At 57.9% G+C, this 54,786-nt stretch carries 58 protein-coding genes and 4 pseudogenes (2 of these 62 running past the window's edge); 32 read left to right on the top strand and 30 right to left on the bottom strand.

Annotation, left to right across the window (positions count from 1 at the left end; all coding sequences use genetic code 11):
* A protein-coding gene (dcm, locus tag AC0ZWN_RS10830) for a DNA (cytosine-5-)-methyltransferase (RefSeq protein WP_476335020.1) crosses the window boundary here: on the bottom strand, positions 1–1,347 show its 5' portion. 90 nt of this gene lie to the left of the window's left edge; 1,347 of the gene's 1,437 nt are visible here — the first part of the coding sequence; the start codon lies at positions 1,345–1,347; its stop codon lies off the left edge, out of view.
* A 572-nt stretch (positions 1,348–1,919) separates the two neighbouring features.
* Between dcm and AC0ZWN_RS10825 the strand changes: the two genes are divergently transcribed.
* Positions 1,920–2,429, top strand: a complete 510-nt coding sequence (locus AC0ZWN_RS10825) for a BRO-N domain-containing protein (protein ID WP_476335019.1) — start codon at positions 1,920–1,922, stop codon at positions 2,427–2,429.
* 273 nt (positions 2,430–2,702) lie between these two features.
* Entirely contained in the window at positions 2,703–3,689 is a 987-nt protein-coding gene (locus AC0ZWN_RS10820) for a hypothetical protein (protein ID WP_116255039.1), read from the top strand.
* Positions 3,690–3,692: 3 nt separating this feature from the next.
* Here AC0ZWN_RS10820 and AC0ZWN_RS10815 read toward each other — a convergent pair whose 3' ends face one another.
* The 4 genes from AC0ZWN_RS10815 to AC0ZWN_RS10800 all read right to left on the bottom strand — a co-directional run bounded on the left by AC0ZWN_RS10815 (position 3,693) and on the right by AC0ZWN_RS10800 (position 6,973).
* Positions 3,693–4,883, bottom strand: coding sequence for a hypothetical protein (locus AC0ZWN_RS10815; protein WP_476335017.1), 1,191 nt, complete (start codon positions 4,881–4,883; stop codon positions 3,693–3,695).
* A gap of 86 nt (positions 4,884–4,969) precedes the next feature.
* Entirely contained in the window at positions 4,970–5,689 is a 720-nt protein-coding gene (locus AC0ZWN_RS10810) for a DUF6933 domain-containing protein (RefSeq protein WP_476335016.1), read from the bottom strand.
* Positions 5,690–5,721: 32 nt separating this feature from the next.
* Positions 5,722–6,084, bottom strand: a complete 363-nt coding sequence (locus tag AC0ZWN_RS10805) for a hypothetical protein (protein WP_476335015.1) — start codon at positions 6,082–6,084, stop codon at positions 5,722–5,724.
* 73 nt (positions 6,085–6,157) lie between these two features.
* Positions 6,158–6,973: a sulfite exporter TauE/SafE family protein gene (locus AC0ZWN_RS10800; protein WP_476335014.1), complete on the bottom strand. Its 816-nt coding sequence runs from the start codon at positions 6,971–6,973 to the stop codon at positions 6,158–6,160.
* 112 nt (positions 6,974–7,085) lie between these two features.
* Between AC0ZWN_RS10800 and AC0ZWN_RS10795 the strand changes: the two genes are divergently transcribed.
* From AC0ZWN_RS10795 to AC0ZWN_RS10780, 4 genes are all read left to right on the top strand, one after another.
* Entirely contained in the window at positions 7,086–7,853 is a 768-nt protein-coding gene (locus tag AC0ZWN_RS10795; protein WP_476335012.1) for an AraC family transcriptional regulator, read from the top strand.
* A 93-nt stretch (positions 7,854–7,946) separates the two neighbouring features.
* Positions 7,947–8,264, top strand: coding sequence for a helix-turn-helix domain-containing protein (locus AC0ZWN_RS10790; protein ID WP_476335011.1), 318 nt, complete (start codon positions 7,947–7,949; stop codon positions 8,262–8,264).
* A 42-nt stretch (positions 8,265–8,306) separates the two neighbouring features.
* Positions 8,307–8,675, top strand: a complete 369-nt coding sequence (locus AC0ZWN_RS10785) for a type II toxin-antitoxin system RelE/ParE family toxin (protein WP_476335010.1) — start codon at positions 8,307–8,309, stop codon at positions 8,673–8,675.
* Entirely contained in the window at positions 8,662–8,982 is a 321-nt protein-coding gene (locus tag AC0ZWN_RS10780; RefSeq protein ID WP_476335009.1) for a helix-turn-helix domain-containing protein, read from the top strand. The genes AC0ZWN_RS10785 and AC0ZWN_RS10780 overlap by 14 nt, the downstream gene beginning before the upstream one ends.
* Before the next feature lie 11 nt (positions 8,983–8,993).
* Here the strand turns inward: AC0ZWN_RS10780 and AC0ZWN_RS10775 are convergent, their stop codons facing one another.
* A complete protein-coding gene (locus AC0ZWN_RS10775) occupies positions 8,994–10,049 on the bottom strand; it encodes an MBL fold metallo-hydrolase (RefSeq protein WP_116255044.1) in 1,056 nt (351 codons plus the stop codon).
* 217 nt (positions 10,050–10,266) lie between these two features.
* Here AC0ZWN_RS10775 and AC0ZWN_RS10770 point away from each other — a divergent pair, with 217 nt between their 5' ends.
* From AC0ZWN_RS10770 to AC0ZWN_RS10750, 5 genes and pseudogenes are all read left to right on the top strand, one after another.
* Entirely contained in the window at positions 10,267–10,875 is a 609-nt protein-coding gene (locus AC0ZWN_RS10770) for a TetR/AcrR family transcriptional regulator (protein ID WP_476335008.1), read from the top strand.
* Positions 10,876–11,031: 156 nt separating this feature from the next.
* Complete coding sequence (locus tag AC0ZWN_RS10765; RefSeq protein WP_476335039.1) at positions 11,032–12,099, top strand: diguanylate cyclase; 1,068 nt, start codon at positions 11,032–11,034, stop codon at positions 12,097–12,099.
* A 190-nt stretch (positions 12,100–12,289) separates the two neighbouring features.
* Positions 12,290–13,063 (top strand): annotated as a pseudogene (locus tag AC0ZWN_RS10760) (PAS domain-containing protein); the annotation flags it as partial.
* 87 nt (positions 13,064–13,150) lie between these two features.
* Positions 13,151–13,609 carry a methyl-accepting chemotaxis protein gene (locus AC0ZWN_RS10755; protein ID WP_476335038.1) on the top strand — a complete coding sequence of 153 codons (459 nt, stop codon included), beginning with the start codon at positions 13,151–13,153 and terminating at the stop codon, positions 13,607–13,609.
* A 116-nt stretch (positions 13,610–13,725) separates the two neighbouring features.
* On the top strand, positions 13,726–14,259 hold the full coding sequence (locus tag AC0ZWN_RS10750) for a DUF1003 domain-containing protein (RefSeq protein WP_095048144.1): 534 nt from the start codon (positions 13,726–13,728) through the stop codon (positions 14,257–14,259).
* On the opposite strand, the gene AC0ZWN_RS10745 is transcribed toward AC0ZWN_RS10750, so the two are convergent.
* Entirely contained in the window at positions 14,260–15,201 is a 942-nt protein-coding gene (locus AC0ZWN_RS10745) for a LysR family transcriptional regulator (RefSeq protein ID WP_476335006.1), read from the bottom strand.
* A gap of 15 nt (positions 15,202–15,216) precedes the next feature.
* Between AC0ZWN_RS10745 and AC0ZWN_RS10740 the strand changes: the two genes are divergently transcribed.
* Both AC0ZWN_RS10740 and AC0ZWN_RS10735 read left to right on the top strand, forming a co-directional pair.
* Positions 15,217–15,921, top strand: a complete 705-nt coding sequence (locus AC0ZWN_RS10740) for a CTP synthase C-terminal region-related (seleno)protein (RefSeq protein ID WP_476335005.1) — start codon at positions 15,217–15,219, stop codon at positions 15,919–15,921.
* Complete coding sequence (locus tag AC0ZWN_RS10735; RefSeq protein WP_116255047.1) at positions 15,921–16,226, top strand: antibiotic biosynthesis monooxygenase family protein; 306 nt, start codon at positions 15,921–15,923, stop codon at positions 16,224–16,226. The genes AC0ZWN_RS10740 and AC0ZWN_RS10735 overlap by 1 nt, the downstream gene beginning before the upstream one ends.
* 125 nt (positions 16,227–16,351) lie before the next feature.
* Here the strand turns inward: AC0ZWN_RS10735 and AC0ZWN_RS10730 are convergent, their stop codons facing one another.
* Positions 16,352–16,678, bottom strand: coding sequence for a DUF2025 family protein (locus AC0ZWN_RS10730; protein ID WP_093430425.1), 327 nt, complete (start codon positions 16,676–16,678; stop codon positions 16,352–16,354).
* A 221-nt stretch (positions 16,679–16,899) separates the two neighbouring features.
* Here AC0ZWN_RS10730 and AC0ZWN_RS10725 point away from each other — a divergent pair, with 221 nt between their 5' ends.
* Together AC0ZWN_RS10725 and AC0ZWN_RS10720 are read left to right on the top strand one after the other, a co-directional pair.
* Positions 16,900–18,027 carry a glycerophosphodiester phosphodiesterase gene (locus tag AC0ZWN_RS10725; protein WP_460129893.1) on the top strand — a complete coding sequence of 376 codons (1,128 nt, stop codon included), beginning with the start codon at positions 16,900–16,902 and terminating at the stop codon, positions 18,025–18,027.
* A gap of 161 nt (positions 18,028–18,188) precedes the next feature.
* Positions 18,189–18,494 carry a PepSY domain-containing protein gene (locus AC0ZWN_RS10720; protein WP_476335004.1) on the top strand — a complete coding sequence of 102 codons (306 nt, stop codon included), beginning with the start codon at positions 18,189–18,191 and terminating at the stop codon, positions 18,492–18,494.
* A gap of 307 nt (positions 18,495–18,801) precedes the next feature.
* On the opposite strand, the gene AC0ZWN_RS10715 is transcribed toward AC0ZWN_RS10720, so the two are convergent.
* Positions 18,802–19,248 carry a hypothetical protein gene (locus AC0ZWN_RS10715; RefSeq protein WP_476335003.1) on the bottom strand — a complete coding sequence of 149 codons (447 nt, stop codon included), beginning with the start codon at positions 19,246–19,248 and terminating at the stop codon, positions 18,802–18,804.
* 110 nt (positions 19,249–19,358) lie between these two features.
* Positions 19,359–20,981 (bottom strand): methyl-accepting chemotaxis protein, encoded by a 1,623-nt coding sequence (locus AC0ZWN_RS10710; protein WP_476335002.1) that lies wholly within the window; start codon positions 20,979–20,981, stop codon positions 19,359–19,361.
* Positions 20,982–21,258: 277 nt separating this feature from the next.
* On the opposite strand from AC0ZWN_RS10710, the gene AC0ZWN_RS10705 reads away from it, so the two are divergent.
* Both AC0ZWN_RS10705 and AC0ZWN_RS10700 read left to right on the top strand, forming a co-directional pair.
* Positions 21,259–22,281, top strand: a complete 1,023-nt coding sequence (locus tag AC0ZWN_RS10705; RefSeq protein WP_099756971.1) for a transporter — start codon at positions 21,259–21,261, stop codon at positions 22,279–22,281.
* Between the two features lie 224 nt (positions 22,282–22,505).
* Positions 22,506–24,119 (top strand): inorganic phosphate transporter, encoded by a 1,614-nt coding sequence (locus AC0ZWN_RS10700; RefSeq protein WP_476335001.1) that lies wholly within the window; start codon positions 22,506–22,508, stop codon positions 24,117–24,119.
* 123 nt (positions 24,120–24,242) lie between these two features.
* Here the strand turns inward: AC0ZWN_RS10700 and AC0ZWN_RS10695 are convergent, their stop codons facing one another.
* Positions 24,243–25,139, bottom strand: a complete 897-nt coding sequence (locus tag AC0ZWN_RS10695; protein ID WP_476335000.1) for a LysR family transcriptional regulator — start codon at positions 25,137–25,139, stop codon at positions 24,243–24,245.
* A gap of 120 nt (positions 25,140–25,259) precedes the next feature.
* On the opposite strand from AC0ZWN_RS10695, the gene AC0ZWN_RS10690 reads away from it, so the two are divergent.
* Positions 25,260–26,018 carry an SDR family NAD(P)-dependent oxidoreductase gene (locus AC0ZWN_RS10690; protein WP_476334999.1) on the top strand — a complete coding sequence of 253 codons (759 nt, stop codon included), beginning with the start codon at positions 25,260–25,262 and terminating at the stop codon, positions 26,016–26,018.
* Positions 26,019–26,136: 118 nt separating this feature from the next.
* On the opposite strand, the gene AC0ZWN_RS10685 is transcribed toward AC0ZWN_RS10690, so the two are convergent.
* Positions 26,137–26,574, bottom strand: a complete 438-nt coding sequence (locus tag AC0ZWN_RS10685) for a multidrug/biocide efflux PACE transporter (RefSeq protein WP_186625354.1) — start codon at positions 26,572–26,574, stop codon at positions 26,137–26,139.
* Positions 26,575–26,663: 89 nt separating this feature from the next.
* Here AC0ZWN_RS10685 and AC0ZWN_RS10680 point away from each other — a divergent pair, with 89 nt between their 5' ends.
* Positions 26,664–27,518: a LysR family transcriptional regulator gene (locus AC0ZWN_RS10680; protein WP_476334998.1), complete on the top strand. Its 855-nt coding sequence runs from the start codon at positions 26,664–26,666 to the stop codon at positions 27,516–27,518.
* A gap of 359 nt (positions 27,519–27,877) precedes the next feature.
* Here AC0ZWN_RS10680 and AC0ZWN_RS10675 read toward each other — a convergent pair whose 3' ends face one another.
* Genes AC0ZWN_RS10675 through AC0ZWN_RS10665 form a run of 3 tightly spaced genes read right to left on the bottom strand, consistent with a single transcriptional unit; the run spans position 27,878 to position 29,922 of the window.
* On the bottom strand, positions 27,878–29,119 hold the full coding sequence (locus AC0ZWN_RS10675; protein ID WP_476334997.1) for an RNA polymerase sigma factor: 1,242 nt from the start codon (positions 29,117–29,119) through the stop codon (positions 27,878–27,880).
* The gene (locus AC0ZWN_RS10670) at positions 29,112–29,456 is read right to left on the bottom strand and encodes a YciI family protein (protein WP_008081988.1); all 345 of its coding nucleotides are present in this window, start codon (positions 29,454–29,456) and stop codon (positions 29,112–29,114) included. The genes AC0ZWN_RS10675 and AC0ZWN_RS10670 overlap by 8 nt, the downstream gene beginning before the upstream one ends.
* Positions 29,457–29,496: 40 nt before the next feature.
* Positions 29,497–29,922, bottom strand: coding sequence for a YybH family protein (locus tag AC0ZWN_RS10665; protein ID WP_476334996.1), 426 nt, complete (start codon positions 29,920–29,922; stop codon positions 29,497–29,499).
* A gap of 140 nt (positions 29,923–30,062) precedes the next feature.
* Between AC0ZWN_RS10665 and AC0ZWN_RS10660 the strand changes: the two genes are divergently transcribed.
* Positions 30,063–30,548, top strand: coding sequence for a GNAT family N-acetyltransferase (locus AC0ZWN_RS10660; protein ID WP_476334994.1), 486 nt, complete (start codon positions 30,063–30,065; stop codon positions 30,546–30,548).
* Between the two features lie 18 nt (positions 30,549–30,566).
* Positions 30,567–31,172, top strand: a complete 606-nt coding sequence (locus tag AC0ZWN_RS10655) for a pyridoxamine 5'-phosphate oxidase family protein (protein WP_220556878.1) — start codon at positions 30,567–30,569, stop codon at positions 31,170–31,172.
* 118 nt (positions 31,173–31,290) lie between these two features.
* Here AC0ZWN_RS10655 and AC0ZWN_RS10650 read toward each other — a convergent pair whose 3' ends face one another.
* From AC0ZWN_RS10650 to AC0ZWN_RS10640, 3 genes are all read right to left on the bottom strand, one after another.
* Positions 31,291–31,779, bottom strand: a complete 489-nt coding sequence (locus tag AC0ZWN_RS10650) for a GNAT family N-acetyltransferase (protein WP_476334993.1) — start codon at positions 31,777–31,779, stop codon at positions 31,291–31,293.
* A gap of 324 nt (positions 31,780–32,103) precedes the next feature.
* Positions 32,104–32,598 (bottom strand): GyrI-like domain-containing protein, encoded by a 495-nt coding sequence (locus tag AC0ZWN_RS10645; RefSeq protein WP_093430441.1) that lies wholly within the window; start codon positions 32,596–32,598, stop codon positions 32,104–32,106.
* A 68-nt stretch (positions 32,599–32,666) separates the two neighbouring features.
* Positions 32,667–33,329: a LysE family translocator gene (locus AC0ZWN_RS10640; protein WP_041479200.1), complete on the bottom strand. Its 663-nt coding sequence runs from the start codon at positions 33,327–33,329 to the stop codon at positions 32,667–32,669.
* A gap of 139 nt (positions 33,330–33,468) precedes the next feature.
* On the opposite strand from AC0ZWN_RS10640, the gene alaC reads away from it, so the two are divergent.
* On the top strand, positions 33,469–34,677 hold the full coding sequence (gene alaC / locus AC0ZWN_RS10635; protein ID WP_430947631.1) for an alanine transaminase: 1,209 nt from the start codon (positions 33,469–33,471) through the stop codon (positions 34,675–34,677).
* A gap of 96 nt (positions 34,678–34,773) precedes the next feature.
* On the opposite strand, the gene AC0ZWN_RS10630 is transcribed toward alaC, so the two are convergent.
* Together AC0ZWN_RS10630 and AC0ZWN_RS10625 are read right to left on the bottom strand one after the other, a co-directional pair.
* Positions 34,774–36,129: a GntP family permease gene (locus tag AC0ZWN_RS10630; protein WP_095048166.1), complete on the bottom strand. Its 1,356-nt coding sequence runs from the start codon at positions 36,127–36,129 to the stop codon at positions 34,774–34,776.
* 82 nt (positions 36,130–36,211) lie between these two features.
* Positions 36,212–36,745, bottom strand: coding sequence for a gluconokinase (locus AC0ZWN_RS10625; RefSeq protein WP_095048167.1), 534 nt, complete (start codon positions 36,743–36,745; stop codon positions 36,212–36,214).
* A gap of 216 nt (positions 36,746–36,961) precedes the next feature.
* Here AC0ZWN_RS10625 and gntR point away from each other — a divergent pair, with 216 nt between their 5' ends.
* Positions 36,962–37,993, top strand: coding sequence for an HTH-type transcriptional regulator GntR (gntR, locus tag AC0ZWN_RS10620; RefSeq protein WP_093430446.1), 1,032 nt, complete (start codon positions 36,962–36,964; stop codon positions 37,991–37,993).
* A gap of 78 nt (positions 37,994–38,071) precedes the next feature.
* On the opposite strand, the gene AC0ZWN_RS10615 is transcribed toward gntR, so the two are convergent.
* Positions 38,072–38,944, bottom strand: coding sequence for a LysR family transcriptional regulator (locus AC0ZWN_RS10615; protein ID WP_476334990.1), 873 nt, complete (start codon positions 38,942–38,944; stop codon positions 38,072–38,074).
* Between the two features lie 121 nt (positions 38,945–39,065).
* On the opposite strand from AC0ZWN_RS10615, the gene AC0ZWN_RS10610 reads away from it, so the two are divergent.
* The 4 genes from AC0ZWN_RS10610 to AC0ZWN_RS10595 all read left to right on the top strand — a co-directional run bounded on the left by AC0ZWN_RS10610 (position 39,066) and on the right by AC0ZWN_RS10595 (position 42,384).
* Positions 39,066–39,506, top strand: coding sequence for a PACE efflux transporter (locus tag AC0ZWN_RS10610; protein WP_034153370.1), 441 nt, complete (start codon positions 39,066–39,068; stop codon positions 39,504–39,506).
* 125 nt (positions 39,507–39,631) lie between these two features.
* Positions 39,632–41,056, top strand: a complete 1,425-nt coding sequence (locus AC0ZWN_RS10605) for an MFS transporter (protein WP_186625336.1) — start codon at positions 39,632–39,634, stop codon at positions 41,054–41,056.
* 154 nt (positions 41,057–41,210) lie between these two features.
* The gene (locus tag AC0ZWN_RS10600) at positions 41,211–41,756 is read left to right on the top strand and encodes a hypothetical protein (RefSeq protein WP_476334988.1); all 546 of its coding nucleotides are present in this window, start codon (positions 41,211–41,213) and stop codon (positions 41,754–41,756) included.
* Between the two features lie 199 nt (positions 41,757–41,955).
* Positions 41,956–42,384: a hypothetical protein gene (locus AC0ZWN_RS10595; protein ID WP_476334986.1), complete on the top strand. Its 429-nt coding sequence runs from the start codon at positions 41,956–41,958 to the stop codon at positions 42,382–42,384.
* Positions 42,385–42,450: 66 nt separating this feature from the next.
* Here the strand turns inward: AC0ZWN_RS10595 and AC0ZWN_RS10590 are convergent.
* The 3 pseudogenes from AC0ZWN_RS10590 to AC0ZWN_RS10580 all read right to left on the bottom strand — a co-directional run.
* Positions 42,451–42,876: pseudogene (locus AC0ZWN_RS10590) on the bottom strand (methyl-accepting chemotaxis protein); the annotation flags it as partial.
* 117 nt (positions 42,877–42,993) lie between these two features.
* Positions 42,994–43,770, bottom strand: a pseudogene (locus AC0ZWN_RS10585) (PAS domain-containing protein); the annotation flags it as partial.
* A gap of 547 nt (positions 43,771–44,317) precedes the next feature.
* Positions 44,318–44,508, bottom strand: a pseudogene (locus AC0ZWN_RS10580) (fatty acid desaturase); the annotation flags it as partial.
* A 325-nt stretch (positions 44,509–44,833) separates the two neighbouring features.
* On the opposite strand from AC0ZWN_RS10580, the gene AC0ZWN_RS10575 reads away from it, so the two are divergent.
* The gene (locus AC0ZWN_RS10575; protein WP_476334985.1) at positions 44,834–45,250 is read left to right on the top strand and encodes a GNAT family N-acetyltransferase; all 417 of its coding nucleotides are present in this window, start codon (positions 44,834–44,836) and stop codon (positions 45,248–45,250) included.
* Between the two features lie 120 nt (positions 45,251–45,370).
* Here the strand turns inward: AC0ZWN_RS10575 and def are convergent, their stop codons facing one another.
* The 3 genes from def to AC0ZWN_RS10560 form a co-directional block, all read right to left on the bottom strand.
* Positions 45,371–45,910, bottom strand: coding sequence for a peptide deformylase (gene def / locus AC0ZWN_RS10570; RefSeq protein ID WP_099756987.1), 540 nt, complete (start codon positions 45,908–45,910; stop codon positions 45,371–45,373).
* A 2-nt stretch (positions 45,911–45,912) separates the two neighbouring features.
* Positions 45,913–46,863: a YihY/virulence factor BrkB family protein gene (locus tag AC0ZWN_RS10565; protein ID WP_007917840.1), complete on the bottom strand. Its 951-nt coding sequence runs from the start codon at positions 46,861–46,863 to the stop codon at positions 45,913–45,915.
* Positions 46,864–47,027: 164 nt separating this feature from the next.
* A complete protein-coding gene (locus AC0ZWN_RS10560) occupies positions 47,028–47,219 on the bottom strand; it encodes a CsbD family protein (RefSeq protein WP_027612573.1) in 192 nt (63 codons plus the stop codon).
* Between the two features lie 197 nt (positions 47,220–47,416).
* On the opposite strand from AC0ZWN_RS10560, the gene AC0ZWN_RS10555 reads away from it, so the two are divergent.
* Positions 47,417–47,794, top strand: a complete 378-nt coding sequence (locus AC0ZWN_RS10555; protein ID WP_007917843.1) for a hypothetical protein — start codon at positions 47,417–47,419, stop codon at positions 47,792–47,794.
* A 442-nt stretch (positions 47,795–48,236) separates the two neighbouring features.
* Here the strand turns inward: AC0ZWN_RS10555 and fadD1 are convergent, their stop codons facing one another.
* Both fadD1 and fadD2 read right to left on the bottom strand, forming a co-directional pair.
* Complete coding sequence (gene fadD1 / locus AC0ZWN_RS10550) at positions 48,237–49,934, bottom strand: long-chain-fatty-acid--CoA ligase FadD1 (protein WP_476334984.1); 1,698 nt, start codon at positions 49,932–49,934, stop codon at positions 48,237–48,239.
* A gap of 348 nt (positions 49,935–50,282) precedes the next feature.
* The gene (fadD2, locus tag AC0ZWN_RS10545) at positions 50,283–51,971 is read right to left on the bottom strand and encodes a long-chain-fatty-acid--CoA ligase FadD2 (RefSeq protein WP_476334983.1); all 1,689 of its coding nucleotides are present in this window, start codon (positions 51,969–51,971) and stop codon (positions 50,283–50,285) included.
* 199 nt (positions 51,972–52,170) lie between these two features.
* Here fadD2 and AC0ZWN_RS10540 point away from each other — a divergent pair, with 199 nt between their 5' ends.
* A complete protein-coding gene (locus AC0ZWN_RS10540; RefSeq protein WP_476334982.1) occupies positions 52,171–53,115 on the top strand; it encodes a lysophospholipase in 945 nt (314 codons plus the stop codon).
* Positions 53,116–53,157: 42 nt separating this feature from the next.
* Positions 53,158–53,628, top strand: a complete 471-nt coding sequence (locus AC0ZWN_RS10535) for a MaoC family dehydratase (RefSeq protein WP_476334981.1) — start codon at positions 53,158–53,160, stop codon at positions 53,626–53,628.
* A 271-nt stretch (positions 53,629–53,899) separates the two neighbouring features.
* Here AC0ZWN_RS10535 and AC0ZWN_RS10530 read toward each other — a convergent pair whose 3' ends face one another.
* Entirely contained in the window at positions 53,900–54,367 is a 468-nt protein-coding gene (locus AC0ZWN_RS10530) for a ferritin-like domain-containing protein (protein ID WP_016983691.1), read from the bottom strand.
* Between the two features lie 204 nt (positions 54,368–54,571).
* On the opposite strand from AC0ZWN_RS10530, the gene AC0ZWN_RS10525 reads away from it, so the two are divergent.
* A protein-coding gene (locus tag AC0ZWN_RS10525; protein WP_003227425.1) for a DUF3820 family protein crosses the window boundary here: on the top strand, positions 54,572–54,786 show its 5' portion. It continues 22 nt past the right edge of the window; the window shows 215 of its 237 coding nt (coding positions 1–215); the start codon lies at positions 54,572–54,574; its stop codon lies beyond the right edge, outside the window.

Raw genomic sequence — 54,786 nt, 5'->3', positions numbered from 1 at the left:
CACAGCTTCAAAAACTGGCACCGCAACCGAATTTCCGAACTGACGATACGCTTGGGTATCAGAGACAGGAATCACAAATTTTCTTTCGCCTGGCTTGTCGAATCCCATGAGGCGCGAGCACTCATGGGGAGTCAGTCTGCGCGGACGATGAAGCTGATTTAGCTCGCCATTGAAGTCCAAGGTTTCCACAAACCCACGGTCAACCAGGATTTCCGAACCGTCTTTGTGATATCTCGCCGACAGGGTACGGGCCACGTCGTTTGGCCCGGTCAAACCAAAGCCAAAACCGTTGCCCTTCTCGCGATGCTTGGCAGCGTAGCGGTAGAGGTAATCCCAAAGCTTCGGGGTAAGGATGTATTTTTCATCCACATCCTTATCAAGCAGATCACCGAAGCTAGGTCGCTGCTTCGGTATGTGCTTGCTGATATCGCGCAGAGTGAATCCTTGGTGAACATTGAGATCACGGCGAAAGCCGACCAGCACGATTCGCTCACGATGCTGCGGCACAAAATGCTTGGCATCGATGACCTTGGGATCTGATCCCTTTGGCGCATTTACATCTGCAACCTCGTAGCCCAGTTCATCCAACGCTTCGCAGATGATCCGGAACGTATTGCCCTTGTCATGGCTTTTCAAGTTTTTTACGTTTTCAAGCAAGAATGCAGCCGGGCGTTTCGCGGCAATAATCCGCGCTACGTCGAAGAACAGAGTGCCTTGGGTCTCACATTCGAAACCGTGCTTACGCCCCAGAGAGTTCTTCTTGGAAACACCTGCAAGCGAGAACGGCTGGCATGGGAAACCTGCCAACAGGACGTCGTGATCAGGAATTTCGCGATCAATGTTCTTGTACGCTTCTTCGTCGCTGATTTCGGGCTTGTCCGAAAGCGTGACCGAGCGGATGTCGAGATTGAAGCGGTGACGAACCGGATCGCAGAAGTGGTTGGCCTTGTAGGTCTTGACCGCGTACTTGTTCCATTCGGATGTGAACAAGCACTCGCCACCGATGGCTTCAAACCCTTTCCTGATGCCGCCAATGCCGGCAAAGAGATCGATAAAGGTGAATGAAGGTTTGTGGTTCAAGCGCTTGGGTAGCAGATCCTTGAGACGAGTGAACTCAATATGGGAGAGCTTCGGCGAGGCCTTTCCCTTGATCCAGCGATTGATGGTTTCGCGGCACCAGTGGCTCGGGCTTACGTCGTTGAGAATTTCGGCCAGTTGCCCTTGGTCGTAGATCTCCAAGAGCTTGTGCAGCAGCGCCAGGTCAGTCACGGGATGAGTATCAGGCTCGTACGAACCCGAGGTTGTTTCGCTCAAGGATTCAAAAGACGGTGTTTCAAAAAGATTCATGAGCCCGAAATTCCTCTGGGTCAAAGCTGTGACGAATGGTCACCATTCTAGCCCGCAAAACTTCAAAGTAAATGAAATTTCCTGGATTCCGTGAGATGAGTCATGGCTACACGGATGTGGGAGCTGCGGGATTTGATGGCGATCAAACACTGGATATAAACACAGCATAATTTACTCCGCATCTTTGTCCAGGTTTCCTTTCGCCTCAGGACCAGTAGGAAAAGTCGCTGGTTGACGACCATCCCTGATGCCCCTACCCTCAGCTCCGAGCCTAAGAAACTCTAAAAACCAGAGCGGTTCTCCGCACCCGACAGTCATGCGGCTTTTTTTCGTCTGCGGTTTCTCTACGCCTGCGAAAATCCCGTTATGTCGGGAGTGGGCGAATACAAGACCCGAAAGGGGAATATGTCCGGCCCGTCTCTGGTGGGTTTCTTAGCTCCCGACACCCTAACGAATGCCCTAAGAAAGCAGCCAGAGGTAAATGGAAATGCCTAGATATCAAACCTTCATGATGAAGGTGAATCGCTGTACCCGACGTTCGAATCCCGTGCCTCTTGATCAGGAGGCATGCCATGTCTGAACCACTTCTTCCTACTCGTTTCACCCGAAACAAAACCCACCTGCACGCCCTTCTGGTTGAGAACCAAGCGTGGTTCTGTGTCCATGAGCTGGGCCGGTTGATGGGCAAACATCTTGATGAGCGCCAATTGCGTAAACTCGACGCTGATCAGCAGCAGATGATGCGCGTGGAGACCTATGGCGAAGCGGAGGACCACATGATGGTAAGTGAGTCCGGCGTGTATGCGCTGCTGATCTATCACTACTGTCCTGAGCATCGGCAGCTTCGTGAGTGGCTGACGCATCAGGTTGTGCCTGCTCTGCGTGATGCTCGTACGGCGCGATCGATTGAGCGTCCAACGTTGAGTGTTTTGAGCTGGCCGCAGATGTCGCTGAGTACGTTGCACTGGCAGGACGAGCCGTGGATTCGATTGCGGGATATGCCTTGTTTGTTGGCGGATGATCCGTTCAATCGGCAGGAATCCTGGTGGCGTAGGGCTTCGCGATTATTGCGTGGTTGCTGAGGGTTTCAAGATCCGCTGTTTGAGGTTCAAGCAGCGGATTTTTTGTGTCTCAAAATGGTTGGGGCTGCTCCGCCCCCAGCGGGTGCAAGCTACCTCGCCACAGGGTGACGCGTAGCCTGCAATGGCGGCGTGAGTATTGAATTCTGGTTGATGCCAAGAATCGCCAGCAGGCTGCCTCCCACAGATTCCGCATCATCCTGAAAACAATCAGTGCAACCCGCTCCACCTCCCGCTATTAATACCCCTCCCTCACTCAAGGATCCGAGCCCCACCATGAAATTCGATCTCGCCTACTGCCTCAGCCTCGACGACAAGTTGTCGATCTATGACGTTCGCGATCTCAATTTCGATGAGACGGTGGCGTTCGACTCGGCGAAGGAACACTTCCAGTGCCCCAACGATGCCTGTCGTTCAGCGTTCGAGGCTTCCAACGAATTGGGTACGTTCAACGCCAAGAATGTGAATTACGTGCGCACGCCGCACTTCAAGAATCTGCCCACTACGCAGCACGTCGCGGGTTGTCCGTATGTGAGTTTGAAGGCTTCAGCGTCTGGCGTTGAGACGGCGGATGGCGAGGTGGATGACGGGCGCGAGGAACACTTCCCATCAGAGTTGTTACTGACCCGGCGCGAGTATGTGCGCAAGCCTGTCGCGCCAGCGGGGGCGGCGGATGTGTTGCGCGATGATCCGGTGCGGGTGGCGGCGGAGAGTGGTAAAGAGTCGGCGGGGCGTGAGTCGGCGCCGGACAAGACCAGTGTGTTTGCGCATCCGGTGGAGTGTTTTGTTTCCAACTTCGCGGACAAGGAGTTGCTCAAGCGGATGCCGTTGAAGGTCGGTGAGCATACGGCGCCGTACAGTTCGTTCTTCAAAAAGATCGAGTATCTGACGGACAACAAGGGACTGATTTACTGGGGGCGGATCAAGAAGATCGAGGACTTCCACAGTGCCAGTTTTCGTATCGATTTCGAGGACAAGGTCTGGTTCAAGAAGCCCGAGGACAGTAAGAAGAAGCCGTACTCGGTCAGCGTTTATCTGAACAAGAAGCTGATCGACAACTACCGCAAGCGCAAGGCGTTTCTGGAGGAGATCAAGCACGCGGTGGATAGCGACAAGGCGTTGTTCTGTTTCTTCTATGGGGTGACGCCGGAGTTGAAGCAGGTGCCGGGCAAGAAGAACCCCGAAAAGCCTTTCGAGGTCTTCAATGCCAATATCGAGAACCTGGATCACTTCATTATTCGTGAAGCGCCGGGTCTGGAGTGACGGTTAGCCTTGGGGCAGTTGCAGATTGACGGCGCCGGGGTGTTGTTTGACGAGTGAGTACGGCAGGATCGACCAGTCGGGTCTATCGCAAGAGCGTTGCACGCGAGCGAAGTAGGCGCCGAGGTACAAGCCCTTCTCGGTGAAGTACCAAGGTGAAGTGCCCCAGATGCTCTCATCCTGGAAGTTGCAGTCGTCATCTCCCGTCGGTTTCTTCATTTCTGTGGGGTACAGGGCGGTGAATTGCTTGATTACCCAAGGTACCAACTCTTTGCTTACGTACTGATAGCGCGCGTTACTTTCGGCCTCGCTCAGCGGTTTGTCGCCCAGGCTGTCGCGCTCGGCATGCAAAATCGGCGTGCCCTTACCTACCCAAAAGACATCTTCGAGTGACAATGGGTGGCCGGTTTTTACATCGATGTTGAGAGGGGAATCGCCGAAGTCGGGATGCGCGCCGCCGCAGTAATAGCTGGTCGAGATGTTCAGGCTGACCACGGCTGGCGAGATCATTTTCGGTTCTGCCTGCTGCATGAACTCCACGTTTTCCCCGCCCTGTAATTGGCAGCCGTGATAGCTGATGACTTCATTCCAGAGGCGCCCGAGCAACTGCTGGTTAACCCGTTGCTGATCATCTTTCGATAATCCGGACTCCACGCTGAACAGCGAAATCTTTGTCTCAGGCTCCGTCCACCACTGCAGGTCATAGCCCATGAAGTTTTCTTTCTTCGCCGGTTTGAGCTTGAGTCCCTGCAGGCGCAAATACTCGTAAGGCTCGCCGTATGGCAGTGCGGCAATGAAAGGTAAAGTTGCTGAGGTGGGCGCGGGAAGTCTGGCCTCGGTGAGTTTCACCGGCAGCTTTTTGCCCTGCGGACTTTGCCATTCGCCCTGCCAGCCGCTGCCGGTTTCTTCCAGCTTTAAGGTCGGCAGCGGCTTGTCGTCACCGTAGCGGTTATTGCCTTCAACAAGGTTCAACGTGCTGTCTTGTAGCGAGCCGCTGAGGGCTAGGTCACGGTGATATTTCTCATAGAAATAGCGGCCGGTGACTTCGGCCTGCTGTGTGGTGTTGAGTTCAACAACAATCGCCGTCTTGCCCAATGTGCCGGTAAATACGCGCCGGCCATCTTCGGCATGGGCGGTGGAAATCAGTGTGAACAGCGCCGCGGTATATGGCGCCAGGCGCATCAGTCCCTTGAGCATGAATCAATCCTTGAAGGAGTCGGAGGTCGCGTCGGCACACAGGCGCCGGCGCTGAAAAATACGCTGCGGATTATGGCGGGGACGGTTTAACTATTCGAGTTTTCTTGCTCGTACTTTTTAAGCCAGGCTTCGTGCTCAAGGGCCGCAATTTCCCGAGCCATCTGTTGGCGACGTTCCTTGGCAGCATGAAGCTGGACGTCATCGAGAAAGCAGTAGTGACGCAGCCAGTGAAGCGCCATTTCCTCATCCGGAAAGTAGTAAGACTTGGCGCCCTTGCTGTTCCTGGGCGTGTCATTCATTTGCTCGTCAAAAACCATCGCAGTGATTTCATCCGGCGGCAAAGATCCCGTATGGGCGACCTTGTCCTGAAACATCCATGCAATCTCATCAATGTGTTTTTGCGCGCTGCGATGACTACGTCGATAGAACCGTTGATGCTCACAAGTCTGTTTCAGCCGCGCCAACATCAACTCTGGGTTAAGCCACTGCCCGAGGTCATGATGATGTGCGTTGATCACTATCCCCTTGACCCAACGATCCACGAATCGATCAACAAAGTCTTCTGTGTCAGCCTTTTTCGCATCAGCGAAAATCAGGCAATAGCGGGTTTGAACGTGAATGACCAGCAACACATGCTTGCGTTGTACCGTTATCGCGTGCACCAGCCACTGCTCATCAGCGCCGCTCGACTCATCATCTTCAATGATTGAGGAAGGCGGATTAGTGTCCACCGGCGTAATCTTTTTGCCTTTGTGAACACGGCTGAAAAACTTGCTGGCGGCTTCGGTGCAATTGAAGATCAACATTCTGATTCTCTGGAAAGTGCTGGGGAGAATGGTCAGTCATCATGAGCAATTTCATCGACCCACTCAATTTCATAATGCCGACGCTCAATATCAGAAAGTAACTTGCGCGCATCATCGCTCAAGATTGATAACTCCGCGTCAGTCAAAAGGTCATGCGAGACCATCAAGGTCAACTTCCATAGTGCGGAGGATCGAGTGAGGCCATCGAACATGCGGGCCATGTCGTGGTTCCGATCATTGATCAGTCCGTAGATCATGCCGTAGCGCGCATGCGCCGAAAGGGCTCCGTGCTGAGTGATGGTTCTGGTGTCGGCGATAACGCCTTGGCAAAACCGGTCGAGTGCGATTTTGCGCAGTTCCTTGAACTTCTTCCAGTCACTTTCAATGATCGACATGGTTTCTCTCCGCGCTTTTTTCTTGAGGCGTTCGAATTTTTCGTCTGGACTTCCAAAGATACAAAGCAGCCGTTCATTTCGTCCACATACTCAGCATCACCAAGACCAGCAAACCAATATAGACCCTGGCATGCACCCGATCCGGGATCCGCCCAATCCATGGCGCGGCCAAGCGTATCCCGATGAGTGAGCCAACCGTCAGCACCGCAAACGCGAGCAGATCCACATACCCGACAAACCACGTGCCCAGGTCAGCCTGACTGAACCCGGCCAGCGCCATGTACGTCAGCGTCCCGGCAACTGCCACCGGCAAACTCAACGGATTGGCCATGGACGTCGCTTGCGACATGCTCAGTCCACAGCGGCGCAACAGCGGCACGGTCATGACGCTGCCTCCTACACCGAGAAACGTCGCGATGGCGCCGATGCCTACACCACCTGCGGAAGTTTCCGTAGCGCCAAGTCGGCGTGGGATGACGTGTGGGTTCTGAGTGAGAAAGCCACGTCGCAGCAGGCAGTCGACGATGGTCACGCCGAGGTAGCCGATGAACGCATAGCGAATCACTTCGCCGCTGACCCACACCGCCGCTATTGCGCCAACGACCGCACCCACTCCGATGAACCCACCCAACGGCCACAGGTAATGGCGGATGAGATTGCCGGCGCGACGGTGTTTGTCGGTGGCGATCAGGGCGTTGACGATCATCACGCAGGTCGAGGTGGCGACGGCGATGTGCATTGCCGACTGGCTGATCGGGTCGTCGGCGCCGTGGCTGGCGGTGAGCAGGCGATACAGCAGCGGCACCACGACGAAGCCGCCGCCGAAGCCGAACAGGACGGCGGTGATGCCGGTCAGGCAGCCGAAGAGGGTCAGCAGTAAATAGAACATGACGAGGTTTCCGTGAAAGGAGAGCGATCGACGATAGAGCGGCATCGCTTGGCCTGCTTCAGCAAGTCAGCCAATAATGTTTGCGTTTACGCCAACCACCGGAAAACGCCTGATGCGCAATGTTTCGATCAATCTGCTGGATGACACGCCGCGCGCGGTGGTGGCGATCGGTACGGATTATTCCCACGGTCACTTGCTGCCTTTTCACACGCATCGTCGGGCGCAATTGTTGTACGGCGCGACCGGGGTGATGCAGGTCAGCACCCATGACGGCAACTGGGTGGTGCCGCCGCAGCGAGCGGTGTGGATTCCGCCGGGGGTGGCGCACGAGGTGCTGATGCTTGGGGTCAGCACGCGCAGCTTGTACATCGAGCCCGGTGCGGTGGATTTGGGGACGCGCTGTCAGGTGATCAGTGTGTCGCCGTTGATGCGGCATTTGCTGATGGAGGCCGTGGAGTTACCGCTGACCTATGACTTGGACGGACGCGATGGCGTGTTGATTGATCTGTTGCTGCACGAATTGACGCGCAGTGCGCCGCTGCCGTTGCACATTCCGCTGCCGCCTGACGGAAAACTCCTGTCTCTGTGTCAGAACTTTCTGCATCAGCCGTACGCCCACCAATCGCCACAGCAATGGGCCGACCAATTACACATAAGCTTGCGTACCTTCAACAGACTGTTTCGCCAACAAACCGGGCTGAGCTTCAGACAATGGCGGCAGCAGGCCTGCGTGGTCCTGGCGCTGGCACGTTTGGCTTCGGGCGAAGCGGTGACGCGCATCGCGCTGGACTTCGGTTATGAGAGCCCGGCGGCGTTCTCGACGATGTTCCGGCGGATCCTCGGGCAGGCACCGTCCGTCTGGTTGGAGGCGGCGAATTAGGGCAAATCAAAAAATGCGTTTGATCCCGGCCGAAAACAACTGTACAAAAACACAGTACATTTTCAATCAGCACTCTTGAGCCCGGAGCACACCATGGCCTCTCTTGCGATGAACCACATCCTCGAACGCATTGCCCTTTTCCAGTTCACCCCGACGCACTGCGTCCAGGCCCGAGCGATGCTGGGCTGGAGCGTGGAACAGCTATCGCGGGAGGCTGAGATTTCGGTTGAAGACATTCAACGCTTTGAAGCGCAGCAGGATGTAGCGGATACGGCGCGACTGGCGCTGGCTTACCGGTTCGAGGCGCAGGGGCTGGTGTTCTTTCCCGGGTTTGCGCCGGGGCGTAGTGCGAGTGTTCAGGGCGTGTCGTCGGAAGCGATGGGGCGTGGGGATTTTGCGATGGCTGATTGAAAAGGCAAGTTGATCTTTATTCCTAAATAGGTATATTTTCGCATGAGTGCAAGGAAGCCGCTCTTGTGGGTCTGCAGTAGCAAGAAAGATCTTAAGCAGATGCCCACAGACGTACAGGATGTTTTTGGTTATGCACTGGATTTGGCCCAGAGTGGTTTGAAGCATCCGGATGCAAAACCCCTGAAAGGGTTTGGAGGCGCAGGTGTACTGGAGCTGATCGAAAACTTCGACACCAACACCTACCGTGCCATCTATACGGTTCGTTTCGGCAGTGCCATTTATGTATTGCACTGCTTTCAAAAGAAGTCGACTACCGGAATCAAAACGGCTCAGTCCGACATTGATCTGATACGAAACCGTCTTCGAGCCGCTCAGGATCACGCGAAAGGATCAGAAAATGATAGAAATTGAAAAAGGTAGCGGGAACGTCTACCAAGACCTCGAACTGCCCAATTCCAGTGAAATGCAGGTTAAGTCGCAGCTCGCGGCGAAGATCGGCGAGATCATCAAGGCTCGCCATCTCACTCAGATTCAGGCGTCTGAAATCCTTGGATTATCCCAGCCAAAACTTTCCGAAATGCTGCGGGGAAAATTTCGAGGGATCAGTGAAGCCAAAATGATGGAATGTCTTTCACATCTTGGGCGAGACGTGCAGATCGTAGTGAAATCGGCCCCCCGATCACGGAAAGAAGGCCGAATTGAAGTGGTGTTTGCTTAACCTGAAACTTATTACGCGCTCTGCACCACCGCCTCACTCTCCCCTTCAACCGCCAACCACCACGCCTCCCCGCGTTGCGGTTGAGCGATATTGAACGCCTCCCCCATCTGCGGCGTGGTAATCGAAACACTGCGTTCCCACGCCAGTGCCAGAATCCGGTCGAACGGTTCGTGCCAGGCGTGCATCGCCAGGTCGAAGGTGCCGTTGTGGATCGGGAAGAGCCAGCGGCCCTTGAGGTCGATGTGCGCTTGCAAGGTTTCTTCCGGCTGCATGTGCACGTGTGGCCATTCGACGTTGTAGGCGCCGGTTTCCATCAGGGTCAGGTCGAACGGGCCGAACTGTTCGCCGATGCGCTTGAAGCCGTCGAAGTAGCCGCTGTCGCCGCTGAAGAAGATCCGCGTGTCGCCGTCGATCATCACCCAGGACGCCCACAGGGAGCTGTTGCCATCGAACAGGCCACGGCCGGAAAAATGCTGCGACGGTGTAGCAACGAAGCGGATGCCGGCAATCTCGGCGCCCTGCCACCAATCGTACTGGCGGACTTTGCTGGCATCGATGCCCCATTTGATCAGGGTGTCGCCGACGCCCAGTGGCGTGAGGAACAGGTTGGTCTTGGCGGCCAGTCTGAGCACGGCCTGGTAATCGAGGTGGTCGTAGTGGTTGTGCGACAGAATCACCGCTTCGATCGGCGGCAACTGGTCGATGCTGATCGGCGGCTGGTGGAAGCGTTTCGGCCCGGCCCACTGCACTGGTGATGCGCGCTCGGCGAAGACCGGGTCGGTGATGAAGAATTTGTCGCGCAGTTTCAGCAGCAAGGTCGAGTGACCGAGTCGATAGACACTGTGGTTGGGCGCCGCCAATAGCTCTTCCCGAGTCAACGCCTGCACCGGGATAGGCGCGGCGGGCCGGGTGTTGCGCGGTTTGTGGAAAATCATGTTCCACATGATCCGCAGCATTTTGCGCAGGCCTTCGCGTTGCACCGGCGCATGATTACGAAACAGGCCTTGAGCCTGTCGAGAGGCTTCAGGCGTGGATGTGTTATCCGGGATCAAAACTGGATTGGCCATGACTGAATGACTCCAGAAAAACCGCGCAATTCGCGGTTTCTCCACGGTTGGGACGATAAATGGCCAAAGCTGCACGCATAGGCCGAACTGTCTGTTTTTTAGGTTGCGAGGATTAACGCAACATTACACTGGGCGGTGTAGTTTCTAGGTTGCATCAAAGCGGATGACAAGTAAACTGCCAAGTGTAATTTCACCCTTTCACTGCCGAAGCGTACTTATGACAGCTCCACAACGCCTCACCGACCGTAAACGCGAAGCCATTATTCAGGCGGCGATTGCCGAATTCCGTGCCCACGGTTTCGAAGTCACCAGCATGGACAAGATTGCCGCCACCGCCGGTGTGTCGAAGCGTACGGTGTATAACCACTTCCCCAGCAAAGAAGAGCTGTTCGCCGAAATTCTCAACCAGTTGTGGGCACGAATCAGCGCAGAGCAATCCGTCGTCTATAACCGCGATCAGCCCTTGCGCGAGCAATTACGGCAGATGCTCCAGGCCAAAATGCAGTTGATGGCTGACGAGAATTTCCTGACCCTGGCCCGTGTGGCAATTGCCGCCACCATTCACTCGCCGGAGCGCGCGCAGAACATGGTCGAGCGCATGGGCAAGCGCGAGGAAGGTCTGACCGTGTGGATTCGCGCCGCGCAGGCTGACGGCCGACTGAAACCGGTCGATCCGGAATTCGCCGCACAGCAAGTACAAGGCTTGCTCAAGACCTTTGCTTTCTGGCCGCAGATGTCGATGGGCCGCGCCGCCCTCGATGTCGATATGCAGAACAGCGTCGCCGAATCGGCGTTGCAGATGTTTCTGGCCCACTATCAGCTCTAAATCGCCCCTCTCCTGCGCGAACCATCGACTAAATGGCTCGGAAGGACACTGATTATTCCCGTTGGAATAAATGACAATGTCCGACAATCGACCGACGAACGGTTAGCCTGAGAAAATACTGCAAAGTATTTCAGGATGAATTTCGCGCAGGGCATCATGGAAAACCAACGCGGCAAAGGCTTGTCATTCGCCAGACGTATTTATCTGCCCAGAGCCATCGGCTTGGGCGTGGGATTCTTCAGCGTCGCTGCGGCGTTGTATCCGCTGACCATGCCCGACTGGCTGTGGGCGCTGTTGTTGTTTAACGGTTTCGCCTGGCCGCACTTGGCTTACCAGATCTCCACGCGCTCGGCGTTCCCGTATCAGGCTGAACGCCGCAATTTGTTATACGACTCGATGTTCGGCGGTTTTTGGGCGGCGTGCTTTCAGTTCAACCCGCTGACCACCGTGACCATCCTGTCGATGATGACCATGAACAACGTTGCCGCCGGCGGCCAACGTCTGTTCGTGTTCGGCGCCCTCGCGCAAATCGCCGGTGTACTGCTGGGCTGGGCGATTTTCGGTGGCAAATTCAGCCTGACGATGACCCAAACGCAAGTCTGGGCCTGCCTGCCGATGCTCACCCTGTATCCGCTCGCGCTGGGCATGGTCTGTTATCACCTGGCGATCAAACTCTCCCAACACAAACGCGCACTAAGTGCCCTGAGCCGCACCGACAGCCTCACCGGCCTGCTCAATCACGGGGCCTGGAAAGACCTGCTGCACCTGAAATTTCAGCAATGCCGCCAACACAACACCCAAGCCACGCTGGCGTTGATCGACATCGACCGTTTCAAGGAGATCAACGACAGCTTCGGGCACATCGTCGGCGATGCGGTGCTGCGGCAATTGAGTCAGGAGCTCAAACGCCTGCTGGACCAGTACGAATTGGCCGGGCGCTACGGCGGTGACGAGTTCTGCGTGATCCTGCCGACACTGCCCCTGCACAAGGCCGAGGCCCTGATGGAGCAATTGCGCGAGGCATTGCAGCAGTACCGTCATCCGCAGGTGCCAGAGTTGCGAGTGGGCCTGAGTATCGGTTTGGCGCGCTATCAATACTTGTACAAGGATGCACTGGACTGGCTGGACGATGCCGACAAAGCGCTCTACATCGCTAAACACACGGGCCGCAACACCATCAGTGTGGCCTTGACCAGGACCGCGACAGACAACGCCGACGCCTAAAAAGTTATACAAAATTACAAATAATTACTTCCTTGTACAAGTTTATGAAGTTTTGTATAAGTAGCCATCTGCCAGCTAAGGAATACTGGTATTGAGCAGTCATTGCCGAATGCCGTCCGCGCATTCGGTCTGCCGGCGCGGAAATAGGGACTGAATCCTCGATCTTCCCCACTTCCTGAGTACTGCGAACATGTTCTTTAATCGCCACAAAGCCGTCGTCGACGATCTTCAGCGCACCCTCACCGAACAAACGGGCCTGCTCGATGCGATCAATCGCTCGATGGCGGTCATCGAGTTCGACCTCGATGGCGTGGTGCTGCGCGCCAACGACAACTTTCTCAAGACCATGGGTTACACCGCCGAACAAGCGATCGGCCAGCCCCATCGGCGTTTTTGCACGCCAGAATTCGGGCGCAGTGCTCAATACACTGATCTGTGGTCACGTCTGAAAAACGGCCAGTTTCAGTCCGGTACATTTGAACGGGTCGACGGCAAGGGCCAGCCGATCTGGCTGGAAGCCAGCTACAACCCGATCAAGGATGCTTCGGGACGGGTGGTGAAAGTGGTCAAGTACGCCATGGACGTGACCGCCAAGGTGCAGCAGGAAAGCGAAGCCAACGCCAAGTTGCAGGCGATCGACCGGGCAATGGCGGTCATCGAATTCAACCTCGACGGCAGTATTCTCACGGCCAATCAGAATTTTCTGACGCGCATGGGTTACACCCTCGCCGAACTGAAAGGCAAACATCACCGTTTGTTCTGCACGCCGGCACTGGTCAACAGCAGCGCCTATGAGGATTTCTGGCGGCGCTTGAATCAGGGCGAACTTTTCCAGGGGCAGTTCGAACGCGTGGATAAACGCGGGCAAACGGTGTGGCTGGAAGCCAACTACAACCCGGTCTACGACGCTGCCGGGCGCTTGTGCAAAGTGGTGAAGTTCGCCTCCGATGTCACCGCGCGCGTCGAGCAACACGAACAGGATGCACGCAGTGCCAGCGCGGCTTATCACATCTCGGTAGCGACGCGAAAAGTCGCCGAGCAAGGTACGCAGGTGATCCAGCAAGCCGCCAGCGAAATGCGCGAAATCGCCGAAGACATTGCCGAGTCTTCAACGCTGATTGCGCAACTGGGCGAACGCTCCGAGCAGATCACCGCCATCGTCAACACCATCCGCTCGATTGCCGACCAGACCAATCTGCTGGCGCTCAACGCTGCAATTGAAGCCGCCCGCGCCGGTGAACAGGGCCGCGGGTTTGCCGTGGTTGCGGACGAGGTGCGCCTGCTGGCGGGGCGTACCAGCGGCTCGACGGCGGAGATATCCACCATGATCGGTTTGATCCAGAGCGAAACCCGTCAGGCCATCAAGAGCATGGAAGGCACCCGGGGCCGTGCGGCTGAAGGCGTCGAATTGGCGAATCAGGCGGGGACGGTGATTCTACAGATTCGTGATGGTGCCAGTGAGGCGGTGGATGCGGTGAGCATGTTTGCCAATGAACGGGTGCCGGGGTAATCGATGCAGGGTCAGTAGACCGAGGCGCGACCTTCGCGAGCAAGCTCGCGAAGGGGCCGGCCGCCACAACGCAGGGCTTATAGTGACTACACGTCCCATGCCCTGCCGAGTGCACCATGACCACTGAAAAACCCGCATTGCCTGAAACAGCTCCCGTCGATCACCTGCGCTTCCACCGCCCCCACGCCCACCTCAACACCACCTTCGGCAACGACAAGTTTGCGCTGCGCGCCGAGGCATTCGCGCGGTTCTTCGGCACGCCGCTGTTTCTCGGTGCGCAAACCGTGATCGTCGCGGTGTGGATCGGCCTCAACGTGTCGGGCGTGACGCAATTCGACGTTTACCCGTTCATCCTGCTCAACCTCGCCTTCAGCCTCCAGGCCGCCTATGCCGCGCCGCTGATTCTGCTGGCACAAACCCGTCAGGCCGCCCGAGACAAGGCACAAGCCGATGCCGATGCGCTACACCGTGAAGCGCTGGCACAGGCCAATACCGAGCGGCAGGCCCAAGCGGCGAAGAACACCGCGCAACTGCTTGAGCTGCTGGAGCAGAACACCCGCCTCACCGAGATGACCAAAAACCTCACCGAACGCATCGCCAGTCTGACCAGCGAACTGCACGATCATATGCGCCAGAACCCGCAGCGCTGATCACGGCAAACGCAGTACCCGCCCGAGTTCATCGAACAACGTCACCACCGAGCGCAAGGCTCGGCAATCCGGGCGTGTCAGCAACCACAGCGCGGTGTCGTAACCGTGCAGCGGCTCGCTCATCGCCTGCACACCCTCGGTGATGAGGAAGTCCGGTAATGCCGCCACACCGAGGCCTGCGCGAACCAGTTCCGTGACTGACAACATGCTGTTGCAGCGATAGCCCGGGGTGACACCGGGTAGATGCTGACGACGCCAGGCGACAGTCGGATGATCGGGCAAAAAGTCATCCGGGGCGATCCAGGTCAACGCCGTCAGATCCGAAGCATCGACATTTTGCAGATAACGCAAACTGGCGCAGACGCGGTAGGAAATCGTCGCCAGTTGCCGTCCGACCAGATGCTCGGGCGGTGTCCGCGTCAGGCGCAGAGCAATGTCGGCATCACGGCGACTGAGGTTGGCGAAGTCGTTGGAGGTGCTCAGTTCGATGGTCAACGCCGGATAATTGGGCATGAACTGCGCCAGCGCCGGCAGCAGCAAACCCTGCAAAACCGAATCGGTGCAGGTCAGACGCACCGTGCCGCTGACCACTTCGCCGCCCTGCTCCACGCCGATACGTGCGGCTTCCAATGCCTGTTCGGCGCGTTCAGCTTGCTCGGCCAGCGTCTGCGCGAGGTTCGTCGGCAGGTAACCGGCACGGCTTTTTTCGAACAATTGCTGGCCGAGTGCGGCTTCGAGACGGCGCACGGCGCGGAATACCGTCGACACATCGACCTTCAACAGCTGCGAGGCGCGGGCCAGGGAGCCGCCACGCACCAAGGCCAGAATCAGGGCGAGGTCGGGGTAGTCGAGCTGATAGTGCGTGACTGCATTGATCACTTGGGCAAACGCCAATGTTGAGTGCGTGAACGCCAATCTATAGTGAGTGCCATCAATCAACAAGCGCAGGGAACCCCCATGGAAAACAGCGCCATCCGTATCGCCCTGATTGGCGATTACGACCCGCAAGTCACCGCCCACCAAGCCATTCCCGTCGCCCTCGGTCTGGTCGCCGAACACCTCAATCGCAACGTGCAATTCGAATGGCTGGCCACCGAGCAGATCCACGCCGATACGCCGCTCGAGCGGTTCGACGGCTTCTGGTGCGTACCGGCCAGCCCCTACAAAAGTGAAGACGGCGCACTGCGAGCGATCCGTTTTGCCCGCGAACAGCAGCGCCCTTTCCTCGGCACCTGCGGCGGTTTTCAGCATGCGGTGCTGGAGTTTTCCCGCAACGTGTTGGGCTGGGTGGATGCGGAACATGGTGAAACATCACCCGACTCAGAACGCGCGGTACTCACGCCGTTGACCTGTTCGCTGGTCGAAGCGGTGGACAGTATTCACTTGGTGCCAGGCTCGTTGATCGCCAAGGCGTACGAAACGTCTGAGATTCGTGAAGGTTATCGCTGCCGCTTCGGTGTTAATCCGCTGTTCGAACAGCAACTGTTGGGCGATCGGCTACAGGCGGTGGGGCATGATTCGTCAGGGGATTTACGCGCGATTGAACTCAAGGATCAGCGATTTTTTGTCGCGACGTTGTTTCAACCGGAGCGTGCCGCGCTCAAAGGGCAGATGCCACCGCTGGTGCGCGCGTTTGTTGAAGCTTGCATGGAGCCGCGTTGATGGCGTCCTGCTTTGCGGTGATTTTTACCTCGACCCGAACCGAGGGTGACAACGGCTATGCCGAGGCGGCTGAACGCATGGAATTGTTAGTGCGTGAACAGCCGGGATTTCTCGGGGTGGAGTCGGTTCGCGGCGTGGATGGCGTCGGGATTACGGTGTCGTATTGGCAGAGCGAAGCGGCGATTCTGGCGTGGCGACAGAACGCTGAGCATCGGCTGATTCAGGAGCGTGGGCGTTTGCAATGGTATTCGGCGTTTCATACGCGGGTGTGCCGGGTTGAGCGTGAGTATCGGTTCAGCCAGTAATTGCAGGGTCATACTTTCGGCCGCCTTCGCGAGCAGGCTCGCTCCCACAATGGATTTGTGATCGACGCAGATCCAATGTGGGAGCGAGCTTGCTCGCGAAGAGGCCCGCACTGTCACAGATAATCTCAGCCCCGAACCAGACTCCGCACCGCGACAATCTCCGGCACTTCAACCCTGCTCATATAAACGCGCAACGGCTCGGTAATGTTGATCCGCTCATCGATGTTCTGATCCAGCAACAACTGAATCAACTCGCGCTTAAGGGTCATGGTCTGCGCCGTCGCCGGTGCCCAGACGAATTCATTCACAGGAATAATGCCGTCATCCGCCACGTCCATGCCGAACGAATCTTCGCTGAAACGCACGATATATTGACCGGTCTTGCGGTTGAGGCCGACAAAACCCTTGAGATCGTCGGCAGCCTGGCAGATGAGTTGGGAGGTGATGCGCATGGTAAACCTCACGAAAAATGATCGATGGTTTACACGCAGGGCAACGGAGCGGCGCGCCCTCTGCCGGGACGTCTGCCGAGGGCAAGCGTACTGCAAACCGCGCCACAAAAGTGCAGGAAAAATCGCTTTTAATACGTTTATGTCGGTCCTGCGATAGCACGCAATCGATTCAGTTGTTAAAAGGTAGGTCTTTGAAAATGCCCTGCGAAAGGAACTCGAACATGCCCGCCACTTTCACCAAAAGCGCTCTGGTCCTGAGCCTGCTGCTCGGTCTTGGTCAGGCACACGCTGCCAGCCAAACCGACCCGAAAGCGATCGCTGCTGCCAACGGCATCCCGCACCCGGCCGTGATTGCTCACCGTGGCGCGTCCTTCGATGCACCGGAATCCACCGCAGCGTCCTACAAACTGGCCCGCGACCTCGGCGCCGATTACCTGGAAATGGACCTGCAGCGCAGCAAGGACGGCGTGCTGTTCGCCCTGCACGACAACAATCTGCAACGTACCACCGACGTCGCGACCAAGTTCCCGGATCGCAAGGACAGCCCGGCCAACGCCTTCACCATGGCCGAACTGAAAAGCCTCGACGCCGGCAGCTGGTACAACAAGGCCTACCCCGACCGCGCGCGCCCGACTTATGCCGGGCTGAAAATTCTCACCCTCGATGAAATCATCGACATCGCCCAGGCCAACCCGCAACACAAGCCGGGCCTGTACATCGAGACCAAAGAGCCGCAGCTGTTTCCCGGGATCGAGAAAGACCTCAAGGAAAAACTCCAGGATCGCGGCTGGCTGAGCCCGGCCGGTTCGAAGCTGGCGAAAAGCGCGCTGGGTGTGGGTCAGGGTAAAGGCAAGGTGATCCTGCAGACGTTCGAGAAGAACAGCCTTGCCCTGCTGGAAAAAGAAATGCCGCAAGTGCCGAAGATCCTCCTGCTGTGGGTCGGCGAAGGCAGCATCGAGCCGAAATCGAAAGTGACCTTTGCCGAGTCCGGCGAGAAAGACAAAAACGTTTTCTACGGCAAACAAGAGCCGAAGTCCGAAGCCGAATTCAAGCAATGGGTGGACTACGCCAAGTCGCAAGGTGCCATCGGTACCGGCCCGTCGGCGAAGTTGACCAAGGGCGGCGATCAGAGCTATTCGGATCTGGTGCAACCGTGGATGAACCAGTACACCCACGATCAGGGCATGCTGGTGCACGTCTACACCGTTGATGAGCCGGTGGACTTCGAGAAAGTCATGGCGGCCGGTGTCGACGGCATCTTCACCAACCGCGCCAGCGAATTGTTGAAGTTCTACAAACGCCCGGCGGCTGGCACGGTTGATCAGGTGTTGAAGAACAACGGTTTCTGATCTGAAATCCAGGCGCCTTCATCGCGGGCAAGCCACGCTCCCACAGGTTCTGTGCAGGTGCATGGCTTGCCCGTTTTGTTTGGGTGCAGGGTTTTAAGGGTGAGTTAAGTTGCGCTGGTTAACCTGAGGCCACTTAAACGAGTCACCCAAGGAATGAACCGATGAAAACTTTGACTGCCCTGTTTACCGCCGCTGCCCTGACCCTCTCTGCTGGCGTGGCCCTGGCTGATGTCCGCGTCGACCAGATCCCGCAACTGGTCAAGGAAGGCAAGATCAAGTCGCTGGAATCGATGAATGCCGAAGCGCTGAAACTGTATCCGGGTGCAACTATTACTGACACGGACCTGGATAACCACTTCAACGGTTATGAGTATGAAGTTGAATTGAAAACTGCTGATGGCAAAGAGTTCGATGTGGACTTTGATGCGACCACTGGCAAGGTGTTGAGCAACAAGCAAGACACTTGATTGAACGCACCACCAAAAGCCGCACGATTGAAAGATCGTGCGGCTTTTTTTGTGTTCGGCTTTTTTGATGTGTTGTCAGTGAAATTTTCTCCCCCTCACCCCAGCCCTCTCCCCCAAGGGGGCGAGGGGGGAAGGGAGCAGATCGGGGACTTTTCAATGCCTGAGTTCGACTCGCAATCTTGAAGCCGATCAGGAAAACAACAAGGACCTGAGTACGCCTCGAAATCTCAGGTCGGCGTAGCTCGCATAATCACCACGGTCAGTCCCCTCTCCCTCCGGGAGAGGGCTAGGGTGAGGGGAAAAGGCATCACACCGAGGTGCTGACCAACGAGCCCGAAGTGCTCGAGTCGGAGTCCTGCAACGCCTGCAACAATGAAGCTGTGGCGGTGGACAGGGAGGCCGAGGTGGCGGTGATCTGCGCTTGTGCGGCAGCTACTTCGGCGGTTTTGGCATCCGAACTTTCCTGCTTCGCCTGGGCCGCTTGCAGCGCTTGCTGCTCCTCCTGCAATTGCTTCTGCAACTCGGCAATCTGCTTGCGCAGTTCCTTCACCGAATCCGATTCTTCACTGCTGCTGGAGCTGCTGTCACCCGCCGGAGCGGCCCCATCACCGGCGGCGACTTTACCGCTATCGGCAGTCGCGCCCGTGCTGGCGGTTGCTGAGGTAGACGTGTCGTCACCAACGTCGCTAATCGACGTTTTGCTGGTGGGCGTGCTGAGGGTCTGATTGATCGAAACAGACGTGATGCTGACCATGGAAATACTCCAATGCCGGTTATAGATAACCGGTCATCGACCACGGCCGCCTCAATTTGAGATCGACTGTGTACCGACTCGGTATCCGAACCGGTACACGGTCGTTTGCGTCAGGCACTCAGACGCGCGGTGACTTCGTTCAGCTCCCCCGACAGACTGTGCAGGTTCTGACTCGCGCTTTCGGTGCGCTGCACGTTGTCGAGGTTGGTGCTGGCGATCGAGGTGATCTCGGTGAGGTTGCGCGAGATGTCCTCGGCCACCGAGGTCTGCTCTTCGGCGGCGGTAGCAATCTGGCGGTTCATGTCGCGGATCGCTTCCACCGCGTGGGTGATGCGCTCCAGCATCGCGCCGGCCTGGGTCACCTGCTCGACGCTTTCATCACTGCGCGTCTGGCCGCTGTCGATGGCTTGCGCCGCGTCCACCGCGCCGGTCTGCACGCTCTGGATGATCTGGTTGATCTCGATGATTGACTCGGCGGTGCGTTGTGCGAGGTTGCGTACTTCATCGGCGACCACGGCAAAACCACGCCCGGCCTCACCGGCGCGCGCCGCTTCGATGGCCGCGTTCAAGGCCAGCAGGTTGGTCTGTTCGGCGATGCCGCGAATCACTTCCAGCACTTTGCCGATGCGGCCGCTGTCGGCTTCCAGACGACGGATCACCGTGGCGGTATTGGCGATTTCGCCGCGCATCTGGGTGATCGAGTGGATGGTGCTCTGCATGACCTTTTCACCCTGCTGGGCGGACTGGTCGGCATCGTCGGCCGCACGCGCAGCATCAGCGGCGTGACGCGCCACTTCCTGGGCGGTGGCGGACATTTCGTTCATCGCCGTGGCCACTTGATCGGTGCGATTGAATTGTTCGTTGGTGCCGCCGGCCATGGTCGTGGCGATCGCATTCAACTCACCGCTGGCGCTGTCCAGATCGCTGGCGCTGCGTTGCAAACGGGTGAAGGTTTCGGCGAGGAAATCGCGCAAGGTGTTGGCGGCGGCGGCGAGGTTGCCCAGCTCATCCTGGCGGTCGCTGACCACGCGCTCGGCGAGTTTGCCGCGACTCAACTGGGTGACGTAATCGATCAGTTTGCGGATCGGCTCGACCAGGTTGCGGTTGACCAGCCACAGGCTCAACAAGCCGATCAGCAGACCCGACGCGAGCATCACCAGCAGCCCCAGCCACACGGTGCGATCAGCCTCGGCACTGATCAGCGCCGACTGCGCGGTACCTTGCTTGCGCAACTCGGCGACCAGCTCGCTCATCTGATCGCTGGCGGCGCGGTCGACACCTTTGACCGCGCTGTCGCCCGCCGTCGGATCACCACCGGCCGCTACGTAGGCATCGCGGCCCTTCTGGTAGGCAGCGCCGAGCAGACGATGTTCTTCACGCAGACGTTCGATGCGGGTTTTCAGCGCCGGCTCGATGCCTTTCTGGCCGGCCAGTTCGCCGAGGATGTTTTGCACATCGCGCTGACGGTCCTCGAACTGCCCCCAATATTTGCTCAGATCCGCCGGTTGCTTGCCGCGCAGCAGAACGTTTTTCCATTCCTGCACCTGCACCTTGAATTGCAGGTTGGCCTCGTCGATCAATTGCGAAGTGTGCAAGGGACCGGCGATCAACTGGCTGTAACTCTGCACGCCGTTGGAGAGGAAATGAAAACAGGCCAGGGCAATCAACAGCACCGCCAGCAGGCTGCCGCTCAGCAGGGCGAGAATTTGCGCTCTCAGGGATTTTTGCAGCATCGAAAGATACTCAGGACAAGGATGAGGCACGCCCGGTAAGGCGTGAAATTTTGCCGGACATCCCTGTCGGCACGCCTTGGCTCATGGCCAAGCGCGCGCAACGTAACCCAAGTGTGATCGGCACGCCAGAGCGCCTCTTGAAGAAAATCCGACCATCGGTAAGTCGCTGATTTGACGTCACTTTGCCGTCACATAAACGTCATGTGACATTGCGATGATGCGGCTCAGTGAACCTGCCATTTGCACAACCGACGCACCCTCCTCGCAGCGAGCCTTCATGAACCACAGCCTCGATATCAGCCATCGCGATCCCGATCTGTTTGGCCTGCTCTACGGCTTTCGTTTCCTGCCCGGCGAACGTGGCCGCGAAGTCGACTCGGCGACAGCGTTGCGCTGCTTGCAGGACGATAACGACACGGGCGAATTCCTTTGGCTGCACCTCAATCTGGCGCATGCGGCGTGCGAGCGCTGGATGAAAAGTCATCTGCAATTGCCCGAGGAGTTTTTCGAAGCGTTGCACGAAGGTTCGCGGTCGACGCGCATCGAGCATGTCGACTCGGCGTTGCTGGCGGTGGTCAACGATGTCGTGTTCAACCTCAGCAGCATGGTCTCCTCGGACGTGTCGACGCTGTGGGTCTGTGTGCGCAGCAAACTGATCGTCAGTGCGCGTCTGCAACCGCTGCACTCGGTGGATAAATTGCGCTCGTCGGTGAAGGCCGGCGAGCGTTTTCGTTCGCCCTCGGAATTGCTCGTGCATCTGCTGCGCGATCAGGGCGAAGTACTCACGCAAATCGTGCGCAAGACCAGCATGAGCGTCGATCAGGTCGAGGACGAATTGCTCTCCTCGCGGCTGTCGACCAACCGTGCCGAACTCGGCGCCAATCGCCGTGTGCTGGTGCGGCTGCAACGGCTGCTGGCGCTGGAGCCGGGTTCGCTGCTGCGTCTGCTCAACCGGCCGCCGCCCTGGTTGCAAAAGGAGGACGTCAAGGAGCTGCGCAAATCCACCGAGGAGTTTGCGCTGATCATCAACGACCTCACCGCCCTCGGCGAGCGGATCAAACTGTTGCAGGAAGAGATCGCCGCCAACCTCAACGAACAGAGCAACCGCACGCTGTTCACCCTGACCGTGGTGACGGTACTGGCGCTGCCGATCAACATCATTGCCGGTTTTTTCGGGATGAATGTGGGTGGGGTGCCGTTGTCGCAGGATCCGGAAGGGTTCTGGATTCTGGTTGCACTGGTGGCGACGTTTACCGTGATTGCCGGGCGGTGGGCGTTTCGCAAACGCGGGGATTACTGACGCCTGAACGCTCGTTCCCACGCTCTGCGTGGGAATGCATCAAGTGACGCTCTGCGTCACAGGGACGCGGAGCGTCCCGGGCGTCATTCCCACGCAGAGCGTGGGAACGAGCAGAAGACCGACGGTGGGGCTAATCAGCCAAACACTGACATGGCGCAGTTTCTCTGTAACATTCTGCAACGATCATGGGCGACATTCCTTCCCTCGCTCAGGATTGTCCTGCCATGGCTACTCCCTCCCTGACCGCCAGCCCCGCGTCCGCCCACAGTGGCAGGCCAGCCCTCGACAAGAAAACCGGCCCGTTTACCTACGTGATCTTTTTCGCCGTGTTGGCGCTGGGAATGCTGTTCACCGCTTACAGCCTGATGCACGACATGCACGAACTCGGCACGGTAGTCACCACGTGGACGCCGTTCCTGCTGCTCGGCGTGGCGCTGCTGATTGCCCTGGGTTTCGAGTTCGTCAACGGTTTCCACGACACCGCCAACGCCGTCGCGACGGTGATCTACACCCACTCGTTGCCGCCGAATGTCGCGGTGGTCTGGTCGGGGTTCTTCAACTTTCTCGGCGTGTTGCTTTCGAGCGGCGCGGTGGCGTTCGGCATCATCGCGTTGCTGCCGGTGGAGTTGATTCTGCAGGTCGGTTCGTCTGCCGGTTTCTCGATGATTTTCGCCCTGCTGATCGCGGCGATCCTGTGGAACCTCGGCACCTGGTGGCTGGGCTTGCCGGCGTCGTCTTCGCACACGCTGATCGGTTCGATCATCGGCGTCGGCGTGGCCAACGCCTTGATGCACGGCCGTGACGGCACCAGCGGTGTCGATTGGGCGCAGGCGACCAAGATCGGTTACGCCTTGCTGCTCTCGCCGCTGGTAGGTTTCGGTTGCGCGGCGCTGTTGCTGCTGGCGCTGCGTGCGTTCGTGAAGAATCGCGCGCTGTACAAGGCCCCTAAAGGCAACACCCCGCCGCCGTGGTGGATTCGCGGTTTGCTGATTCTGACCTGCACCGGCGTGTCCTTCGCCCACGGCTCCAATGACGGCCAGAAAGGCATGGGCCTGATCATGCTGATTCTGGTCGGCACATTGCCGATGGCCTACGCCTTGAACCGCACCATGCCCGAAGAACAATCGCTGCAGTTTGCCGCCGTGGCGCAAGTCACCCAGCAGGCGCTGGTGAAAAGTGCACCGCTGCCGACGCCCGCCGATCCGCGTGCGGTGCTCTCCGATTATGTGCGCAGCAAGGACGCCACGCCGCAACTGATCCCCGCCCTCGCCGCCCTCACTGGGCACATCGGTGAAGAAGTCAAAGGCTACGGCTCGCTGGCGAAAGTCCCGGCCGAAGCCATGGGTAACGTGCGTAACGACATGTACCTGGCCAGCGAAAGTATTCGCCTGATGGACAAGAACAAGGTCGGCAATTTCGATGCTGACACCAGCAGCAAACTGCAACTGTTCAAGCAGCAGATCGACAACGCCACACGGTTTATTCCGCTGTGGGTGAAGATCGCCGTGGCCATCGCGCTCGGGTTGGGCACCATGGTCGGCTGGAAGCGGATTGTGGTGACGGTCGGCGAGAAGATCGGCAAGACCCATCTGACCTATGCCCAGGGCGCCTCGGCGGAAACCGTGGCGATGTTGACCATTGGTGCGGCGGACATGTTTGGTTTGCCCGTTTCGACGACCCATGTGTTGTCTTCGGGGGTAGCCGGGACCATGGTCGCCAACGGTGGCGGGTTGCAGATGAGGACCATACGCAATCTGTTGATGGCGTGGGTGCTGACACTCCCCGCCGCCATTCTGCTGTCAGGCAGCCTCTACTGGCTGTTCACCCAGATCTTCTAATTCGCACAATTCTCCTTGTGGGAGCGAGCTTGCTCGCGAAAGCGGTGGATCAGTCAACTCTGAATTGACTGACACGCCGTCTTCGCGAGCAAGCTCGCTCCCACATTGGTTTAGTGTTCAGGTTTAGAGCGCAGAGCGGATCAGATCGCCCAGCCAATCCATAAACACCCGCACCCGCAACGGCAAATGCCGTTGCCGCGCATACAACAATGAAATCCCCATCGCCGGCGCGGTGAATTGCGGCAATACGGTCACCAGTTCGCCGTTATCCAGATGCGGTTGCATGCCGGTACGCGGCACCTGCGTCAGACCAAAACCGCCCAGGCACGCCGACTCGTAAGCGTCAGTGCTGTTGACCGTAATGCTGCCAGCCATCGGCAAGCGTTTAACCTGACCGCCCTCCTCATACACAAAACCTTCCGAACGCGAACCGAGCACGCCGACGTAATGCACCAGTCGATGCTGCGCCAGATCTTCCAGGGTTTGCGGCACGCCGTAACGCTCGAGGTAGGCGGGGCTGGCGCAGTTGACCATGGGGAAGTCACCGAGATGTCGCGCGACCACCGATTGATCCGGCTGCGCGCCAATCCTCACCACGCAATCGAAGCCTTCGCTAAGCAAGTCCACGCGGCGATCGGTGCTGCTGATTTCCAGCTCCAGGTTCGGATGACGCGCCATGAATTGCGGCAGGCGCGGCATGATCAGACGCCGCGCGAGAATGTTCGGCATGTCGATCCGAATGCGCCCGGTCAGCGACGCCTCGTCCTGGCGGAACAAGCCCTCGATCTCGTCCATGTGCGAGAGCAGGTCCTTGCTGCGCTCGTACAACACCAGACCGTCCTGCGTCGCCTGCACCTTGCGTGTGGTGCGTTGCAGCAGACGCGTGCCGAGCAGGGTTTCCAGCGCTTGCACATGTTCGGACACGGTCGAGCGCGGCAAGCCAAGGCTCTCGCCCGCGAGGGTAAAACTCGACAGTTCGCTGACCCGGACGAAGGTGCGCAGCAGTTCCAGTTTGTTCATAAGGCACCTATGGATTGTTCGGCTGAGCCGATTAGTGATTCCGTTTTCAACCTGTTTATCACCCCTTGGCGGACAAATAAACTGAGCCCATCACCACTCACCGCAATCGAGGAAGCCTCCATGAATCGCAAAATCGCATTGATCACCGGCGCCAGTCGCGGCTTGGGCAAAAACGCCGCCCTGCACCTCGCCGCTCAGGGCATCGACATCATCGGCACCTACAACAGCCGCGCCGATGAAGCCCAGGTGCTGGTAACCGAACTGCAAGCACTCGGCGCGAAAGCCGTGATGTTGCAACTGGACGTCGGCCGCAGCGAAAGCTTTGCCGATTTCGGTACACGTGTTGAGCAGGCGTTGCAGCAGACGTTTGACCGTCAGCGTTTTGATTTCCTGATCAACAATGCCGGGATCGGCGTGCATGCGTTGTTTGCCGAGACCACTCCGGAGCAGTTTGATTTGCTGATGAACATTCAGTTGAAAGGGCCATTCTTCCTGACCCAACAGTTGCTGCCGCTGATCAACGATGGCGGGCGGATCATCAATATTTCCAGCGGCCTGACCCGTTTCAGTCTGCCGGGTTACGGCGCCTATGCGGCGATGAAAGGGGCGATGGAAGTGCTGACCCGTTATCAGGCCAAAGAGCTGGGGGCCCGGCAGATCGGCGTGAACATTCTCGCCCCGGGCGCCATCGAAACTGACTTCGGCGGTGGCGCCGTAAGAGACAACTCGGCGCTGAATGCAATGGTCGCCAGCAACACCGCATTGGGCCGTGCCGGGCAGCCGGATGACATTGGCGGGGCATTGGCGTTGTTGCTGTCGCCGGGTGCGCAGTGGATCAATGGTCAGCGGGTCGAGGCATCCGGCGGCATGTTCCTCTAACCAACGCTGAAATACTTTCCCTGGTAGGAGCTGCCGAAGGCTGCGATCTTTTGATCTTGTCTTTAAAAACAAAATCAAAAGATCGCAGCCTTCGGCAGCTCATACAGGGGGATCGAGGTTAGTTCTGGCAAGCGTTACGGGTCATGAAGCGCTCACGTACCACGTCATAGCCCCAGTGATAAACGTAGGTGTACGGCAGGAAAAACAGCAACACGCCGATGTCGAGCAAAAACGCCTGCCACAGGCTGACCGACAGCCACCAGGCAATCAGCGGCACGCCCATCACGATCAAGCCGCCTTCGAACAGCAGCGCGTGCACCACACGTATCCAAGCGTTGTGCGCGACGTTCATGCGTTCCAGCATCCGGTCGAAGAAACGGTTGAACACCACGTTCCAGCCCAGCGCCAGCAACGCGATCAACACGGTCACCGCGCCCATTTCAAGCATCGGTTTTTGCATGATCCACGCCAGCAACGGGGTGCAGATCAGGATGGCCAGCAGTTCGAAACCAACGGCCTGGAAAATACGTTCAGTGATCGATTTGTGGGCAGTCATGGCCTGACTCCTTGAGTGAAGAGGGTTGCCATGATCTATGCTCGCATCGATACTTCATAACCAATAACCATCGATCAAGGCGATAGTTGATGATCTCGCAGGAAGTGCTGTTGGCGTTTGTCCAGGCGGCGACCCAAGGCTCGTTTTCGGCAGCGGCGCGCAAACTGGGGCGCAGTCAGTCGACCATCAGCGCGGCGGTGGCCAGCCTTGAGATCGATCTGGATCTGCAGTTGTTCGATCGCAGCAGCCGCAAACCGGCGCTGACCCCGGCCGGGCATGTGATGCTGCAACGCGCTGAGGCGATTCTGGCGGCCAGCAGTCGTCTGGAAATGACTGCGCGGCAGTTGTCCCAAGGCGTCGAGCCGAAGCTGACCGTGGCGATTTCCGACACTTATCAGTCGGACCGTTTTGAAGCGGCGCTGGTCGGGTTTGAGCAGCGTTATCCGGATCTGGAGCTGGAATGCCTGATCGCCGAATGCGATGACCTGATCGAGCTGGTGCAGCGCGGTCGTGCGCATCTGGCCTTCGCCGAGATGCAAGAGAGCTACCCACCGGACCTGGCGACCTCGACGGTGGCCGAGCGCACGGAAATCGCCCTGTTCGTCAATCGCGATCACGCGCTGGCCAAGCTTGATCACGTTGATCAACACGTCCTGGAACAACACCGTGAATTGCGCCTGGCGACCATCGTCAATCCTTACGACAGTCGCGGCAAAGGTCGGGTGTGGTCGGCGCCGAGTTATCTGATGTTGCTGGAAATGGCCGAGAAAGGTTTTGGCTGGGCGCCGTTGCCGCGTTGGCTGGCGCAGCGTTTTGGCAATGATTTGTTGGTGGAGTTGAAGGTGCGCGGCTGGCCTAAGCCGGTGTTTGTTGATGCGTTGTGGTCGCGGCTGTATCCGCCAGGGCCGGCGGGGAGCTGGTTGTTGAGCAAGATGCTGGAATAGCGGCGCGCCTAATCGCTAGCCGGCATGAAGCCAAAAGCCCCTCACCCCAGCCCTCTCCCGGGGGGAGAGGGGGCCGACCGAGGTGTCTGCGCTGTACATCGACCTGAGAGACCGCGTCGATTATGGATTCATTGGATATGAGCTCAAAAGCCCCTCACCCCAGCCCTCTCCCGGAGGGAGAGGGAGCCGACCGAGGTGTCTTGCGCTGTACATCGACCTGAGAGACCGCGTCGATTATGGATTCATTGTGGCCTTAAACCTCGACCAGATTGGGTCGATTATGGATTCACCGCTGAGCGTTCAGGTCGGCGTACTTCTACAGCATCCCCCAATCAGTCCCCTCTCCCCCTGGGAGAGGGCTAGGGTGAGGGCAATTCCAGTGCCGAAAGCCGCCCTTCGATAAAACGCCGCTCTGGCTCCTGCCGCGTCAATTCCAACGCTCGAAGATACGCCAACCGCGCCTCCGCCAACCTACCCAACTGCCGACAAAACTCCGCCCGCGCCGAATGCGCCAAGTGGTAATCCTGCAACTCGCCGCGACCCAAAATCCCTTCAATCAGATTCAAACCGTTCAGCGCCCCATCCCGCTTGGCCACCGCCACCGCCCGGTTCAACTCGATCACCGGCGAAGGCACCGCACGCAACAGCACGTCATACAAACCAACGATCTGCTCCCAATCCGTCTCCCCCGCCGACGGCGCCTCAGCATGAACCGCCGCAATCGCCGCCTGCAAACAATATGGCCCAAAGCGCCGCGTGGTCAGCGCATGCTCGACCAGCGCACAACCCTCAGCAATCAACCCGGCATCCCACAGTGAACGGTCCTGATCATCCAATAGCACCAGTTCACCACTCGGCGAAGTGCGCGCCGACCGTCGCGACTCGTGCAACAGCATCATCGCCAGCAGCCCCATCACCTCCGGCTCCGGCAGCAATTCCATCAACAGTCGCCCAAGCCGTATCGCCTCGCGGGTCAGATCCTCACGGATCAACTCGGCCCCGCATGACGCCGAATACCCTTCGTTGAACACCAGATAAATCACCCGCAACACGCTATCGAGGCGCTCGGGCAGTTCGCTCAGGCTCGGTACTTGATAGGGAATTTTCGCGTCACGAATCTTCGCTTTGGCGCGCACGATGCGCTGGGCAATCGCTGCCGGCGCGGAGAGAAAGGCGCGGGCGATTTCCTCGGTGGTCAGGTCGCAGACTTCGCGCAACGTCAGCGGCACTTGCGCATCCGCTGCCAGCGCCGGGTGACAACAGGTAAAGATCAGCCGCAGGCGATCGTCTTCCACGTCTTCACCGCTCCAGTCGGCTTGTTCCAGTTCTTCCAGTTGCGCCAGCAACAGGGGTTGCGAGGCTTTGAACCGAGCGCGGCGGCGCAATACGTCAATCGCCTTGAAGCGCCCGGTGGACACCAGCCAGGTGCGCGGGTTGTCCGGCACGCCGTCGCGTTGCCAGCGTTCGACCGCGACGAAGAACGCCTCGTGCAAGGCTTCTTCGGCGAGGTCGAAATCACCCAGCAAGCGAATCAGCGTCGCCAGGATCCGCCGCGACTCTTCGCGGTAGACCTGCTCGACCCGCGCCTTGACCTCAGACATTCAATTGCCGCACCGGTCGTACTTCAACGCTGCCCACCCGCGCCGCCGGAATATTGCCGGCAACCTGAATCGCTTCGTTGAGGTCCTTGGCGTCGATCAGGTAGAAACCGGCCAATTGCTCCTTGGTTTCGGCGAACGGGCCGTCGGTGATCGACAGTTTGCCGTTGCGCATACGCACCGTGGTGGCGGTCTGCACCGACTCCAGCGCCTCGGCGGCAACCATCCGCCCACTGCCCTGAATCGACTCGGCGTAGGCCCAGCACTCGGCGTCTTCCGGGCTGTCGGGCGACGAATGCAGCAGGCGTTCATCGCTATAGACCAGGCATAAATACTTCATGGCGTTCTCCTGAATCGGACGGTTCAACTATGGCTGAAGATCAGGGAGTCACATCGAACAGGGTCGCGCCGCTCATCGGATCGAACGGCGCCGACCAGTGTTCGTGGGCGATTTTCCACGCCCCGTCAACCTGCCGATAGCAAGCGGTGACGCGCATCCAGCAGCTCTGGGTTTCGCCCTTGTCATTGGTGCCGCCGCAGTTGGCCACCCAGTGGGCGAAGGCGATGTTGTCAGCACTTTCGATGGCGATTTCGTGGAACTCGAAAATGTGCGGGCCGGGGCACATTTCCATGCACTCGACCCAGTGCGCGCGGTAGGCGGCTTTACCCTTGAATTGCAGGGCCTTGATCGCGTCGAAAGAGACGATGTCGTCGGCGTACAACGCCATGACTTTCTCCACGTCCTTTTTCATGACGGCTTCGCGGTAGGTGTTGATCAGGGTCTGAATCTCGGTTTGTGCGCTCATGGTGTACTCCGTGTTTTTGTTGTGAAGACACCCTTAGTCGTTCGGCGAACGGGCAGATCGACAGGCGAAACAAAAAATTTCCGCAGAAGACAAAATCGCTAGAATCCGAGCCTCATCTTTGTAGGAAAAAGGAAATTCCCGTGTCAGCCCAACTCGTGCCGTACGACAACCTCAATGCCTTGCAGCGTGAGCAAGTCGAGGCAATTGAAATCCATGTCGAGCAGATCAAGTTCTCCGGTGATATCCACGGTGCTTTGCACACCCTGCTGTCGAAACCCGGCCCCGGGGTGAAGGGTTTTGCGCTGCTGGCGGATGACGTGCCGGTGGCGTTTCTGTTGCTCAAGCGCCCGCCGGTGTTGCCGGCTTGGGCCGATGAACACAGCGCCACCCTGCATGCGTTGCAGGTCGATCGCCGCGCTCAGGGCAAGGGTTACGGCAAGGCGTGTCTGCAAGCGTTGCCCGAAGTTGCACGTCAGGCGTGGCCGGAGATCAAGGGGCTGGAATTGTCGGTGGATGCGGATAACGACGCGGCCATCGCGCTGTACGCCAAGCACGGCTACGTCGACAGCGGCGAAGCGTACAAGGGCCGGATCGGTTACGAACGGCGCATGGGCCTGTTTTTCTAAGTCATCGAGGGAAGCACCATGATCGACTCAATCGAAGCACTGGAAGCGATTTACGGACTACCGCATGAACGAGCGCTGCGCAAGCAGATCGGTTTTCTCAACGAGGATTATCAAGCAATGGTGCGCCTGTCGCCGCTGGTGATTGTCAGCTCGGTGGGCACCGATGGCCTGGATAATTCGCCGCGCGGTGACAAAGCCGGGTTTGTGCGGATCATTGACGAACGCACGCTGGCGTTGCCCGATCGCCCAGGTAACAACCGCATCGATACCTTGCGCAATGTGCTGCACGATTCGCGGCTGTCGTTGTTGTTCATTATTCCGGGGATTGGCGAGACGTTGCGGGTCAATGGTACGGCGACGATCAGCGCTGATCCGCAGTTGCTGGAAAGCTTTGCGGTGAACGGCAAACCGGCGAAAACGGTGTTGCTGGTGACGGTGGAAGCGGCGTTCTTTCATTGTTCCAAAGCGTTTGTACGCTCGGATGCGTGGAATCCTGAAACGCATCTGCCGCGCTCGGCTCTGCCCTCCGCCGGCGCGTTTCACAAACGCCTGAATGACGGCCAGTTCGACGCCGAAACCTACGACCGTGAAGCGCCGAAACGCGTAACCGACACCCTCTACTGACACAACTCGATCCCTTGTAGGAGCTGCCGAAGGCTGCGATCTTTTGACCTTGCTGTTAAAAATCAAGATCAAAAGATCGCAGCCTTCGGCAGCTCCTACAGTGGAGATCGGGCTGGCTTTAGAGTGTGAGGATCATCTCGTGCCACGCCATGCCGCCGTGATCGGACTCAGACGGTTTGATGTAAGCGAAGCCAAAGCCTGCATACAGCGGGATGTGTATTTCTTTGCACATCAAATGAATGGTCGCCTTGTCCATCCCGCGCATGCGCTCGATGAACTCGCCCATCAAGCGCTTGGCCAGCCCCTGCCCTTGATAATCCGGGTGCACCACCACGGACATGATCACCACGTTCGGCCCTTTCGGGTCGTGGCCGATCAGCTCCTTAAACGCCTCGTCCGACATCTGCACGTCAAACGCCGCGCCGGAATTGACGAAGCCTGCCACCACGCCCTCCACTTCGGCGACGACAAAACCTTCCGGCCAGGTGGCAATGCGCGTGGCGATCTTCTCGCGGGTGGCCGCTTCGTCACCTTCGTAGGCAACGGTTTCGATGGCGTAGCAGCGGTCCAGATCGGCGGCGGTGACGTTGCGGATAACGGTGTTCATGGCGGCTCGGAAATCGGCAGAAGAAAGTGCCGAAAGCATAAAGGAATAAGGCCTGCATATCGATGCGCAAGGGCGGCGTAAAGCCTGCGTATAAGTGCTTTTCTTCGGGTTCGCGGCGGGCTATTTCTCAGGTGTGTCTCTGATCACCCTTGGGGGAAACCGTTTATGAGCAGCGTTGAAATCGGCCTGTTGATGGTGTTGGGCATCAGTACGTTCGGCTTTATCACTCTCGGCATCGACCTGTTGCGGGCGCGACGGTTGGGCAAGAGTAAACGCGGTTGAAAACCATGAGGCGGATCAGTGATCCGCCTCATGTCTGTTGGTTCAGCCCTTGGTATCGACCGGCACGCAGATTTCCAGTTTGCCGGTGTGCAGCCGCGGATTGAAATCGGCGCTATAGCGCTCCAGTTCCGGGGCATTGAGCTCTACGTAGTGCGAGGTCGGCAGCCAGGTCTTGTAGATGTATTGCAGGGTTTGCGGCAGCTGTTCGAGCGGCCCCTTGTGCTCGAACACCGCGTACTGGCGAGGCAGCACTTCGACCCACTGGTAGACCTTCTGGTCGAGGTCATCGAGCTTGCTGATTTCTACCCCGGCGATGTAATCGAAGCCGCCCTTGCCGTCGAAATTGCTGCAGACACCGTAGGTCACTTCGTTCTTTTGCCCCTGGATCTTTCCCAGGTGCGGCAAGAATTTTTCCCACAGCGCCGGAATGTCCTTGGCTGTGTCTTGGGTAAATCGACCGCGAAAACCTGCAATCAGCAAGAAGTGTCCATGTTCGAAGCGAGGTTCAGCCACTTCGACGCGTTTTTGCTCATCCATGACTCGACTCCTGGAACAAAAAAGGGGGTTCGGCTGGGAGTATAGAAAGCCAAAGCCGATTCGCACGTTTACAGCGCGTGCAACTGCTCGACGGCGCCCGAACCGACAAATTCGTTGTAGCCAGATACGATCACGTACACCGCGAAATAGCAGAAGATCGCTGCAGATGCCAGGTACGAATAGCGCAACAGCTTATCGCCCAACAGCTTGCCACCATGGCTCGCAGCGAAGCACAAACCCGCCGACCACAGCAGTCCGGCGCAGAGGAACCCACCGAGGAACAGCGCCGAACTCAAAGGACCGCCACCACCGGAACGCGCAATCAAGGTGCCGCCCACCGCCGCGAACCAGAGAATCGCGCTCGGCGACGACATGGCGAGAAAAATCCCCCGGAAGAATTCCTTGCGATGGGAGTTCTGCCCCACTTCCGCCGTCTCGGCCAGCAGCGCTTCGTGATGGATCGCCGAGTAAATCATCTTTGCCGCAAAGTAGATCAGCAGCGCCGAACCACCAATCCACAACACCCAGCGCACGGTTTCGTATTGCAGCAAAACCGTCATTCCAGCCAACGCCAGCACCGCATAAATCAGGTCGCCAACACAGGTGCCGAGGCCCAGCGCAAAGCCCTGAAAGTAACCACGCTGCATCGCCAGGGTGATCATGGCGATGTTGGCCACGCCGATATCCAGGCACAGCGAAAGGCTCAGCAAGAAGCCGCTGGTGAATTCCATCTACCGATTTCCTTGGGACAAAATTGTTTACAAACGGGCTGGACAGTATGCCATCACTGACCTTATCTTCCGCCACAGGTCACCGCAGTGACCAGCGTCGCTCGGACGGTTCCGGGCGCTTACGTTATCCGAGGCAACAATGGCTGAACAAGGTTCGCCGCGCCGCTTTGCGCGCATAGATCGACTCCCCCCTTACGTTTTCAACATCACCGCCGAGCTAAAAATGGCTGCCAGGCGTCGTGGTGAAGACATCATCGACTTGAGCATGGGCAACCCCGACGGCGCCACGCCGCCGCATATTGTCGAAAAACTCGTGCAAGTCGCTCAACGCGAAGACACCCACGGTTACTCCACGTCAAAAGGCATTCCACGCCTGCGCCGGGCGATTTCCAACTGGTACAAGCAACGCTACGAGGTCGACATCGACCCGGAAAGCGAAGCGATTGTCACCATCGGTTCCAAGGAAGGCTTGGCGCATTTGATGCTGGCGACCCTGGACCAAGGCGACACCGTATTGGTGCCAAACCCGAGCTACCCGATTCACATCTACGGTGCGGTGATTGCCGGTGCCCAGGTGCGTTCGGTGCCGCTGGTGCCAGGCGTGGACTTCTTCGATGAACTGGAACGGGCCATTCGCGGTTCGATTCCGAAACCGAAAATGATGATCCTCGGCTTCCCGTCCAACCCGACCGCACAGTGCGTGGAACTGGACTTCTTCGAACGGGTGATCGCCCTCGCCAAGCAGTACGACGTGCTGGTAATTCACGATCTGGCGTACGCCGACATCGTCTACGACGGCTGGAAAGCCCCGTCGATCATGCAAGTGCCGGGCGCCAAGGACATTGCTGTGGAGTTTTTCACCCTGTCCAAGAGCTACAACATGGCCGGCTGGCGCATCGGTTTCATGGTCGGTAACCCGGAACTGGTCAACGCTCTGGCGCGGATCAAGAGTTACCACGACTACGGCACCTTCACCCCGCTGCAAGTGGCGGCGATTGCCGCGCTGGAAGGCGATCAGCAGTGTGTGCGCGACATCGCCGAGCAGTATCGCCAGCGCCGCAACGTGCTGGTCAAAGGCCTGCATGAACTGGGCTGGATGGTTGAGAATCCGAAGGCGTCGATGTACGTCTGGGCGAAGATTCCTGAGCAGTACGCGCATCTGGGTTCGCTGGAGTTTGCCAAGAAACTGCTGGCCGAGGCCAAGGTCTGCGTCTCGCCGGGGGTGGGTTTTGGTGAGTATGGCGACGATCACGTGCGCTTTGCGCTGATCGAAAACCAGGACCGCATTCGTCAGGCGGTGCGCGGGATTCGCGGGATGTTCCGGGCGGATGGGTTAGTTACCAAATAACTGACCCGCCTCTGATCGTTCCCACGCTCCGCGTGGGAACGATCACCCACAAAAAAACCGCATCGCTGCGGTTTTTTTGTGTCTGCGTGAAGCCGCTTAAACGAACAGCGACAACAGCAGGATAAAGCCCAACGCGACGATGGAGAGGATGGTTTCCATCGCCGTCCAGGTCTTGAACGTCTCGGCCACGGTCATGTTGAAGTACTGCTTCACCAACCAGAAACCGGCGTCGTTCACGTGGGACAGGATCAGCGAACCGGCGCCGGTGGCCAGCACCAGCAACTCACGGTTAACGCCCGGGATCATCCCCACCACCGGCACGACAATGCCCGCGCCCGTGATGGTCGCCACAGTCGCCGAACCGGTCGCGATACGGATCACCGCCGCCACCAGCCACGCCAACAGGATCGGCGAGATCTGCGCGCTGACCGCCATGTGGCCAATCACGTCGCCCACACCGCTGGTGACCAGCATCTGCTTGAAGCCACCGCCGGCACCGATGATCAGAATGATCGCGGCGGTTGGCGCCAGGCTCGCGTCGAGCCACTTGAGCATTTGCTGCGAACCGATGCCCTGCTTGTGCCCGAAGGTGTACAGCGACAGCAGCAACGCCAGCAGCAGTGCCGAGATCGGGTGACCGATCATGTCCATCCAGGTGCGGAAGAAGTGACCGTCCGGCAGCGCCACGTCAGCGAAGGTTTTCAGCAGCATCAGGAACACCGGCAGCAGCACGGTGATCAGGGTGATGCTGAAGCTCGGCAGCGTGGTCGAGTCGTCATTTTCGCGGGCCAGTTGATCGACCAGTTCCTGATTCGGGTGACCCGGAATGTGCTTGGCGATGAACGTACCGAAGATCGGACCAGCAATGATCGCGGTCGGCAGCGCAACGATCAGACCGTAGAGAATGGTCTTGCCGATGTCAGCGCCAAACACGCCGATGGCCAGCAGCGGACCCGGGTGCGGTGGCACCAGACCGTGCACGGCGGACAGACCAGCGAGCAGTGGGATACCGATCTTGATGATCGACACGCCGGTGCGGCGCGCAACGATGAACACCAACGGAATCAGCAGGACAAAGCCGATTTCGAAGAACAGCGGGATGCCCACCAGAAACGCGGCGAACATCATCGCCCACTGGACTTTGTCTTTACCGAACGCACGGATCAGGGTCTGGGCGATCTGATCCGCCCCGCCCGATTCGGCCATCATTTTGCCGAGCATGGTGCCCAGCGCAAGGATGATGCCGACAAAACCGAGCACGCCACCGAAGCCGTCCTGGAACGCTTTGATGATGGTGCCGATCGGCATGCCCGACGTCAGGCCGAGGAACGCGGCGGCGATGGTCAGGGAAATGAACGGGTGAATCTTGAATTTGGTGATCAGGATAATCAGGCCGATTACCGTGACCACTGCATCGAGCAGCAGGTAGGCGTCGTGGGACATGCCAAACATTGGGGGTGTCTCCTGGATTGTTGTTGTTATTAAAGCGGGTTAAACAGAAGTCGGAAGGACAGCGCTATCTCTTTCAACACACTCATACCGCCTGTTTCAGACCGTGGGCCTGCCACCAGACGTGAGCCTGGGACGCCAGTTCTTCAACACTGTGGATCGAAGCATTCAACGCCAACGTCAACGGCTCACCTTTCGGCGATTCGAGGGTGGCGAACTGGCTTTCGATCAACGTCGCAGGCATGAAGTGGCCCGGACGGTGGGACACACGTTCAGCGGCAACTTCAGGGGTCAATTCAAGAAACACGAAACCCAGGCCCGGCAAGGCGCTGCGCAACACTTCGCGATAACTGTGTTTAAGGGCCGAGCAGGTCAGCACCGGGCGTTTGCCCAGCGCGTCAACGCGACGCAGTTCATCGCACAGGCTGTCGAGCCAGCCGGCACGGTCGTCGTCGTTCAGGGGGATCCCCGCGCTCATCTTTTCGATGTTCGCGGCCGGATGGAAAGTATCGCCTTCAATGGCAGTGGCGCCGCTCAATTGGCACAGGGCCTCGCTGACGCACGTCTTGCCGCAACCGGCAACGCCCATGATGACCAGGGCGGTGATGGGATGACTCATATAACACCTCAGCGCGCAGACAGCGCTACCTTTGCTAGCTATGACTCTAGTGCACAGGCAGAAGTTGCCGACGCCTTCTTGTCGTTTTTTTGGGTTGCAGCAGGTTTGTTCCCAACGCCAAAAAGCGAAGATCAGGCAGGACCTCGCTTACGCATTTACAGCTGCATCAGGACAGCGCTACCTTAGTGCCTTGATTTTTGTTTGGCAAGCCGCCCGATGACCTCCCCTAAAAACGATAAAAACACTCGCACCACCGGCCGTCCCACCCTGAATGAAGTTGCCCGCCTGGCCGGTGTCAGCCCGATTACTGCCTCCCGGGCCTTGCGCGGTGTCAGCACCGTGGCCACTGACCTTGTGGAAAAAGTCCAGAAAGCCGCGCTCGAACTCAACTACGTGGTCAACCCTGCCGCCCGCGCATTGGCCTCGGCGCAGAGCCATTCGGTCGTGGTATTAGTGCCTTCACTGTCCAACCTTCTGTTCATCGATACGCTGGAAGCGATTCATCGGGTACTGACGCCCAAAGGCTTCGAAGTGCTGATCGGCAACTTCCACTATTCACGCGATGAAGAAGAAAACCTGCTGCGCAACTACATGGCCTATCAGCCGCGTGGATTTTTGCTGACTGGGTTTGATCGCACGGAAAGTTCGCGACGGATGATCGAGGCGAGCAACATTCCCTGCGTGTACATGATGGAACTGGACAGCGCTGCCGGGGTGAATTGCGTAGGGTTCTCGCAACTGAGTGCCGGTGAAACGGCGGCCGAACATTTACTTTCGCGTGGGCGCAAGCGTCTGGCTTACATCGGTGCGCAACTTGATCAGCGCACCTTGTTGCGCGGTGAAGGCTTTCGCAAAGCGTTGCAAAAGGCCGGGCGTTACGACCCGGATCTGGAAGTACTGACGCCTCGTTCTTCATCGGTGGGCTTGGGCGGGGAGTTGTTTTTGCAATTGCTCGCGGCGCATCCGGACGTTGATGCGATCTTCTTCGGTAACGATGACCTGGCGCAGGGTGCGTTGCTGGAGGCGCTGCGCAACGGCATCAAGATTCCCGAGCAGGTAGCGATTCTCGGTTTCAACGACTTGCCGATGTCCGAACACATGGTGCCGCGCCTGAGCAGCATCAACACCCCGCGTGAAGCGATTGGCCGGCGCGCGGCGGAGCAGATGCTGACGTTGATGGCCGGTAACAGCGTGGCGCGTCCGGTGGAAGACATGGGCTTTGAACTGAAGATTCGCGAAAGCACCTGACTTCCCACAGATTCAAGGTTGAAACACAATCCCTGTGGGAGCGAGCCTGCTCGCTCCCACATTGGATCTCCACAGTCGCTAGTGGCTGAGCAGATCAACCAGAGCCAGTGCGCCCTTTTGTAAGGGCTGGCTCTTGAGCCATACCGCATGCACCGGCATCACCAGACCATTTTCGATGTTGCGGAAATTCAGCCGTTTCAGTCGCCCGGACTCAATCCACGACTGCACCACCGACAGCGGGAAATTACCCCAGCCCAATCCTGCCTCGACCATTTCCATGGCCGTCTCGAGATTGTCCGTGCGCCAATACGACTCCGCCACCAACGGCCGTGTTTCGCTGATTGGCAAGTCACGACTGGCGACGATGATTTGCCGTACATGCACCAGATCCTCGAGAAACAGATCCTGCCCCTGCAACAACGGACTGTCCGCGGCCAGGGTGGCGATCATCCGTTCGCTGCCGACAAACTGAAAACGCTCCAGTACATTCATGCTCAATCCGGCGAACGCCAGGCACAGGCTGACGCGGCCGCTGTGCAGCATCGCCAGTACGTCGTCCTGCGGCGCGGTCAGCACTTCGATATCGAGCAGCGGATGCCGCTCGGCGATCAGCTTGATCGCCGCCAGCAAACGGCGCCGGTCGATGTCCGCGACCACGCCGATCGACAGCTTGCTCTCCAGCCCCAGCGACAGTTCCACCGCGTGCACTTGCAGTTGCTTGAGTTGCTCGGCGATCAGCCGCGCGTGTGGCACCAGCGACAGCGCCATTGCCGTGGGTTGTGGTTCGCGATGGCTGCGGTCGAACAGCAGATAACCGAGTTCCGCCTCAAGGTTGCCGATGCCCATACTTACGGCCGACGGGACTTTGCCCAGCGCACGCGCCGCCGCCGAAAACGAGCCGCGTTCGATTACGGAAAGAAACAGCTCGATGCTGTCACTGTTGAAATTCACTTTGCACACCTATCAACAAAACTGAAAGCTACTGACTTTTTCTGTCAGCTCTATTGAAGCTATCTTTTGCCGCCTTCGCCAGTCCCGCTGGCCAACAAACGGCAAGAAAGAGGCAACCCCCATGCAAGGCGTCAAACGCAAACTGGTCTATGTGTCGCTCTATGAAGTGATCGGCATGACCTTCTCCGCCCTCGGTCTGGCGTTGTTGTCCGGCACTTCACCGGGCAGTACCGGGCCACTGGCGGTGATCATCACCACCATCGCCGTGACCTGGAACTTCATTTACACCTCGTTGTTCGAGCACTGGGAAAGCCGCCAGCAATCGCGCACGCGCACAGTGAAACGCCGTATCGCTCACGCGGTGGGCTTTCAACTGACGCTGATCGTGTTTCTGATTCCGTTGATCGCGTGGTGGATGAACATCAGTCTGGTGCAGGCGTTTCTATTGGATCTGGCGCTGATCATTTTCATCCCCTGCTACACGTTTGCCTTCAATTGGCTGTTTGACCGGATTTTCGGGCTGCCAGCCTCGGCGCTACCGGATTCGGCGGCTGCGGCATAAATCGTTAATTCGTAAGCAGATATTGCGAGAATTCAGCGGTTTATCTGTTTAATCCGCCGATATTCACAATCCGTGAACTCCGATAGCAGGCTAAGCTTTTCCATCAATAAAAAATGGACCAGCCCATGACTGCACACGCCCCCGCCACCGCGCAAAGCGACGGCATCGACCCGATCCGCGCCGCTCAGGTGTCCGCCCGCATCGATCGCCTTCCGGCGGTCGCGACGATCTGGCGGCTGGTGGCGCTGCTTTCGATCGGTGGATTTTTCGAACTCTACGACCTGTTCCAGACCGCTTACATCAGCCCCGGGCTGATCCGCGACGGGATCTTTGCCACTGGCAATCAGGGCGTGTTCGGTTTCTCTGATCAAGCGGCGTTTGCCTCGGCAACGTTTCTCGGCCTGTTCCTCGGCGCCAGTCTGCTCAGCCCATTGGCGGATCGTTTCGGCCGCCGTGCGATCTTCACCTTCGCGCTGGTCTGGTACACGGTGGCGACGGTGTTGATGGGGATTCAGAGTTCGGCGCTGGGTATCATCTGCATGCGCTTTCTGGTTGGCATCGGCCTGGGCATCGAGCTGGTCACCATTGATGCCTACCTTTCTGAACTGGTGCCGAAACGCATGCGCAGCTCAGCCTTTGCCTTCGCGTTTTTCGTGCAGTTCCTGTCGGTGCCGGCGGTGGCATTGATGTCGTGGTGGCTGGTGCCGCAAGCGCCGTTCGGGGTCTCCGGCTGGCGTTGGGTGGTGCTGGCCAGCGCGGTGTTTGCGCTGTTTATCTGGTGGCTGCGCAAACGTCTGCCGGAATCGCCGCGCTGGCTCGCGCAGCATGGCCGCTTTGAGGAAGCCAACCGGATTCTCGACCACATTGAAACCCGTTGCCAGAAGGACTACGGCAAACCGCTGGACGCCCCCGAAGCCGTGCCCGTCGACGTCGAAGGCAAGGGCCGTTTTGCCGATATCTGGCAGCCGCCGTATCGTCGCCGCGCGTTGATGCTGATCGTCTTCCACATCTTCCAGGCAATCGGTTTCTTCGGTTTCGGCAACTGGCTGCCGGCGCTGCTGTCCGGCCAAGGCGTCAGCGTCACCCACAGTTTGATGTACGCCTTCATCATCACCCTCGCCTACCCGCTCGGGCCGCTGCTGTTCGTGAAGTTCGCCAACCGCTTCGAAAACAAATGGCAGATCGTCGGCTCGGCCCTCGGCGCGATGACCTTCGGCACCTTGTTCGCCCTGCAGACCAGCGCATTCGGGCTGATCTTCTGCGGGGTGATGATCACCTTCTGCAATGCCTGGCTGAGTTTCAGCTATCACTCGTACCAGAGCGAACTGTTCCCGACCAACATCCGCGCGCGCGCCGTGGGTTTCTGTTATTCGTTCAGTCGCTTGTCGACAGTGTTCAGCAGCTTGTTGATCGGCTTGTTTCTCGACAATTTCGGTACGCCGGGGGTATTGGCGTTTATCGTCAGCAGCATGCTGATCGTGATGCTGACCATCGGCTGGTTCGGCCCGCGCACGCGCAATCTGGCGCTGGAGAACATCGCTCATCGCTGATGGGACAACGGTCATCCTCTGCCACTTATCGGCAAGGGATGACCGCCACGAATACCTGACTGATGATCAAGTTGTTGAAATAAAAGGATTTATTCAAAAGGCACGGTAATTGCTCCGATACGCGAGTCAGCAATTACCTACAGGTCTACACGTCATGTTGATCAGTGCCAAACAACAGCAAATCATTCACCTGCCCAAAGCGTTGAATGACGATGCGACGTCCATCGCCGCAGCCGGTCTGCAAGGTGGTCTGCACGGCGCAATGCTGCAAACCCTGCAAAACCAGCCCCAGGCGCAAACCGCCGAAGCCACTGCCAAGGTGCAGGACTCGGCCACACAGATCGCCACCCAGCAAGTCAGCGAAGCCACACGCATCAGCGATAACGTCGACGAAGCGTTCGCCAAGACCCGCGTGAACCTGCAATCGACCGACGCCACCACAGCCTCGGCGGCATCCGCCACTGACGAGTTCAAGGACTACATGAGCAAGACGCCGGAACAGCGTCTGCGCGACAGTATCCTGCAGTCCATGGGGCTGACCGAAGACGACATCAAAGCCATGCCGCCGGAGAAACAACTGGCCATCGGCAAAGAGATCGCCGAGCGCTTGCAGGACAAAATGAAGTTGGCGCAGGCGGAAAAAGACAGCGATGTGAAGGACAGCGACAAGCAGGCGGGCAAGTTTCTCGCTGCGCTCTAAGTTTCATAACATTGAAAGAAGGCCCCACGAGGGCCTTTTTTTCCGTTTGGGGCTTTGCGCCTTTCATCGGTTAACCGGAAATCAGCCCCTTTACCTGTAATTTCTGACAGTAGACAGCGGATTCTGCTTGCCGAAGTATGACCTCGAGCGCGTCCTAGCGTCGACGTGCTCCCACCTACTATCGACAAGGAAGAAAGTCATGACCAATAAAATGAAAAATGCAGCTATCAACGCCAGCGGACACTTTGCCCTATACGTGAATGAGAACGGCAATGGCGAAGTGCTGGTTGCTACCAGCCGGCTCGTAATGGATTTAAGTTCTGACCATTCATACATAGCCGGGCGGGCGAGTGAAGTCCTCACCGCTCAGGGGATTGATATCTATATCGCTAAAAAAATCGAGGCAAACAAGACTTACGCCTTCGAAAAAGGAGCCGTCGGTGGCAACTACAACCCGAAAAACTTTCAGGGTGCTTCCTGGGATTCAATTTCTGAGGGCGGTTCGGTCACAATCGATGAAGTAGATTTGGTTAATGGCACCGTAAAGGGCAGTTTCAAGTTCACCGCCAGATCGCTGGACAACAGCCAATTCGCAGACGTCCGTGGAAACTTCAATTTGCAAAAATAGGTCGTCTGTCTTCTTGATGCCTACAGGTAACAGCCCCTCATTTCGAAGGGCTGTTATTTGGCATCTTCAATTCAACTGCAACGTCTCATTGAACTGACTGATAGCATCCACCACATGCCGCGATCCCTGCTGAATCTCCAGAATTACCTCCCCCGCTTCATTCGCCAGCTCCACACCTAGCCCGGTGCGACTCAGGCTTGACTGCATACTCGACACCGCGCTCAGTGACAGGTCATGGTTCTTGCGCACTACCTCGACAATTTCCAAGGTTGCCTGACTGGTTCGCGCCGCCAGACTGCGCACTTCATCCGCAACCACGGCAAACCCGCGTCCATGTTCACCGGCTCGCGCCGCTTCGATGGCGGCATTGAGCGCCAGCAAGTTGGTCTGGTCGGCAATGCCGCGAATGGTCTGGACGATGGTGCCGATGATGTCCGATTGCTTGCTCACCGCATCGATACTCGCCGCCGCTTCGTTGAGGTCGCGGGAGATGTCCTGAATGATCTGCACGGTTTGCTGCACGACCTGTGAGCCTTTTTGCGCGCAGGCGTCGTTTTGTACCGAGGTGCTGTGGGCCGATTCAGCAGCGTTCTGCAACGTGGTCATCTGATGGGTGATGTCGCTGGCGAACTTGACCACTTTGTACAAGCGGCCTTTGGCATCGAATAACGGGTTGTACGAGGCTTCGAGATAAACCATCTGCCCCGACTTGTTCTTGCGCTCGAAACGGTGCGAGTGATATTCGCCGCGGTTGAGCGAGGCCCAGAATGCCTTGTACTGCGCGGACTCGGCTTCGGCGCGATGGCAGAACAGGCTGTGATGATGGCCGACGATTTCGTTGAGCGAGTACTGCATGGTCTTCAGAAAGTTGTCGTTGGCGGCGATGACATTACCTTCCGGGGTGAACTCGATCACCGCCATCGAGCGGCTGATCGCCGCCAGCATGCTTTCTTCTTCATGTTCTTTATTAACCCGAGCGGTGATGTCGGCGGCCACTTTGATCACGCTCTGGACCTGTTTGTCCGGGCCATATACCGGCATGTAACTGGCTTCGAGCCAGACTTCCCTGCCGGCCTTGTTCAAGCGCAGGAAAGTGCCGCTGATCGGCTCACCGCGCGCCAGGTCACGCCACAATTTGGCGTACTCCTCGCTGCGATAGAAAGCCTCTTCACAAAACACCCGGTGATGTTTGCCACGCACTTCATCGGCGCTGTAGCCCATGGTCTTGCAGAAGTTTTCATTGGCATCCAGAACGATGCCGTCAGGGCTGAACTCGATCATTGCCATTGAACGGCTGATCGCGGCCAACTTCGCATTGGCCTCGGTCAGGGCGCAGCTGAAGCGCTCGATTTCCTGCAGGTCAGCCTTGTGATGTAGGTTGAACATGGTTGTATCACCTTCCGCGCGGACTTTTGATTTGATGAAAGTTCAGTTCTTTCACGATCCACCACTACGTTCCACAGAACAGGCACACGCATTCCTCCACAGGAGGAAGTTGTCAGGTGATAAATGATGATCAATCGGAGCGTCCATGCAGCGACGCTCTAATCAAGACATCCTTCTCTTGATAGCCCGCACGCGGGCCAGCCCTAACGCGTTGAAGAACTTCCATGTAAGCGACGCTCCTTGTTGGTTCAGTGTCGGTGCCTTGGGTTGCGCACTCTGGCAGCATGAATTCACGGACTAACCCTGCATTTCAGCCATGTTTTGACATGACGGTCGACATAGTTAGTTACGGGAAGCATAGCCAGTGCAAAGACCTGCGCAAGGCCACTAGTCGGCCAGTATCTGGCACTTTTTGCACAAGAATCGGTTCAGCACGAGGAGAAATGCTGCCGGAGCGGACGCTTTCGCGAGCAAGCTCGCTCCCACATTGGAATGCGTTTCTCCTGTGGGAGCGAGCTTGCTCGCGAAGGCAAAAGTTGCAGCACTACAAAAACAACAGCGGAATCAGCACCAAGGTGCTCAAGGCACGGCCCAGCCAATACTATTGAGAACAATGGCAAACCAGCCGCCATAGACGCCAATCAGCAACAGCCAGGTTGGCCACTCGGTACGGGCGGTGAAACGTTGGCGCAGGGTTTCGATCTGCTGACGATGGACGGCGTCGAAGTAATGGGGCATGGCGTTGCTCGGAACGGGGATCGTCCCCTTCTGTGCAACGACGCAGTGCAATTTTGCAGATTATTTTCGGATGCAGGCAGGAGCCCGAGAACCGGGCTCCCGAAAGGCGTGATCAGTGACCGAAGATGTCGACTTTCTTGGCTTTCTTCTCCGCGCGTTTTTCAATCGCGGTCTTGGCCGGTTTCTTCTTCGCCGCTTTCTTTGAATCCATACCTTTGGACATGATGCGTACTCCACTCACAGGGGATGTGAGGTCAGGTATACACCTATCCAGAGCCGTGCGTTCTTTTATAATCGGCGCTTTTCACGCCGACAGTCCGATCCCATGCCCGACACCCAATACAGCCTGCTCGACGAGTCGTTATGGCCGTTGATGAACAAGTTTTACCGCAGCCACCAGTCCTCGATGAAAGCCGTTCGTGATGCGCAACTATGGGTAGCGCGGCGGGGAGAGATCGTTGGCGCGTTGTGCTTGCGGCCAGTGTCCGGCGGGCATTGGTTGACCGGGTTGTTCGTTGATCCGGGGTGTCGTGAACAGGGCGTTGCCGCAAAGCTGATTGCAGCGGCGGTGCAGGATGTGAGCGAGCCGGTGTGGCTGTTCTGCCATCCGGATTTGCGCGGTTTTTATGAGCGACGCGGGTTCACGTTCGACCCGGCCCTGCCCCAGGCGATGGCGGAGCGCTTGAGCCGGTATGCGCGGAGCAAGCCGATGATTGCGATGGAGCTGGCCCCCTCCGCCTAACAAAACCCTGTAGGAGTGAGCCTGCTCGCGATAGCGGTGTGTCAGTCACCGAAAATGTCACTGACAGACCGCTATCGCGAGCAGGCTCACTCCTACAGGGGGGCGTGGTGTTCTCGGGGATCAATCGTCAGCTGTGGGATCAAGATCCGGGAACATCACTTCGGTAAAACCGAACTTAGTGAAGTCGGTGATCCGCGACGGGTACAACCGGCCGATCAGGTGATCGCATTCGTGCTGCACAACCCGTGCGTGGAAACCTGACGCGATACGCACAATCGGCTCGCCCTTCGGATCAAACCCTTCGTAACGGATCTGCTGATAACGATCTACCGCCCCCCGCAAACCCGGCACCGACAGACACCCTTCAAAGCCCTCCTCCATCAACGGACTCAACGGCGTGATCAGCGGATTGATCAGGATCGTCTGCGGCACCGCTTCAGCGTCCGGGTAACGTTCGCTGTGTTCAAAACCAAAGATCACCAGTTGCAGATCGACACCGATCTGCGGCGCCGCCAAGCCGACGCCGCCGACGCTTTCCATGGTCTGGAACATGTCGTCGATCAGTTGCCACAGCTCGGGGCTGTCGAACATCTCGACCGGCACGGGCGGGGCAATGCGCAGCAGGCGCTCGTCGCCCATTTTCAGAATTTCACGGATCATGATCAGACTTCGTCAGTGTCCGGCTTGAGCGAATGATCGCGGCCCAGGCCCGAGACGTGTTGTTTGGGATGTTCATCGAGTTCGCCGGGGACTTTCTCACCCGCATCCTTGCCCTCGCTGGACATGTGCTCGATCACCGCATTCATCTCGGCGCCGAGCAACAGCACCGCAGCGGAAATGTAGAAGTACAGCAACAGCACGATGATCGCCCCGATGCTGCCATACATCGCGTTGTAGTTGGCGAAGGTCTTCACGTAGAAGGCGAAACCCAACGAGGCGATGATCCACACCACCACGGCCAATACCGAACCGGGGGTGATGAAGCGGAATTCCTGTTTGACGTCAGGCATGACGTAGTAGATCAGTGCCACCGCGACCATCATCAGAATCACGATCACTGGCCAACGCGCGATGGTCCACACGGTGACAATGAAGTCTTCCAGCCCCACCTGCGCGGCGATCCAGCCCATCACCTGCGGCCCGAGCACCATCAGCGCAGCGGCCACCAGGAGCATGCCGGCAATGCCGACGGTGTAGACAATCGACAGTGGAAAACGCTTCCAGATCGGCCGGCCTTCGACCACGTCATACGCGGCGTTCATCGCGCTCATCATCAAGCGCACGCCAGCGGAGGCGGTGTACAGGGCGATAACAATACCGACGGAAAGCAGGCCACCCTTTGACTGCTGTAACTGGTCGATCACCGGGTTGACCTGCTCCAGCGCCTGCGGTGGCAGGACCAGTTCCGATTGCAGGCGCAGCCAGGAGAAAAAGTCCGGCAGGTGCAGGAAACCGATCAGGGCGATCAGGAACAGAATGAACGGGAACAGCGAGAACAGCATCTGGTAGGCCAGTGCCGAGGCATAGGTCGACATCTCGTCGTCGACGAATTCAGTGACCGTGCGCACCATCACCCGATGCAGGGGCAGACCTTTCATGTCTGGAAATATCATTCGCGTCTCCTTTCGCCGCAATACAGGTTGAAGTCGTGGCGACTCAGGGGCCGTTTTTTACATCACGGTAGCCTGTTTGGCGAACCTCGTCGGGTTGCTGCAGGCTTTTGACACAAAAACGGCCATCCTTGGATGGCCGTTCATGTATTTCGTTCAAGGCTGAATTACGCCTTGTCGACACCTTTCTTGATGGCGTCCTTGGCTTTACCGACCGCTTGCTGGGCCTCGCCTTTTTTCTCTTGCAGTTTGCCTTCGGCTTGCAGCTTGGTGTTGTCGGTGGCTTTACCGACGCCTTGCTTGACGTTGCCGACTGCTTCGTTGGCCATGCCTTTTACTTTATCGCCTGTGCTACTCATGGTGTTTCTCCTTGGTGCATTAAGAGGGAAAAGTCAGTACGTAATGATTGACTGGCCGGATTTGCGCCAAGTTTCATTTATTTTCAGCGGCTCATTTCGTCGCGGCGTGCAGGTTGGGCTTTATGTTTGCGTGCGTAGCCCCGAGAATGCGCAACATATGGGCGTCAAGCGCCAGGAACCGATCCCGCAGGAATGTTATGAAACTCGATAAAACGCAGGCCATCGCCCGTCGCAACAAGGAACTGGGCGGCGCCGTGCTCGGCACCAACAACTGCCACTTCGCCGAACTGAACCGTAACCGCAACATCTGGTGGTTCGACCTGCCGGTGTCGCGTCTGGCCATCGGTCAGTACGAGTGGATTCACCTGCTGATGCACACGCCAGCCACTGACGAACTGCTGCACCTGAAAGTGCCGACAGTGTTTCTGCGTGAAAAGCTGGAGGGGCTGGTGATTCGCAACGAAGGCAAGCGCAAGGCGGCGTTGAGCCTGGAACTGAGTGCGGACAAGGATTCGTATCTGCAGGACATGCGTCCGGCGGGGACTAACGTGAATTTCGCGCCGTTTCGTCAGTAGGATTTGTGCAGCCCCCTTCCCCTCACCCTAGCCCTCTCCCAAGGGAGAGGGAACTGACCGAGGTGTCTGGATGAGCTACACCGACCTGAGATATCGAGTCGAACTCAGGTTCTGAACAGCATGAAGATCTGCTCCCTTACCCATTGGGTGAGGGGACTGACCGAGGTGTTTGGGCGAGCTACGCCGACCTGAGATATCGAGTCGAACTCAGGTTCTGAACAGCATGAAGACCTGCTCCCTTACCCATTGGGAGAGGGGACTGACCGAGGTGTCTGGGCAAGGTACGCCGACCTGAGATATCGAGTCGAACTCAGGTTCTGAACAGCCCCCGTTCGGCTCCCTCTCCCTCGGGAGAGGGCTGGGGTGAGGGGTAGGCTCAACGCGAAATCCAAGCCCTGCCCCGCACCCAACAAAAAGCCCCGCATCTGCGGGGCTTGGTGTTTTAGGCGGCGGACTTGGCCTTGATCTTCTTCAGCTCTTCATCACGCAACTCGCGGCGCAGGATCTTGCCGACGTTGGTGGTCGGCAACGCATCGCGGAATTCCACCGAACGCGGCACCTTGTAACCCGTGACGTTGGCGCGCATGTGCTCCATCACGGTTTCCTTGGTCAGCGTGACACCCGGTTTGGCGACGATGAAAATCTTGATCGCCTCGCCCGACTTCTCGTCCGGCACGCCGATGGCCGCGCACTGCAACACACCCGGCAGGGTCGCCAGCACGTCTTCCAGTTCGTTCGGGTAGACGTTGAAACCGGAGACCAGAATCATGTCTTTCTTGCGATCAACGATGCGCATGTAGCCGTCCGGCTGGATCAGCGCGATGTCACCGGTCTTCAGCCAGCCTTCGCTGTCGAGCATTTCATCGGTGGCTTCCTGACGCTGCCAGTAACCCTTCATCACTTGCGGGCCCTTGACGCACAGTTCGCCGATTTCACCCAGCGGCTGCTCGACACCGGCATCATCGATGACTTTGCACAGGGTCGATGGCACCGGAATACCGATGGTGCCGATCTGGATGTTCTGGATCGGGTTGACCGTGGCCACCGGGCTGGTTTCGGTCATGCCGTAACCTTCGCAGATGGCGCAACCGGTGACCGCTTTCCAGCGCTCGGCAGCGGCCAGTTGCAAGGCCATGCCGCCGGACAACGTAACTTTCAGCGCCGAGAAATCCAGCTTGCGGAAACCTTCGTTGTTGCACAGCGCGACGAACAGCGTGTTGAGGCCGACGAAACCGCTGAACTTCCACTTCGACAGTTCCTTGACCATCGCCGGCAGGTCGCGCGGGTTGCTGATGAGGATGTTGTGGTTGCCGATCAGCATCATCGCCATGCAATGAAAGGTGAACGCATAGATGTGGTACAGCGGTAGCGGCGTGATCAGGATCTCGCAACCTTCGTTGAGGTTGGAACCCATCAGCGCCTTGCACTGCAGCATGTTGGCGACGAGGTTGCGATGGGTCAGCATCGCGCCTTTGGCCACGCCGGTGGTGCCGCCGGTGTATTGCAGCACCGCAACGTCGCCGCTGTCGGGATTGGCTTCGGCCACCGGTTGGCCCTGGCCCTTGCTCAGCACGTCATTGAACTTGATGGCTTTGGGCAAGTGATAGGCCGGGACCATTTTCTTCACGTACTTGATGACACTGTTGATCAGCAGGCGCTTGATCGGTGGCAGCAGGTCGGCGACTTCGGTGACGATGACGTGTTTGACGCCGGTTTTCGGCACCACGGTTTCGGCCAGGTGCGCCATGTTCGCCAGGCAAACAAGGGCTTTGGCGCCGGAGTCGTTGAATTGGTGTTCCATTTCCCGCGCGGTGTACAGCGGGTTGGTGTTGACCACGATCAGCCCGGCGCGAATCGCACCGAAGACGGCCACCGGGTACTGCAGAACGTTGGGCAGTTGCACGGCGATTCGATCGCCGGGCTGCAAATCGGTATGCTGTTGCAGATACGCGGCAAACGCACCGGACAATTCGTACAATTCACCGTAAGTGATTGTCTTGCCCAGGTTGCTGAAAGCCGGTTTGTTGGCGAAGCGTTGGCAGGATTGCTTCAACACTGCCTGAATGTTCGGATACTCGTCCGGATTGATGTCGGCAGCAATTCCAGCCGGGTATTTATCCTTCCAAAAGTCTTCGATCATGGAAGCCCACTCCTCAGCAACGCGAATTCTTCACCGCATTTGATGCGATTATTATTGGTGTGTGTTTGGTATTGGTGAATCTGGCTTTTATACAGGCCGAGAAGTCACAAAGCGCGCCGAGAGTAGCAGCTTTGCCAAGGGTCGACTAGAGCCAAAAGCGGCCCCTACAGTCATTATCATGACTCAAGACTACCTAGCAGTCATTTTAGAGCAAAAATCCTAGAACACCTTTGAAGCCCCGGTTTTCGGGGACTTAAAGCAAAAGATCGCAGCCTTCGGCAGGCTCCTACAGGAAATGCATTCCAAGGTAGGAGCTGCCGAAGGCTGCGATCTTTGTGTTTTTGACTTTTACGCGATATCGCGCAACTCACGCCGCAGAATTTTCCCGACAGGCGTCATCGGCAATGACTCACGCAACACAATGTGTTTCGGCACTTTGTACGCGGTGAAATTCTCTTTGCAGTAGGCCTTGAGCTCTTCGAGGCTGACCCCGGTTTCCCGCGCCACCACAAACAGCTTCACCGCCTCGCCCGAACGCTCGTCCGGCACGCCGATGACCGCGCAGTTGGCGACTTTCGGATGGGCCATGACCACGTCTTCGATTTCATTCGGATAAACGTTGAAACCGGAGACGATGATCATGTCCTTCTTGCGATCAACGATGCGCACGAAACCGTCCGGATCGATCACCGCGATGTCACCGGACTTGAACCAGCCCTCGGCATCCAGCACTTCGGCAGTGGCCTCAGGCTTGTGCCAATAACCTTTCATGATCTGCGGGCCCTTGATGCACAACTCGCCGCGCTCGCCCATCGGCTGTTCGACACCGTCATCGTTGATGACTTTGAGCAACGTGCCCGGCACCGGCAAACCGACCGTGCCCAGCCGCGACTGGTCGCCGTACGGGTTGGTGCAGGCCACTGGCGAGGTTTCGGTCAGGCCGTAACCCTCGGTGATGCGGCAACCGGTCATCTGTTCCCAGCGCTCGGCGGTGGCTTTGACCAGCGCGGTGCCGCCGGAGTTGGTGAGCTTCAGACTGGAGAAATCGAGGGTCTTGAAATCCGGGTGATCCATCAGCGCCACGAACAAGGTGTTCAGGCCCAACAGAGCGGAGAAGCGCCAGTTCTTCAGCTCCTTGATGAAGCCGGCAATGTCGCGCGGGTTGCTGATCAGCACGTTGTGGTTGCCGGAAACCATCATGCACATGCAGTTCGCGGTGAAGGCATAGATGTGATACAGCGGCAACGGCGCGATCATCACTTCCTGGCCTTCGCGCAGCAGCGGCTGCCCGTCCGGGCCGAGTTGCGCGAGACAGGCGCGCACTTGCTGCATGTTCGCCACTAGATTGCCGTGGGTGAGCATCGCGCCTTTCGCCAGCCCGGTGGTGCCACCGGTGTATTGCAGCACGGCGATGTCGTCGAGGCTGACCTTCAGCGGCTTGATCCCCAGGCCACGGCCCATGCGCAGTGCGCTCTTGAAGGAGATCGCCTGCGGCAACGAATACGCCGGGACCATTTTCTTCACTTTGCTGACCACGGTGTTGACCAGCCAGCCCTTGGCGGTGGGCATCAGGTCGCCCATCTTCGCTTCGATCAGGTACTGAATGTCGGTATCGGCCAGCACTTCCTGGACTTTCTGGCCGAACATGTTCAGGTACACCAACGCGCGTGCACCGGAATCCTTGAACTGGTGGCGCATCTCCCGTGCGGTATACAGCGGGTTGGTGTTGACCACGATCAGCCCGGCACGCAGTGCACCGAACACGGCAATCGGGTAATGCAGGATGTTGGGCATCTGCACGGCGATGCGATCGCCCGGAACCAGATCGGTATGCGCCTGCAGGTAACCGGCGAAGGCGGCGCTCTGCCGCTCAAGTTCAGCGTAAGTCAGGGTGATCCCCATATTGCTGAACGCCGGGCGATCAGCGAACTTCTTGCAGGAACGCTCGAACACCTCGATCACCGACTTGAACTCACCCATGTCGATGCCCAGCGGTACGCCGGCCGGGCGTTTGTCGTTCCAGAAATCAGGTTGCATTGTTCTTGTCCTCTTTACCTGAGCCGATCCGGGCCGCTTTCTGTCATTTCTGAAAAAGCGGAGCTTCACGGACACTAGCAGTTATGGCCATTGAGGCAAATATGGCCAAAGCCGTCATTGATCGTGTGAATCTTCCTGCCGTGGCGTGAGCTGATCAGACGCGCTATACAATGATCCGACTCTGAGCAAAGGAATCGCCATGATCCACGACACCCTATGGCTGGACGCGAGTGACCGCAGCCGCCTGTTCGTCAATCAATGGCTGCCGGCGACGCCGTTGAAAGCGGTAATCCTGCTGGCCCATGGCATGGCCGAACACAGCGGCCGCTACGCGCGACTGGCCGACACGTTTTGCGACAAAGGATATGGCGTGTACGCGCCGGATTTACGCGGACATGGCAAAACCGCCAATCACGGTACCCTCGGCCACTTCGCCGATAACGACGGCTGGTGCAAAGTGCTCGGCGATCTGGCCAGCCTCAATCAGCACATCGGCCAGCAGCACCCCGGCGTGCCGATCATCCTGCTGGGACACAGCATGGGCAGCTACATCGCCCAAGGTTATTTGCTGCATCACAGCGCCAGCCTGCATGGAGCGATTCTCAGTGGTTCCAACTTTCAGCCCGTTGCGCTGTACCGCGCTGCGCGGCAGATCGCTCGCCTGGAAAAACTGCGTCAGGGTGGCAAGGGTCGCAGCGCGTTGATCGAGTGGCTGTCGTTCGGCTCGTTCAATAACAAGTTCAAACCGGCGCGCACACCGTTCGACTGGCTGAGCCGCGACCCGGCCGAGGTCGACCTGTACGCCAACGACCCACTGTGTGGCTTTCGCTGCACCAATCAACTGTGGATAGACCTGCTCGGCGGCTTGCAGCAGATCAGCAAAGCGTCCAATCTCGCGCAGATCGACCCGGGCCTGCCGCTGCTGGTAATCGGCGGCGAATGTGATCCGGTGAGTGAAGGCAAGCGTCTGACAGATCTGGCCAATGCCTTGCGCACGGCCGGCAGCCAGCACCTGCAACTGAAGATCTACCCGCAGGCACGGCACGAATTGTTCAACGAAACCAACCGCGACGAAGTGATCGCTGATGTGCTGGCCTGGATCGATCAGGCCTTGAGCCATCCGCGCCCTCATCGCAGCGAATAATTTTTTGTGGATTCACTGAATCCGTCACAGGAATCGAGACCGATGACCCAGGTTACCAACATCCCTTACGAAGCCCTCGAAGTCGGCCAGACCGCCAGCTACAGCAAGACCGTCGAAGAGCGCGACATCCAGCTGTTCGCCGCGATGTCGGGCGACCACAACCCGGTGCACCTGGACGCCGAGTTTGCCGCCGCGAGCATGTTCAAGGAGCGTATCGCTCACGGTATGTACAGTGGCGCGCTGATCAGTGCCGCCGTTGCCTGCGAGCTGCCTGGGCCGGGCACTATTTATATCGGTCAGCAGATGAGCTTTCAGAAACCGGTGAAGATCGGTGACACGCTGACCGTGCGCCTGGAAATTCTCGAGAAGCTGCCGAAGTTTCGCGTGCGCATTGCCACTCGTGTGTTCAACCAGCGTGATGAGCTGGTGGTGGATGGCGAGGCTGAGATTCTGGCGCCGCGTAAGCAGCAGACCGTAACACTGCCAACACTGCCGGCGATCAGCATTGGCTGATTGATTGGTGGGGTGTCAGTGAGAGCTTCCCCCCTCACCCCAGCCCTCCCGAAACGTCGGACCGCCCCCAGGGGGGCGAGGGGAAAGGGAGCCGATCTCCGTGCTTTTCAAAACCTGAGTTCACCTCAGATCGCTCAAGTCGGTGTATCTCCAAAATCCACCACGATCAGTTCCCTCTCCCTCCGGGAGAGGGCTAGGGTGAGGGGCTTCTGCTTTTTCCAGACACAAAAAACGCCAGACTAGCTGGCGTTTTTTTACAACCGGCAAACGCTTACGAACGAGCACGAGCCTGGTTACGCAGGGCTTTCACCTGGTCGTGGTTGCGTTGCACACCGTGGTACTGGCGTTCAACCAGATCACGAATGCCGACCAGATTGTGCTTGCTGATTTTCTCAAGAGCTTCTTTGTAGGCCTTCAGCGCATGGTCTTCACCGCGCTCTGCTTCATTCAGCACAGCCTCTTCGTCTTTGCCGGTGAACATGGCTTTGACGTCGACCCAGCGACGGTGCAGGTCACCGCTAACGCTGGTGGAAGTTTCCGGATCGCCGCCCAGCTTGCGAACTTCGGCTTGCAGTTCTGCTGCAGCGGTGGCGCAATCAGCGGAGCGAGTTACAAACAGGGTTTTCAGTTCTGGGTGCTTGATGTCTTCAGCGCAAGTCTTGAACCCTTCCTGACCGTCCTTGCTGGTTTCAATCAGGTCATTGAGTACAGAGATGGCTTCTTTATTCATGTCGGTCATTTTTCAATTCCTTGCGATTGGTTGAAGATGCAAGGGATATTGCAGTGTGCATGCCAGCTTTTTATTTTTAAAAAATACTTATAAATCAGCTAGTTAAAGATAAGTGAACTATCTGTATCACGGTTATTTGCATGATCTGTCATTTGGCCTGCATGCAGAATGCCTGTATTTTCCAAGCTGATTTGAAGCCAGACGATCTCACCGATGAATCCTGAAAAACTCGAACTGCTGATCACCCGCGAAATGCCCTTCGGTAAATACAAAGGCCGGATCATTGCCGACCTGCCGGGGCCATACCTGAACTGGTTTGCCCGCGAAGGTTTCCCGCACGGCGAACTCGGTGGCTTGCTCGCGCTGATGCAGGAGATCGACCATAACGGCCTCTCGGACCTGCTCGAACCGCTGCGCGCCAAACACGG

It is taken from the genome of Pseudomonas sp. 3B-A001-10F (assembly GCF_056313565.1).
The sequence above is the reverse complement of the archived record's forward strand: the minus strand, read 5'-3'. Positions and strand labels throughout refer to the sequence as shown.

Coding starts and splice junctions, on each gene's coding strand:
- gntR (WP_093430446.1), top strand. CDS start 36,962: ATGACCTCCCCTAAAAACGATAAAAACACTCGCACCACCGGCCGTCCC.
- AC0ZWN_RS10535 (WP_476334981.1), top strand. CDS start 53,158: ATGACCCAGGTTACCAACATCCCTTACGAAGCCCTCGAAGTCGGCCAG.
- AC0ZWN_RS10785 (WP_476335010.1), top strand. CDS start 8,307: ATGAGTGCAAGGAAGCCGCTCTTGTGGGTCTGCAGTAGCAAGAAAGAT.
- AC0ZWN_RS10665 (WP_476334996.1), bottom strand. CDS start 29,922: ATGAGCGCACAAACCGAGATTCAGACCCTGATCAACACCTACCGCGAA.
- AC0ZWN_RS10825 (WP_476335019.1), top strand. CDS start 1,920: ATGTCTGAACCACTTCTTCCTACTCGTTTCACCCGAAACAAAACCCAC.
- AC0ZWN_RS10560 (WP_027612573.1), bottom strand. CDS start 47,219: ATGAGTAGCACAGGCGATAAAGTAAAAGGCATGGCCAACGAAGCAGTC.
- AC0ZWN_RS10735 (WP_116255047.1), top strand. CDS start 15,921: ATGGCGTCCTGCTTTGCGGTGATTTTTACCTCGACCCGAACCGAGGGT.
- AC0ZWN_RS10815 (WP_476335017.1), bottom strand. CDS start 4,883: ATGCTCAAGGGACTGATGCGCCTGGCGCCATATACCGCGGCGCTGTTC.
- AC0ZWN_RS10750 (WP_095048144.1), top strand. CDS start 13,726: ATGACCACTGAAAAACCCGCATTGCCTGAAACAGCTCCCGTCGATCAC.
- AC0ZWN_RS10790 (WP_476335011.1), top strand. CDS start 7,947: ATGGCCTCTCTTGCGATGAACCACATCCTCGAACGCATTGCCCTTTTC.
- AC0ZWN_RS10770 (WP_476335008.1), top strand. CDS start 10,267: ATGACAGCTCCACAACGCCTCACCGACCGTAAACGCGAAGCCATTATT.
- AC0ZWN_RS10690 (WP_476334999.1), top strand. CDS start 25,260: ATGAATCGCAAAATCGCATTGATCACCGGCGCCAGTCGCGGCTTGGGC.
- AC0ZWN_RS10780 (WP_476335009.1), top strand. CDS start 8,662: ATGATAGAAATTGAAAAAGGTAGCGGGAACGTCTACCAAGACCTCGAA.
- AC0ZWN_RS10700 (WP_476335001.1), top strand. CDS start 22,506: ATGGCTACTCCCTCCCTGACCGCCAGCCCCGCGTCCGCCCACAGTGGC.
- AC0ZWN_RS10605 (WP_186625336.1), top strand. CDS start 39,632: ATGACTGCACACGCCCCCGCCACCGCGCAAAGCGACGGCATCGACCCG.
- AC0ZWN_RS10775 (WP_116255044.1), bottom strand. CDS start 10,049: ATGGCCAATCCAGTTTTGATCCCGGATAACACATCCACGCCTGAAGCC.
- AC0ZWN_RS10540 (WP_476334982.1), top strand. CDS start 52,171: ATGATCCACGACACCCTATGGCTGGACGCGAGTGACCGCAGCCGCCTG.
- AC0ZWN_RS10710 (WP_476335002.1), bottom strand. CDS start 20,981: ATGCTGCAAAAATCCCTGAGAGCGCAAATTCTCGCCCTGCTGAGCGGC.
- def (WP_099756987.1), bottom strand. CDS start 45,910: ATGATCCGTGAAATTCTGAAAATGGGCGACGAGCGCCTGCTGCGCATT.
- AC0ZWN_RS10600 (WP_476334988.1), top strand. CDS start 41,211: ATGTTGATCAGTGCCAAACAACAGCAAATCATTCACCTGCCCAAAGCG.
- AC0ZWN_RS10575 (WP_476334985.1), top strand. CDS start 44,834: ATGCCCGACACCCAATACAGCCTGCTCGACGAGTCGTTATGGCCGTTG.
- fadD2 (WP_476334983.1), bottom strand. CDS start 51,971: ATGCAACCTGATTTCTGGAACGACAAACGCCCGGCCGGCGTACCGCTG.
- AC0ZWN_RS10555 (WP_007917843.1), top strand. CDS start 47,417: ATGAAACTCGATAAAACGCAGGCCATCGCCCGTCGCAACAAGGAACTG.
- AC0ZWN_RS10705 (WP_099756971.1), top strand. CDS start 21,259: ATGAACCACAGCCTCGATATCAGCCATCGCGATCCCGATCTGTTTGGC.
- AC0ZWN_RS10715 (WP_476335003.1), bottom strand. CDS start 19,248: ATGGTCAGCATCACGTCTGTTTCGATCAATCAGACCCTCAGCACGCCC.
- AC0ZWN_RS10610 (WP_034153370.1), top strand. CDS start 39,066: ATGCAAGGCGTCAAACGCAAACTGGTCTATGTGTCGCTCTATGAAGTG.
- AC0ZWN_RS10795 (WP_476335012.1), top strand. CDS start 7,086: ATGCGCAATGTTTCGATCAATCTGCTGGATGACACGCCGCGCGCGGTG.
- AC0ZWN_RS10675 (WP_476334997.1), bottom strand. CDS start 29,119: ATGTCTGAGGTCAAGGCGCGGGTCGAGCAGGTCTACCGCGAAGAGTCG.
- AC0ZWN_RS10645 (WP_093430441.1), bottom strand. CDS start 32,598: ATGGATGAGCAAAAACGCGTCGAAGTGGCTGAACCTCGCTTCGAACAT.
- AC0ZWN_RS10725 (WP_460129893.1), top strand. CDS start 16,900: ATGCCCGCCACTTTCACCAAAAGCGCTCTGGTCCTGAGCCTGCTGCTC.
- AC0ZWN_RS10810 (WP_476335016.1), bottom strand. CDS start 5,689: ATGTTGATCTTCAATTGCACCGAAGCCGCCAGCAAGTTTTTCAGCCGT.
- AC0ZWN_RS10625 (WP_095048167.1), bottom strand. CDS start 36,745: ATGAGTCATCCCATCACCGCCCTGGTCATCATGGGCGTTGCCGGTTGC.
- AC0ZWN_RS10565 (WP_007917840.1), bottom strand. CDS start 46,863: ATGATATTTCCAGACATGAAAGGTCTGCCCCTGCATCGGGTGATGGTG.
- AC0ZWN_RS10650 (WP_476334993.1), bottom strand. CDS start 31,779: ATGAACACCGTTATCCGCAACGTCACCGCCGCCGATCTGGACCGCTGC.
- AC0ZWN_RS10655 (WP_220556878.1), top strand. CDS start 30,567: ATGATCGACTCAATCGAAGCACTGGAAGCGATTTACGGACTACCGCAT.
- AC0ZWN_RS10820 (WP_116255039.1), top strand. CDS start 2,703: ATGAAATTCGATCTCGCCTACTGCCTCAGCCTCGACGACAAGTTGTCG.
- AC0ZWN_RS10730 (WP_093430425.1), bottom strand. CDS start 16,678: ATGCGCATCACCTCCCAACTCATCTGCCAGGCTGCCGACGATCTCAAG.
- AC0ZWN_RS10765 (WP_476335039.1), top strand. CDS start 11,032: ATGGAAAACCAACGCGGCAAAGGCTTGTCATTCGCCAGACGTATTTAT.
- AC0ZWN_RS10685 (WP_186625354.1), bottom strand. CDS start 26,574: ATGACTGCCCACAAATCGATCACTGAACGTATTTTCCAGGCCGTTGGT.
- AC0ZWN_RS10530 (WP_016983691.1), bottom strand. CDS start 54,367: ATGACCGACATGAATAAAGAAGCCATCTCTGTACTCAATGACCTGATT.
- fadD1 (WP_476334984.1), bottom strand. CDS start 49,934: ATGATCGAAGACTTTTGGAAGGATAAATACCCGGCTGGAATTGCTGCC.
- AC0ZWN_RS10670 (WP_008081988.1), bottom strand. CDS start 29,456: ATGAAGTATTTATGCCTGGTCTATAGCGATGAACGCCTGCTGCATTCG.
- AC0ZWN_RS10680 (WP_476334998.1), top strand. CDS start 26,664: ATGATCTCGCAGGAAGTGCTGTTGGCGTTTGTCCAGGCGGCGACCCAA.
- AC0ZWN_RS10640 (WP_041479200.1), bottom strand. CDS start 33,329: ATGGAATTCACCAGCGGCTTCTTGCTGAGCCTTTCGCTGTGCCTGGAT.
- AC0ZWN_RS10805 (WP_476335015.1), bottom strand. CDS start 6,084: ATGTCGATCATTGAAAGTGACTGGAAGAAGTTCAAGGAACTGCGCAAA.
- AC0ZWN_RS10720 (WP_476335004.1), top strand. CDS start 18,189: ATGAAAACTTTGACTGCCCTGTTTACCGCCGCTGCCCTGACCCTCTCT.
- AC0ZWN_RS10800 (WP_476335014.1), bottom strand. CDS start 6,973: ATGTTCTATTTACTGCTGACCCTCTTCGGCTGCCTGACCGGCATCACC.
- alaC (WP_430947631.1), top strand. CDS start 33,469: ATGGCTGAACAAGGTTCGCCGCGCCGCTTTGCGCGCATAGATCGACTC.
- AC0ZWN_RS10740 (WP_476335005.1), top strand. CDS start 15,217: ATGGAAAACAGCGCCATCCGTATCGCCCTGATTGGCGATTACGACCCG.
- AC0ZWN_RS10595 (WP_476334986.1), top strand. CDS start 41,956: ATGACCAATAAAATGAAAAATGCAGCTATCAACGCCAGCGGACACTTT.
- AC0ZWN_RS10695 (WP_476335000.1), bottom strand. CDS start 25,139: ATGAACAAACTGGAACTGCTGCGCACCTTCGTCCGGGTCAGCGAACTG.
- AC0ZWN_RS10630 (WP_095048166.1), bottom strand. CDS start 36,129: ATGTTTGGCATGTCCCACGACGCCTACCTGCTGCTCGATGCAGTGGTC.